The organism is Nostoc cycadae WK-1 (assembly GCF_002897135.1).
Lineage (GTDB): Bacteria > Cyanobacteriota > Cyanobacteriia > Cyanobacteriales > Nostocaceae > Nostoc_B.
Window position 1 is genome coordinate 136212 of record NZ_DF978435.1, and the last position, 57671, is coordinate 193882.

The following is a 57671-nucleotide window of genomic DNA, read 5'->3' on the forward strand; positions in this document are numbered from 1 at the left end:
CTTCGTCTTGTGGAATGAAACAGCCCTGGTTTTAGCTTGCTGTAAGGCTCTCTTTAAGCTGGCTTTAATTTCCTCAACGGGCGTATCATCAGGATCAACTTCTGTTGGTTCTGGAACTAACACAATCACCCGCACTTGATGAGGATAAGTGATTTCCCGAATCGGCTGATCTAAAATTAAGTTTCCTTCAGAGTCAATTTTGCCAGTTACTTCGATCGCTTTCATTGCTATTCACCTTATTTGTTGGTGATCCTAACACGGGCAAATTCAAGCAGGGTAAGGGAATCGAAGTTTATTATAGCTTGAGTTAGGGAATAGGCAGTGATCGCAATAATCTTTCTACAATAGTTCTAGCATTACGTCCTCCTCTGGGAATGAGGCGATGGCAGAGAACGTAAGGCACAAGAAATTTTACATCATCGGGAATTGCATAATCACGCCCGGAAATAAATGCTAGAGCTTGAGTAGCTTTTTGTAGAGCTACAGTACCGCGAGGACTAACACCTAATGTAATTTCTTCATCATGTCGGGTTGCTCGTACCAATTCTAAGATGTACTCTTGCAAAGAAGATTCTACCTTTACTTGGGAGCAGATTTGACGTAGTTGTTGCAATTCTGCCAAGCTAATACAAGGCTGCAATTGAGTCGCATTTGCCCTTTGTTGGAGATTTTGCAGCATTTGTAATTCTTCTTGTGCAGAAGGATAACCCAAACTCAAAGACAACATAAATCTATCCATTTGCGCTTCAGGTAACGGGAAAGTACCTTGATACTCAATTGGATTCTGGGTAGCAATCACAAAAAATGGCTGAGGAACTGTACGAGAAACACCATCGACTGTCACCTGATTTTCTTCCATTACTTCCAGTAAAGCTGACTGGGTACGGGGTGTAGCGCGGTTAATTTCATCAGCTAGAAGTACGTTGGCAAACACTGGCCCAGGAAGAAAGGTAAATTCACCGGTTTTTGGGTTCCAAATATTAGTACCAGTAATATCTGTGGGTAATAAATCCGGAGTACATTGCAGCCGTTGAAACTTACCATCTAGGGAACGCGCCAAAGATTTAGCCAGCAGAGTCTTACCCACTCCAGGTACATCTTCTAATAACGCATGACCACCACTTAACAAGGCTACTAATACCAAGCGAATTGCCTCGGTTTTACCGACAATGGTATGAGCTAGATTTTGGGTTAAAGCTTCAATTTGTTCTCTCATGCACCACAGAATAATTGAGGAATGGGCGATTAGGAACTGGAATGGAGAATAACCTATGCCTTATTCCCCACTCCCTGATTTTCAGTATTCCCAATTCACTATTGGAAGTTAGCATTCTCCACTCAAAATTTTTCGAGCAATGGTAGAATCTTGCTGAATTTGGTTTTTCAGAGCTTCTAAAGACGCAAATTTCTGTTCTGGGCGTAAAAATTCGATGATTTGTACAGCCAATTGCTGACCGTATAAATCACCAGACCAATCAAATAGATGTACTTCCACAGATGAATTCGTACCGTTGACTGTGGGGCGATTACCAATATTCATAACTCCCAAAATCAACTGTGGTGTAGTTGCATCTGGTATATCACTCAAAATAGATACCGTGACAGCGTAAACACCTTGGCGTGGTAAAAATTTATCGCTGGGTATTTGGAGATTAGCAGTAGGAAAACCAATTGTTCTACCTAGTTGTTGACCTTGAATAACAATACCGAAGAGAGTGTAAGGTCGTCCTAGACATAAATTGGCGCTTTTAATATCGCCGCTTTCGAGACATTGGCGAATCAGGGAAGTGCTAATGGGAGGAAGGCTGACAAATCCACTGTCTGAAAGGTTATCTGTATGAGTTTGTAGGGGAACAATGGTAACGGGAATATTGTAATTGGCCGCAAGTAATTGCAAATCCTTGGCAGTACCTTGGCGTTGTTTGCCAAAGCAAAAATCTTGCCCAACACTAATTCGCTGACATTGTAATTGTTGCACGAGAATTTTATCGACAAAATCTTCAGGAGATAAAGCTGATAATTCTTTATCGAAGGGTAATAGTACTAGCTGTTCAACCCCAAGCGATCGCAATTGTTGAACTTTTTCATCCAGTGGTGTCAACCAAGTACGGGGTGTTCCTGTAAAAAATTCCTGTGGATGGGGACGAAAAGTGACAACTGTTGAGTATGTCAGTTCTTGTGCTTGGGGAGTTACCGACTTCTGGGGTGAATTAGCCTCATCTCCCCATCTTTCCATTTCCCCAGCTTTGTTCGGTGCTGGCTGTAGAATCGGCTGAATTACCCTTTGATGGCCAAGATGTACGCCATCAAATTTGCCCAGCGCAACAGTAGTTGGCCTGAGAACCGATGCGGTTGAAGACGCAACCCACACAGAACATCCATTTTGAGACAAATTTAGCACGTAGATTCTGGAATTTGAGGTTTATTTAGCCATGAGTCACAAGCAACCTGATGAAACACCAATGAAAGAAAGACAAGCTGTGTGAAGGTATAGGTATGATTAGGGTATAAGGGTTGTGAACACCTAATACTCCTGAACTGCCCAAACCTTTGATTTTGAGTTTTTATGGGTAAGTTCTTGATGTACAATTTGTAACTTTAATGAACCCACACCTTTGTCCTCCAGTTTTATCAGTGTCCTCATAAGGTACAATCTCGCGCTTATAGCTCTTGATCACCAATCTAATCTAAAATCTACAATTGCTTGACAGGCAACTTTACCCAGACAATTTACTAACAGGAAAAGATTCTGATAATGGAACAGATGTAGAAACTTGCAGCACCATTCTTTCTCGTGCCATAATCGCACCAGGGAATTCCTTAGCTGCTTCTTCTCCTACCGCATCCAAAAAATCATCATTGTGAGCAGGATCGTGGTGGAAGATTACCAACGTTTTGACATTAGCCGCTTTAGCAATTTTCACCGCTTCTTGCCAGGTGGAATGTCCCCAGCCAATTTTCGGCGATTTTGGTGAATAATATTCTTCGTCAGTGTATGTACAATCGTAGATGAGGATGTCCGCATTGCGAGATAGCCAAAGAACGTTTTCATCCAACCTGTCCGGAAAATGTTCCGTATCGGTGATATATACAGCAGCACCACCACGCCAGTTAACTCGATAGCCTACTGCTTCACCTGGATGATTCAGCGATGCCGTTTCTATGGTAATGTCATTAATGTGAATGGGTTGCCCTGGTTTGACATCATGAAAATGCAAGTTAGCCTGCATAATCTGCAACGGCACAGGGAAATTAGGGTGAAGCATCTGGTCGTTGAGGCGTTGCTCGATAGTTGAACCATCAGGAGCGATCGCACCATAGATATGAAAATTATTCCCTCTGACAAACCCAGGCACAAAAAAGGGAAACCCCTGCATGTGATCCCAGTGGGAATGAGTAAACAACAGATGAGCTTCTATTGGCATTTGGCGCAATAAAGATTGTCCCAAAACATGCAGCCCTGTACCACCATCGAAAATTAAGCGTTTACCGCCCGCTTGCATCTCAATGCAAGGGGTATTACCGCCATAACGGACGGTGTGTGGCCCTGGACTGGGGATGCTGCCACGAACACCCCAAAATTGTACGGTAAATTGGTTCTCTATCCTAGACATGGGTGTTGCTTGCTGGACTGAGCGGGCGATCAAGAACAGAAATGTTACTTGTTTGGTTAAGTCTATGCTGTTTTACCACATTTGGTAGAGAATGTTTTTCTTGGTAAAACAGCATACCTTGTTTGGAGTAGATTTTGTAAATGTACAAGAAATACTGCAAAATAGTTACCTTAATTTTTCCCACATTATATGTATCAGTAATATCAAAGCGCTCCTACTTTATAACCTAAATTTTTCTGTGACGCATTTAACTGGTAAGAAAAATGCTAAAGGCAGGAAACTCGAGGTAGTAGGCAGTAAGTTAAAATGCTCATACTTATTTTTCCCAGTTTTTGGATAAATCTCATTATGTAGTTGCCTAGAGTACAGGTGTATATAATAATACTTATTTTAAAGGGATTTCCCAGTGGGATAATTTATCCAGTCCTGTTGCGTAGGTAAGATTGTATTGCAACGGCGTAATACTGATCTGGTTTTTCTTGATTACATGCACATCAATGGGGATATTTTGCGGTAAGTTTAAACCGATTGGGGGTTCTACATCTTCTAAAACTTCTCCGGTTAACCAGTAGTAGGTTTTACCTCGGGGATCGATGCGCTGATCAAATACATCAACATATCGCCTGACTCCTTGTCTGGTAAAAGTGACCCCAGCAATTTCTGACCACTTCACCGCCGGCACATTAACATTCAGTAACATTAAATCTGGCAGAGGTTTGGCTGCTAGTTGCTCAACCAAAATTTTGGCAAACTTAGCAGCTGGTTGAAAGTCTTTGTAGAGATGACTAGTTAGGCTAAAAGCAATGCTGGAAATACCTTCTATCACACCTTCCATCGCTGCTGAAACAGTACCAGAATAGAGAATTTCCGTACCCAAATTGGCACCTTGGTTAATGCCAGAAAGCACTAAGTCTGGAGGCGACTCTAATAAAGCCCAGAGTGCTAATTTTACACAATCGGAAGGTGTACCATCACAAGCCCAAGCTTTGATTGTAGGATGAAACATGGATTCAACAATTTCAACGCGAATTGGCTGGTGTAAAGTAAGTCCATGTCCGGTAGCCGAGCGCTCTCGATCAGGACAAACTACAGTTACATCATGGCCGGCTTCTGCCAAGCAATTAGCTAGGGTACGAACACCCAAGGCAAAGATACCGTCATCATTACTAATGAGTAATCTCATGGGTCATTAGTTAATAGTCAATAGTCAATAGTCAACAGTTAAGAGTCAATTGTCAATGTTTGACATCACAAATACAAAAGAAAAAAATCCTCCTAAGCGCGATCGCCTCTAAACTGGTAGAAAGAAATCAATTTATTTGTCCTTTGTTCAAGCTGCTTGCTATTGACCATTGACTATTGACCATTGACTATTGACTATTAACTAATGACTAGCAATTTAGAGACTCAACTTTTAGCATTACAGCAGGAAGGAGAAAATGCGATCGCTGCTGCTGATACCCTAGAACGTCTAGAGGAACTCAGAGTGAATTATCTGGGTAAAAAAGGGCAATTAGGGGCGTTGTTACGCAGTATGGGGCAGATGAGTGCAGAGGAGCGTCCTAAAATTGGAGCGATCGCCAATACAGTTAAAGAGTCCCTGCAAACTAGTCTAGATAAGCAACGTGCTGCTTTAGAAGCCGCACAAATTCAAGCGCAACTAGAAGCAGAAACCTTAGATGTGACGATGCCAGGAATTTTTCGCCCCCAAGGTCGCATCCATCCCCTCAACGGCATTATTGACCGCGCGTTGGATATTTTTGTCGGTATGGGCTACACCGTAGCTCAAGGGCCAGAAATGGAAACCGACTATTACAATTTTGAAGCCCTGAATACTCCACCTGACCATCCTGCCCGTGATATGCAGGATACTTTTTACCTACCAGATGGTAATTTACTGCGGACTCACACTTCCTCAGTGCAAATCCGCTATATGGAAAAAGAAGAACCACCAATTCGCGTGGTCGCACCAGGGCGAGTTTATCGGCGCGATAATGTAGACGCGACGCATTCTGCCGTTTTCCATCAAATAGAACTTTTAGCCATTGATGAGGGACTGACTTTTACAGACCTCAAAGGCACAGTCAAGATGTTTTTACAAGCGATGTTTGGTGACTTGCCAATTCGCTTCCGTGCTAGTTACTTCCCGTTTACCGAACCTTCGGCTGAGGTAGATTTGCAGTGGAATGGGCGCTGGCTGGAAGTAATGGGTTGCGGTATGGTTGATCCAAATGTGCTTAAATCTGTAGGCTACGACCCAGAAATTTATACTGGGTTTGCTGCTGGTTTTGGCGTAGAACGCTTTGCAATGGTGTTACATCAAATCGATGATATCCGCCGTTTGTATGCCAGTGATTTAAGATTTTTGCGGCAGTTTTAGGATTTGATTTTCAAAGATACATTAAGACTTTTGTGATAAGTCAACAATTGCCCTAGGATTATACAGACAAAGCCTGCAAATGCAGGCTTTTGAAGTTTTTCATGTTTTAGCAAAACTAGAAATTTTACCTTTGGCTGTAATAAAACAGTTAAATTATTCAACCTAGAAATAAGCTGACAATACTTTCAAATAAATGATATTGGAGTAAAAATATGGGACTTCAAGAAGAAATTGACAAAATGAGGCAAGAGATACGAGCAGATAACTATTCAATGTCTATAGGGGAATGGATAAGCTTATATGAAAATGCAGAAATTGATATACATCCTGAGTTTCAAAGATTTTTTCGTTGGTCTAATAGCCAAAAAACAAGATTAATAGAGTCTATTTTACTTGGAATACCTATTCCACCGATTTTTGTTTCTCAACGTGAAGATGGAGTTTGGGATGTTGTAGACGGTCTCCAAAGGCTATCTACAATATATGAATTTGTTGGAAAATTAAAGAATGAAAATCAAGAAACCCTTGATTCATTAACACTTGAAAAAACTAAATATTTGCCAAATCTAGAAGGTAAAAAATGGGAAGATACAGATGATCCAGGAAATTCTTTGACACAAGCTCAACGTTTATTAATTAAAAGAGCAAAAATAGATGCAACTATTCTTTTAAAAGAAAGTGACGAAATTGCAAAATATGAATTATTCCAAAGGTTAAATACTGGTGGTTCAATAGCTACTCCACAAGAAGTAAGAAATTGTATCCTTGTAATGTTTAATAGAGAAATGTTCCATTGGATGAAAAAATTAAGTCAAAATGAAATGTTTAGAGAGTGTATAGCACTTAGTGATCGACCAGTTGAAGAACAATATGATATGGAACTATTGTTGAGGTTTTTAGTATTTCGTACTCTTGAAGAAAGAGAAATGAGAAAAATAGGTAATGATTTAAGTGGTTTTCTAACCGAAAAAATGGTAGAAATGGCTAAAAACAAAGAGTTTAATTATGAAGAAGAAGAAGATTCATTTAGTAAAACTTTTGAAATTTTGTATGAACAAATGGGAAGTGATAGTTTTCGTAGATATTCACCTAGCAAAGATAAGTTTTTAGGAGGGTTTTTAGTATCTGCGTATGAAGTAATTGCTTTAGGGATTGGTTATAACTACCAAAATTTATCTCAATCGCACATTGATATAAGAGAAAAAATCAAAACAATCTGGACAAGTTCTGAATACACAAGTTGGTCAGGTTCAGGAACTACAGCACAGCGAAGAGTACCAAGACTAGTACCCTTTGGTCGCCAGATGTTCCAATAATTATGAAAATACGTACCTTAGAACAGCTAAGTGATAAATTAGCAGCAGAACTAGCATGGCGAAAAATAGAGCTTTCAGCATTGAAAGCTATGATTGATTTAAAGTCATTCTCATCTGGAAAACAAAAAGCATTACTTCGTAGTGGGGTTACAATGCTGTATGCACATTTGGAAGGATTTATCAAAGTTGCAGCCAATAGTTATTTAGAATTTGTTGCGATGCAGAGTCTACCTTATAATCAACTTTCTAATAATTTTGTAGCATTAGCAATGAAAGATAAATTAGATCAAGCTAGTCAAACAAATAAGGCAACTATTTATAACGAAGTCGCAGAGTTTTTTATGGACAAGCTAACAGAGCGAAGTATTATAAAATACGAAAATAGAATTGCGACATCTAATTTATCCTCATCAGTATTTAAAGAAATAGTCTGTATGCTAGGGCTAAACTATAGCTTTTATGAATCTAAAGAAGTGCTAATAGATGAACGATTACTCAAAAAACGCAATATGATTGCTCATGGAAATTATCTTGATATTGACGAAGAACAGTATGATGAATTGCATATACAGATAATAGGAATAATGGATAATTTTCGTAATCAAATAGATAACTGTGCTTCAACTAAACAATATTATTGCCCAAAACAAACTTCTAAATTACCTTAATATTTTTCCAAAGATTTCATAAATTATTTTCTATAAATATAATTTTTACAATTATCGCAATGTCCACAACGCCAATTAGCAGCATCTTGAGAAAAACCAAAGGCATTTAATAAAAACTGCCAACGACATTGTTTTGTTGTTAAATATTGCTGCATTTGTTTGACAGCTTGCAGTTGTGTGGTTGGCTGTTTCTGCACATTTGATTCAATTTTGTAATTGAAAGGATCGAGCCATTTTAGTTGTCCGCTGCTGTGGAGTAATGCAAGTGCGACAGCTGCATCAGGAAATTGTCGCGTTACTGTATTAATATCGCCTTGTTTTGGCAGTTTTTTGACTAGTTGTTGTGCTGTTTGCAGTTGCGATCGCATTTTATCAGCAAAAAACTGTTGTCTTTGTTTATCCCCGGAATCTAACCATCCTGTAGGTTCACTCACTAATGTTAGTGCTTCGGCTGGTTTACCATCTCGGCCAGCACGGCCAATTTCTTGCACATATTCAGATAGCAAATGTGGGGCGTGATAGTGGATAACCCAACGCACATCTGGCTTATTTATCCCCATTCCAAAGGCACAGGTACAAACCACAAAAGGAATTTTACCACCTAACCAACTGGCTTCAACTGCACGGCGTTCGGCTGCACCTAAACCAGCATGATAACTGGCTGTAGCATAACCTATCTGGGTTAACCATGCGGCTAAATCTTCACTATCTCGACGGGTGCGAACATAAATTAAGCCTGCTTGTGGCGATCGCTTTTCGATAAACTGGAGTAACTGTTGTTTTCTGCCTTGTGGTGTCCAAGCGATACTAACACTAGGATGCAGATTAGCACGATAAGGATTAAGGCGAAAAATTTCAGGTTTTTGTAATTGTAAAACTGTTTGAATAATATTTTGGGCTAAAGGGTCTGCGGTAGCAGTAAAAGCCGCAATACTAATTTTCGTTCCTGGTGGTTTTGATTTGAGTAATGCAGGCCGCACCGCCCCTAATCTGCGGTAAGCTGGTCGAAATGTTTCCCCCCATTGCACTAAACAATGTGCCTCATCAAGAATTAAGGCGTTGATTTGCAATTGTGGCTGAGATAATCTTTCCCAAACTGGCGGACTTAATAAAGTTTCTGGTGATAAATAAAGTAATCGTAATTTTTGTTTTTCTATTGCTTGCAGCGTTGCACGGCGTTGAGATGAAGGTAATTCACTATGCAAAAGTGCTACACTCAGATGACGTTGACGCAGTTCTTCTACTTGGTTTTCCATCAGTGCTACCAAGGGAGAAACTACTAATGTTAATCCTGTTTGTAATAATGCTGGCAATTGAAAACAAATTGATTTACCTCCGCCTGTTGGCATAATAATCAGTGCATCTTTTTGTGTTAATAAAGTGCTGATTATTTCTCCCTGCGGTGGGCGGAAATCTTCGTAACCCCAAATTTTTTGGAAGGCTGCAAGAACATCCTGCCAAGATTTTGTTACGGGTTGATTCATGTTGAGAAATAGTAGATGCGCCCTTGGTTTTCCACATTGAATATGAGGTTAGTATGAATATACCTGCTGTTATTTAACATCAGCTTCAGTAATTTCACTATGATTTAATTTTAATTGTCTGCTACTGATTAACTCATTATTTCTGCGGATAATTCTCCTTGGGCAACTTTCGTGACTGAACCTGTCATTGAGATATTAAAGTCGTCGTTAATTTGAATTAAAATTTCTCCGCCAGGCATTTGTACGGTAATTGTAGAATCACATAAACCAAGTTTATGGGCAACAGCCGCAGCCGCACTGCTACTACTACCTGAAGCTAAAGTGTAGCCAGCACCTCTTTCCCAAATTTCAATTTTGATGGTGTTGCGATTTAGAACCTGCATGAATTGAACATTAGTACGATTTGGGAAAAGGGGATTAATTTCTAATATTGGCCCGTACTTTTTGGCGATCGCAGAATTAACCTCAGTTAAAGGAATAACACAGTGGGGATTGCCAATTGTTGCTGCACAGAAGGTAAAAGTTTCAGCGTCAAAGTTGATTTGTGATTGAATAACTTCTCGGCGATCGCCATTTTCCAAGTGAGGAACTGTCAAACGTGGAATCATCGCAGCAAAAGTTTACCTTTATCCTACAACAGGGTAGGGGTGTAGAGGTTTTGCTCACTTACATCTCACACCCCTTGATTAAATCTCTTCACCTTTTATGCCGTAACTTCTTCTTGCTTTTCTTTAGTTTGCAAGGATGCGTAAAGACGATTTAACGCATTAACATAAGCTTGCGCGGATGCAACTATGATGTCTGTGTTGGCTGCATGACCCGAAAACACTCTTGATTCATAGCGCAGACGAATCGTGACTTCCCCAATTGCATCAATCCCAGCGGTTACTGACTGCACAGAAAATTCAATTAATTGGTTGGGTACATTCACAACGCGGTTAATTGCTTTGTAAACTGCATCTACTGGCCCAGTACCAATGGCTGCATCAGTTAACTCTTCACCATTGGGGGTGCGGAGGGTAACTGTAGCGGTGGGACAGGCGTTGCTACCGCAGGAAACTTGCACCAATTCGACACGGAATAAATCGGGAGCTTGTTGAATTTCATCATTGACAATTGCTTCCAAATCCCAATCAGAAATTTCTTTCTTTTTGTCAGCAACTTCTTTAAATCTAACGAAGGCTTTGTTTAATTCAGTTTCTGATAATTCAAAACCCAATTCTTTCAAGCGGGTGCGGAAAGCATTTCTACCGGAATGTTTGCCCAGAACAATTTGATTGTCTGTTAACCCAATTAATTGGGCATCCATAATTTCGTAGGTGAGTTTATTTTTTAATACCCCATCTTGGTGGATACCAGATTCATGGGCAAAGGCATTTGCGCCGACAATTGCTTTATTTGGTTGTACCAGCATTCCTGTCAAACTCGAAACTTGACGGGAGGTTTTATAAATTTGTCGGGTGTCAATATTAGTTAATGGTTCTTCAGATTCAACTGGTCTTCCAAGGAAAGGATTGAAATATTGACGACGGACATGCAAGGCCATGACTAATTCTTCTAAGGCCGCATTACCTGCGCGTTCACCAATACCATTGATGGTGCATTCTAATTGGCGTGCGCCATTTTTGACTGCTTCTAAAAAGTTAGCAACCGCTAAACCTAAATCGTTATGTCCGTGAACTGAGATAATTGCTTGATCAATGTTAGGTACATTTTCTTTAATGCCCTTAATTAATGCACCAAATTCGCTAGGAGTTGTGTAACCAACGGTATCAGGAATATTAACAGTAGTTGCACCAGCGGCGATCGCCCTTTCTAATACTTGATACAAAAATTCTGGATCAGAACGTCCCGCATCTTCCGGAGAAAATTCGACATCATTTGTAAAAGTCTTAGCATAAGCGACCATTTCTTCGGCGATCGCTATTACTTCTGATTTTGTTTTTTTCAGTTTGTATTGCAGGTGAATATCAGATGTAGCAATAAATGTATGAATTCTGCCCCGTGCTGCCCCTTTAATTGCTTCTGCGGCTGTTTTAATATCGTCGTGTCTAGCTCTAGCCAAACTACAAATTACTGGGCCTTCTTCTGTACCTACAGTTTGGGCTATTTTGCTAACTGCTTCAAAATCTCCTGGACTTGCAAAAGCAAAACCTGCTTCAATTATATCCACACCTAAGCGGGCTAATTGTTTGGCGATCGCCAGCTTTTCATCTATATTCAACGTTGCGCCTGGACACTGTTCGCCATCTCGGAGTGTAGTATCAAAAATGATAATTCGCTCTGGTTTATTCATCTTTTTGGTTTTTGGTTTAGGTGTAGTTCTTTTATTTTAAATATTTGCAACCTTAGTTGTTTTACTCTTATTTTTGTAAATAATTATTGCTAAGGCACTTGACCATCTACTTTTTCTATTTGGTCTCTAATATCGTTTAAATCTATATATCTATCCGTAGCATTACGCAGTTCTCTGGCGATCATCCCTTCTGTAGACACTACTGTAATATGTGTATTTTTAGATCGTAATAATTCAATAGCTCTTTCAAAATCCCCATCACCACTAAATAAAACTACCCGGTCGTACTGGTCTACAGTATTAAACATATCTACGACGATTTCTATATCTAAATTAGCTTTTTGTGAATAGCGACCGGAAGTGTCATCATAATATTCTTTAAGAATTTTCGTTCGGACTGTATATCCTAGACTGATGAGAGCATCTCGGAAACCTCGTTGATCTTGTGGGTCTTTTAAGCCAGTGTACCAGAAGGCATTTATCAAAGTTGTTTCTGATTGCTCATGTTTGAAATATTCTAATACTCGTCGTGGGTCAAAAAACCAGCCATTTTTTTGTTGAGCATAGAACATATTATTTCCGTCTACAAAAATAGACAGACGATTCATAGGGGAACCCATAAAAATTTACACCTAATATATAGCAATGAATTTAGATTGAACAATAGATTATAGCAACTCTTAAATCATAAATTAGCTAATAGCGGGGAACTAGTTCCTCATGTATAGCCTTTATCTTACCTCTTTCAAAGCATAAATTTGACGCAAACATAAACCCAAGCTGCTGGGTGTTCGATAGTTTAACCTCTAGCACTATATAAATAGGTCAGATGATCAAAATCTACCAATAAAGTTGACTGAGTAACAGCATTCTTAGTTATATAACTGTCAATTTTACTCCTAAAGAGGTAAGGTATATGTCTGAAAGGAGGATATTGGCTGATGCTCATATATGAATACAGTTGAGTTAAGTAAAGTTATCTGTTAGGGCAAATGTAAAAAGTAGAGGAAACAGCGAAGTGAAGGGGAGATTTCAAGTATATTAATCCACATATAGGTTTTACTGTTAACAACATGGTAGCCTTTTTCGCACATGAGACCTGGACACAACAGGCTGAAGTCTTTTTCAACAAAGCTTCCTGGATAATAATAATTTTTAGGAGGCTCACATTGTGTCTTCAGACGTGAAAATATCGCTGCAATCCAATGCAGAATGGGTATATCCTGACAACAGTAGATTTTTAACTCAGGAGTGGAAAGCAAGAAACAAAGGCAAAATTTTCTATTTTCTCCACCTTTATACTCTTACACTCTCAAATCAAGTTTCAGCGAGATATTAAAAAAAATTGCACCTGTGAGATGAGAATTTCCTCGGTTTCACTCTAGAGAAGAAACAAGCGCTGCTAAAACTCACTCAGCAAATAAGTCAGTCTGTGCCAGGTTGAAAGCCTGCCAAATTCAGGTTCGTTCAGTAAACTGTGCAGAGTCATAAAACATAGATTACAAATGTATAAGATTTTCATTTAAGTTTTATTTCAATATTTTTTACCAGAAAGGAGACTAAATCCAACAGATTGCCAGTGAGTGAAGTACACAATTTAGTTTTCAAAGCTAGATAGAGAGCCTATTTTTATTCAGAATTCTGAATTCAGACTTCTGAATTCTGCTGTAAATAAAGTTGTACGTAAACCAATTATTAACACGATATGGCAGAAGAACCTACATCTACCGTCAGCAAAAAACATCTATCTACTGCCAATACAGCATCTGGCAAACCCACAAAAGTAACTCTAACAGCATCACAGTCTAAGCTGGTAGCTCGTGTGAGTTATTTTTTGGCGGCTGCGTCCACAATTGGGGCAACATTGCTGACTGCTTCTGGTGTGGGCTGGGTTAATTTGATGGAGAGTCAGATATTTTCGGCGTTTTTTCAACTGCGGGGCGCGATACCTTTGGCAACGTCTTCTCTTCGAGACGCTACGCGAACGACGAACGCACTACCAGCAGATATCGTGATTTTGGCAATCGATGACCAGTCAATCTCACTTCCCGAACAGTACTATAAATCAAATCCACACCAGTATGCCTACCTAGAACCACTGAAATCTTTTCCGTTTAAACGTGCTGCATACGCCCAGATTATCGAAAAGTTAATGCAAGCGGGAGCAAAGTCTGTTGCGTTAGATGTAGTTTTCGACACACCCAGCAGTTATGGTAGTGAGGACGATCGCCAGATGCAAGCTGTATTAAAAAAATATGGCAGTAAAGTTACCTTAGCCGCACTTTATGAAAATTTTGCCACCCATCAAGGTACGTTCACCCAACTGACTTTACCTCAAGAGATGTTTCAAGTCGGCGGGGTGTCCATTGGTTCAGTCAATTTCCCTTTAGAAGCAGACGGTAAAGTTCACAAATTAGCCAGTGAATTTCCCAAGCTATTAGCTGCTAATGGGATGTTAATAGAGAAAGCGCCTTCCTTTGATGAAGCTGTTTTAGGTGCAGCGCAAATCAAATATTCTCAGCCAAAAGGCGATCGCATTTATTTTTGGGGGACAGCGGGGACTTTTGAGCAGATTTCTTTGTGGTATGTCCTTGATGCACAAAACTGGAATAACTATTTGCAGCAAGGCAGAGTTTTTCAAGACAAAATAGTTTTGATTGGCTCTACAGACAAACTAAACAATGATTATCACCCAGTAGCGGCTGCCAATATGTCGGAACGTATGGCTGGTGTAGAAATTCACGCCAATGCGATCGCCACTTTAATGCAGAATAAAGCGATCGCCCCGGCAATTTCTAGTTCAGTTTTACAAGGGTTGTTTGTGCTGATTTTAGTTGGCGCTACAGTCTACATCGTCAATAGAACCAAGAACAATCTCCAACGATTTTTGGTCAGTTTTGCCGTAGCCAGCATTTGGGGAGGAACTAGCTATATCTGCTTTATATATGGTCAGTTAATTTTCCCAACGGCTATACCAATGATGGCGATCGCTGTTAATGGACTATCTTATCTGGGAATAGAAGTCGCTAGAGAAAAATTGAGAACACGCCAATTAGTCACAATTTTTCAAAAATATAAAACCTCTCCAGTTGTCCAAGAAATTATCAGCCAACAAAACGACTTACAAGACTTACTCCAGAAAAGGGATTTAGCCGTATCAGGCAAAATCCTCGCCGGACGCTACAAAATTGTCAAAGTTCTCGGTTCAGGTGGATTTAGCGAAACTTATATTGCTGAAGATATGCACCGTCCTGGTTATCCAAATTGCGTTGTCAAGCAACTAAAACCAGCCAACCCCCAATCCAAAGGTTTAGAACTTGCTAGGCGTTTATTTAACTCAGAAGCAGCAACTCTAGAAAGATTAGGAACTCATCAGCAAATTCCGCAATTACTGGCTTATTTTGAACAAGAGGATGAGTTTTATTTAGTTCAAGAATATGTAGTGGGTCATTCCTTGATTAAAGAACTACCATCAGGTCAAGGTTTAAGAGAAACTATAGTCATTGCCATTATCAAAGAACTATTACAAATCTTAGTCTTTGTTCACGAGAATGGTGTGATTCACCGAGATATTAAACCAAGCAATATCATCCGCCGACATACAGATAACAAGTTAGTATTGATTGACTTTGGTGCGGTAAAAGAAGTTTCAATACCACAAATAGAAAATTCCGAACAAGCCCCGTTTACAATTGGCATTGGTACAAGAGGTTACGCACCCAATGAACAATGTTTTGGTCGTCCACAATACAGTAGTGATATCTATGCGATCGGGATGATTGGCATTCGTGCCTTAACTGGGATTCCACCCCATGAAATGGATAGAAATGAAGATGGCGAATGGCAATGGAAAAATCAGGTAGTTGTCAGTGATGCTCTAGCTGAAATATTGTGCAGAATGGTACTTGATGATTTAAAACAGCGCTATCAATCAGCATCTGAGGTGTTAGCAATACTTGAGAAATTAGCAATTTCTCAAGATATTAACACCTGGCAGCAAAATGATAATTCAGACTTACCTACTACGCCTTGGTTAGGAGGTTCAGCAGAAACTTTGTAATATAAACCTTGAATCAATACTAACGATCGCACGTCTATGCAGCAATGATACTTTGGAAAAACTTGAGCCGATTCATCCACCCATACCAATTTTCAATTAGCATTGTGCGGTTTAATCGAAAAATTTGGGCTTCTTTATCTGGCAAAGCTACAACAATCAGACCGTGATTTATTTTGGATTGAAAGAGGCGATCGCTATAGTATCGATTTACTGCACCAGTATAAGCAGCTAACTGTAAAGGCTTATCATAAAGTTTATCAATATTACGTTTTGGTTCCTCGGCTGTAGTCCATTCAATTGTGTGCGGAATACCTTGGTAACGTGCTACTAAATCAACCTTTCCGGAGTAACATTCAACATAGTTAGGTACAACTTGCTCAACTAATTTAATATCATCAATTTCCTTTAGCACAGATTGAACACTATCCCAGTAAGGCTGAATAAAACTGTTATCAGGTTGAGGTGAGTAGCCTGGCATATATTCTTTAATCAACTTGTGCAAAGCATTTCCTCGACGACGACTGTTTGCAGCAATTTTATTTGCTTCTGCTTCGCCAACTTTGTTACGCCATTGAGAGAGTGCTTTGAGAGACTCTGGCGACTGTGTGGCTTTTAAAACTGTAGTGACAGCAGGAAGAAGAACACCATTATCACCTTGATAGTAGCATTGCCCGTTGATGTAGATGGATTTCATAAGTTGTGGCTTGTGAATTACTACATCAACTAGCTTCGAGGGTTCGTGTATAAGATTAAGTAGGAGTAAAGTCTTTGAAATGTATGAGTTTGGGTATTAGTTAGGTATGATTTTTAATTCTAGTTTTTCAAAATGACATAGACTGGTAATTAACTATGGTAATGAAATCACTAAGAGTTTCTCCAGACAAACTAGAAAAAGTAAAAAGAGCTTTTCAAAGCACAGGTTGGACGCAAGAAGAATTCGCCAGTGAAGTTGATCTGCGCACTCGCCAGCCAATTGGAAAATTTCTTAAGGGGAAAACAGTTAACCATAAAGTTTTTAAAGAAATTTGCTTCCAGCTGAATTTGGATTGGCAAGAAGTAGCCGATCTCCATACAGATAATAAAGATGAAATAGAGAAAACTCTAGACACTAGTGCTAAAAATGCTGATTTTGTTGGGCGTGAAGATGCGATCACAGCCTTGAATTCTCAGAAACTACATATTATAAATAAGAGTCTAAAGATTGAACAAGGAATACAACAGAGCGAATATTCTTCCATTTCTTTTGCCAATTTAAATTGCTACCCACCAAACCTAAAAAACTGGCAAGGACGGAGCAAAGAAATTCAGCAAATTACAGATTGGTTTGCCGATAGTAGCATCAATACTCTTGGTATTCAGGGTTTGAGTGGTATAGGTAAATCATGGTTAGCTGCTAAAGTTTATGAATCTGAGGGATTTGAGGCGAAATACTGGGCTGATGTTAGCCGTAAGCCAGACTTTAGAGTGTTTGCACAGAATGTCTTGAGCGCATTAACAGGAGAAATATTAGAATTAACCAAACTCTGTGAAATAGAGCAGTTAATTAATAACTTACTTAAGATTATGAAGCAAAAACAGTGTTTGCTCGTCGTCGATAATTTAGAGACATTACTAGATGCAGAAAGAAATTTTGACAGAGTTTATCGAGATTTTTTCCAGCAGTGGCTACGGTGTGGATCTAATAGTAAGCTGCTGCTAACTAGCCAAATTGTCCCCTTCATTATGCGAGATAGTTGCCGCTGGCTATGGCTTCAGGGATTACTAGAAACAGATGGAACTCGATTACTACAAGAATTAGGAATCAAAGGTAGTGATGTAGAGTTGAAAGATTTTACAAGATATATTAATGGACATCCTACTTTATTGAGGTTTGTAGCTGCTTATCTAGGAGAGAATACCAATATCCAAGAAGCAGACCAGCTTGGACTGAAGCAGCTTGACCAGTTATTTGAAGAAGTAGAGGGTGAATATCGCGATCAGCAAAGGATGCGATGCGTCTACTTATTAGGACAACATTATCAGCGATTAACTCCAGAATTACAAAAACTTTTATTAAATCTTAGTGTTTACTCAAGCCCTCATTTTAATCGAGATGAGGCTTTAGTAGTTTTCTCACAAGAGAATACTTCTCATAATCTTAACAAAATTAAAAAAGCACTTTATGAACTAACAAATTACTCTCTCTTAGAAGAAATTTATTTCAAAGATGAAAAGCAGTATCAATTTCATCCTCTTGTATTACAATATGTTAAACAAAAAGTAGGTAATCATTCAAAGCTATTACGAAGAAAAGTAATTAGTTACTATGAGTCGAGCCTCCCAGATTTAATTAATTGTGAAACATTAGACGATTTAAAAGCATACTTTGAAGTTTTTTACCAATATTGCGAACTGGAAGAGTTTAATCAAGCTTTCTACACGATTTTCAGTGGTGATGATTATGACAATAGCATTGATAACTTTTTAAGTTTACGTGGTTATAACATAGTACGAGCTAGTCTATATAAAAATTTATTGCATAGATGGCAACCTAGCCAACCAGAACTATGGGAATTTATGACTGCTATTACTTGTTTAGGTGATTCTTATTATTGGATGGGAGAATACAAGTTAGCTATTGCCTACCATCAAGAGTCTCTAAAAATTGCACGAAATATTGGTGATTTTGCAATGGAAGCTGGCTGTCTAGTCAATATTGGTCTTGCTTACATTGATTTAGAAAACTATGAGCAGGCTTTGAAATATACACGAGAGGGCGCAATTCGTGCCTTAAATATTGAGCATCACGAATTTAAAGCTAATGCTTTGAATAATTTGGGTATTATCTACTTGGAAAAACGTGCTTATCATAAAGCTATTAAATATTACAAGGCATCACAAGCAATAAAAAAGGTTTTTTTTGATGGTCAAGATGATCCTGGAGCTTTGATTAATATAGGTGATGCTTATCGCTCTTTAGGTGAAAATGAAAAAGCAATTAAATACCTTAAGCAAGGAATAGGTATAGCGCGTCAATTTGGGCATCGCCGATTTGAGGCTAATGGTTGGTTTAATTTAGGATTAGCCTTACAAGAACTAGGTGAAATATTAAAAGCTAAGGATGCTTGGAAAAAAGCCCGTGAACTGTATGAAGCAATGAAACTAGATGTTAATGTTCAAAGGACTGATGATGAAATTGAAGGTCTCTCTTAAAAGCCAAATAATTTAGTTGCCTTCCCTGAGAAATACTTAATTCGACGATAAAGGCGGGTGCGGGAATTGAACCCGCTAGTCCCCGGAGATGGTGGAGACGTTAACCGATAACCCTACATTCTTCGTCCCCAAAGGGCAAGTTGCGAACAAGGGATAACCCGCCGAGAAGTATGAAATATGAAGTATGAAGTATGAAATTTCATACTTCATACTTCAGCCTTCAGAATTTTTATAATTCACCTGTCGCCAGCATTTGGATGATGCGAGGTGTACCAGGGTCAAATCCTGCCAAATCCCAAGACAGTGGATCTTTGGGATCTACCAAGGTAATGCGGTAAGGTGTCAAAGTGACGTATACAGCCTTGACATCTGGATTCACTTTTTTGCGGTACTCCTGCAAGGCTTGGCTAGGATGTTTATACCCAGCCCAGCTTTCTGAGTCAGTCCAGAAGCAGACTAAATCTGCTTTGAACTTATTTTTAATCATCCAGTCGTAAGCTACGGACGCATCTGTACCGCCAAAGTTTTGATTGCTGGCTTTACGCACCGCAGAACTAAAACTATCTTTGGCGGTGATATTTAATTCCCGAAACTCAGTAGCAAAACCGCGAATCATGTAGTTTTTCTCGGCTTTGGCTGTGACGAGTGCCATTGTGGTGGCAATTTCACAGCAACTTAGCCCCAGCCCCATGTCTGCAACTAAGCTACCCATCGAACCGGAAACGTCTACGGCGTGCATGAAAACTTTGCCTGTAGGTTCTACGACATCAAAAGACAACTCAACGGCTTTTTCTAAGATGTCTACGATGCGGGGAACTGGGTTCCAAGTTTTCTTACTGCGTCCAAGTCTTCCTCCAGAATCGTAAGTTTTGAGTGCTTTCAAAACATCAATTGGGTGGATGCGACCTTTACGCAGATGTTCTTTGTTGTTGAGAACTCCTTCCACCCTTAGCAAGTTGGCACTTTCATCAGCACGTAATACACCCAGTTCTGTGAGTGAACCGAGGTTTCGTAACATTGCACCGATGGGCATTTCTTGAAATAGCAACTGCCAAGCAGCTTTGTCCATATTGCCCACGGGTGCAGCCATTTCATGGGTTAAGCGTCCTTGCAAAATGGCTTCGTGAGTTTGCCCAGGGTTGCGCTTTAGCCATTCATACCACCAAATCTGCGCTAAAGCTTGCGAGGGGATGTCTGTGGGTAATTCTTCCCAACCTCTGACAACCCATTCAAATAATTGACGGTGGTTTTCTGTAGGTGGTTTGACGTGAAATAAACGCAAAGCATCGCGGTGAGTGAAGCCTTGGCGTTGTTGATATTTCAACAATTGATAAGCCAAACCTTTGACATCTTCTCGTGATAGCCAGGTTTTACCAGCTTCCCGCACAACTTTACCAAAGCCCCGCAGAGATTTGGTGTAGTTCAGCCATTCGTAGAAGTGGCTACCTGTGCGAACTACTTGGGGGAATATTTCACCAAAAGCTTGTTTTGCTTCTGGTTGTTCACCCATCGACAGCAACACTAAAGCCAGAATAGGTGCGCTGTTATTGATAGCCCGTCCATCGCTGGCATAGAGAATTTCTTCTGCAACACGGCTGGGATTTTCGGCAACAGCTTGGTTGACAACCGCTACAAAATCTTCAGTTAATTCTTGTTTACCAGCATAGTAGGTGCTTTGGGCTGTCCCAACTAACAGACAACGCCTTAGCATTTGCCAAATGCCAGCGTCAAACATCCAGCCACCGGAACGTCCTTGAATCATCTCTGCTTCCCGTCCAGGGATAGGCTGAGTTTGTGGTGTGCTGATTTTATTTCTGGTGAAGAAGTTGTAGTTCATGGTTTCATCTCCCAGCCCTTGCGGGCAAAAATGAAAGATGGCGGAGCAGGATTTGAACCTGCGACCTCTCGAACCCTAATCGATAACCCTCAATTCTTCGGCCTTTGCAGGCAAGGAGTGAATAAGGGTAAAGCGCTCTACCTCTGAGCTACCCGCCACATAAAAATTTTGGATTTTGGATTAAATTTAAAATGAAATTTGGTGTGGCAGGATAGGAATCGAACCTACAGCCCTCCCGATTATGAGTCGATAACCCTCATTCTTCGGCCTTTGCAGGCAAGGAGTGAACAAAGATGATTTTGGCGCTCTACCATTGAGCTACCTGCCACATAAGAATTATTTTTTACTCAGCACTTTGTTAGGGTGTAGCGGAGCAGGATTTACACCTGCACCTCCAGAAATTTTGCTCAAGGATGTTTTAAGTTATTTGCGATAACCCTCGATGTGTCGGCCTTTGCAGGCAAGGGGGGCGCTCTGGATATTTGAGCTATCCGCTACGGTTTTGATGCTCACTCCTTTGGGAAAATCAGCTTGTAACATTAATGTAGTATATGTAACTTTGAATGTCAAGGGGAAGAGGAGGTATATATTTTTAAACGCAGAGGGGCGCGAAGGTTTACGCGGAGTGGCGCGGAGTTTTAGGAAATTTGAGTAGGGAAATGTTTCTTAATGTTTATGTAAAAATTTTGTTTTTGTTGGGGAGAGTTTGGGAGGGAAAATATTTTTGCCTGTTTTTGCCGAAAATCTAGATTGTTTGGGTGTTAAGTGGTTCAGATGAGCGATCGCACACCTGCTTTTTTCCGTGATTTTGCCAAAAGATACAAAAACCAGTCCCAATTTTTGCCAATATAATATATTATTTCCCAAAAAATTCGCTTGGCAAAAATCGGCATGAGTGAAAAAACAATGGAAAGTGGCGGGAAGGGTTTTCTCGTTCTACTTTTGCCAATATCGTTTTTAATAATTTTCCTGGTTTCTACCTGGAGATTTTTGCTGGCACTGGTTGTTTTGATTATTGGGTTCAATATCTGGCAACAATATCAATGGCAACAATGGTGTCAGCGAGTTAACCCGGTTTTCCATCAGTTAGTTCGGGAAAACCAGGGAAAAATTACACCAATGGACTTGGCAATGCGCGGTAGTTTTCCTGGCCCAACAGCAAAACGCTACCTGGATGGCAAAGCTTCAGAGTTTGGTGCAAGTATAGTCAATGCTGGTTCAGGCAATGAAGTTTATTACTTTATTACTGCCAGTATTTTGGGTAATATTCTTGACAATAGCGAGCCTGTCAAAACTTTGTCTGCTCAACCTGTAACAACTGCTGCGCGATCGCTTTTAGCACCGCCAGCACCTCAAGCAGTAGTAGCAGAATTAGAATCAGAGGTTGAATTAGCAGCGCCAGCAACTCATACAGAAGTTAAACCAAATTTAGCAAAACAGTTAGTTTTTGGTTCGCTGATTCAATCGGAATTAGCAAAACGCTTGAATGTTTATTCCAGCACTGTCTACAAACGGCGCAATGATCCAGAGTTTCCCGAATGGACTCGCAGCCGTGATCCTGATGGTATAGCTTGGAGTTTCTCGGAAAAAACAAAAGAGTTCTTTCCCTTAGAAGAGTCATGAATGAAGTATGAAGTGGGAAGTATGAAGTATGAAATATAAATTTCATTTTTTGGACTAGCCTATCGCAAGCTACTACGCATCTATACTTTTCAGACTTCATACTTTCAAACCAACTGCTTCGGTGATGGAATTTAATTTGTTTTGTTCTAACTTTGATAGCAAACCATTCAGGATTCGACGCACCATCATTGGGCCTTCATAAATCCAGCCTGTATAGACTTGAATTAGGCTGGCTCCCGCAGTGATTTTTTCCCAAGCATCTTCTGGGGAAAATATGCCACCAACCCCGATAATGGGAATTTGTCCTTGGGTTTGCTGCCAAATAAACTTAATTACTTCTGTGGAGCGATCGCGCAATGGCGCACCACTGATTCCGCCAGCTTCATCTTGCGGAGGTTTCCCAGTTGGATGAATTAGCTGGGTTTTCAAGCCATCACGGTTGATTGTGGTGTTTGTGGCAATAATTCCTGCTAGTTGGTAGGTTTTAGCCAAGCCAATAATATCGGCGATCGCTTCCCATTCTAAATCAGGGGCTATCTTGACAAATACTGGTTTTTGTGTATTATTATCTGTTTGTAGTACGTCCAAGATAGAACTGAGCATAGCGGCATCTTGGAGCGATCGCAATCCTGGTGTGTTGGGTGAAGATACATTCACCACAAAATAATCGCCCAACTCTTTCAGCAGCCGAAAACTATTGAGATAATCTTCGGCGGCGGCTTCTAACGGGGTAATTTTCGATTTGCCTAGATTTATACCGATGGGTATTGTATGAGTAAAATCTTTTTGTGCTGCTAACCGAGCAGCCATAACTGCTGCACCTTGATTATTAAAACCCATCCGGTTAAGAACAGCTTGATCTAAAGGCAAACGAAATAATCGGGGTTGAGGATTCCCTGGTTGGGGGTGAAAAGTCACAGTCCCCAACTCAGCGAAGCCAAAACCAAAGTTAGACCAAATTTTTGCCCCTACCCCATCCTTATCAAAACCAGCTGCCAAACCCAGCGGGTTAGGGAAATTTAGTCCAAACAAATTTTGTTCCAGACGGCGATCGCACACACATAAAGACTGCTGTAAGCTGTGATTGATCAAGTCAGCAGGAGTATTATTTGCTTGTGATAACCAATTTAAACTGTGAATAGCTTGATGATGTAGCCACTCTGCATCCGTTTTCAGCACGTTGAACAGTAGTGGACGAAGCGCAGCTTGATAAATATCCATGTGAAGAAGGGAAATGGCGATTAGGGATAAGAGATTACAAAATTACCATTGACCATTGACTCTTGACCCATAACTTTAATTTTGGCTAAACATATATAACTCAGGTGGCTTTTCTGGGCATCTTATATATAAAAAGCGATGTTCACGAAAAATACAATGGGGCAGCCACAAAAACCAATAGCCGCCGAACAAACAATCATTGCTTTGGGACGCGTTCTCCAAACGCTCAGGGAAGAGGATAATGTTGATGTTTTGATTGATACTACTATTTCTTATATTAGAGAACAGTTTGACTACAATCTGGTTTGGATTGCTTTATATGATCTGCCAAAACATACATTAATTGGTAAAGGTGGTGTTGCACCTGATGGTGATACCAAATTTTTACGCAAACAGGTAACATTAAATCCTGGCGGCCTTTTAGAACAGGTAGTAATTGAACAGCGCCCCTTGGGTGTTGCCGATTTGCGCCTGGAACCTCGTGCAGCAGAATGGCAAGAAATTGGCAAAAAATTTAATATTCAGGGAACGATTGTTTTACCTATTCGCTATAAAGACCGTTTTTTAGGTTTATTATTATTTGGTTCGGAACGTTGGGGATATTTGTTACCAGGTGATGCCAAAGCTCGTTTATTAATGGTATTAGGCGAACTGGGAGCAGTGCTTTATCAAAATGAACTGAATTTGCAGCAACAGCAAACAAAGCATCTCGATGAGCCAATATTACACTTATTAGAAAATTTACGTACTCTCAATAATTTAGACCAAAAGCTGAAAGCAGTTGTCCAAACAACACATCAATTTGTCTCCCCTAGTAAGACAAATATTTATTGGTTTGAGCGCCAAGGGCGTTATTTTTGGTGTCGGATGAGCAATCAACTAGCCAACATCAATCGCCAAGACAACAAACAGCAAATAGCTGCGGGGATGACGGTACAGGATTTAAGCGAGTTTTATTATGCTTTGTCAGTTAATCAAATTGTCTGGATTGGCGATGAGCGTAGTTCTTTGAAAAGTCATTTTACTGCTAAAGTGTTGCAACGTTTACAAGTGCGATCGCTTTTAGCAGCACCTATCCTCTGGCAAAAAGAACTCTTGGGGTTTCTGGCGGTGGAGGCCAATGAACCGCGAATCTGGACAGAAGCGGACAAAAATTTTGTCCAAAGTGCAGCAGGGCTAATTTCTTTAGTTGCGCCTACCGAAACTATGGACACCACCATCAAGCAAATTCAAGATGATGCTCAATTAACTAGCCAAGTTGCTCAAGCTATCTATCACGAAGATGACCTGCAAGCAACTTTACGCAACTGTGCGACTAAAGTTTTAAACCGCTTCGCTGCCACGCGCTTTTTCCTCTTACAGTACAACCCTGATTTGCATAGTTATCAAATTATTTTTCAAAGCCAAGTACAAAATCGTCGTCCGTTGACAGTTACCTTCAATGCGCTCAAAGATATGGATGAGCAGATGTTGAAGTCAGCCAAAACGGCAGTAGAAGTACAGAATATAGAAGAAGATTTGCGGTTTTTTAATTGGCGACCTTTGTTATTAGAGCATGGAACGCGATCGCTGTTGGTTTGTAACTGCACTCAAGGTCATACACCCAGCGCACTTTTAGTAATTACCCATGAAACTAATCGTAGTTGGGCCAGCTTAGAAAAGGAATTGTTATGGGCTGTCGGTCAACAGATTGGTGTAATTATCCGCCAGTGGCAACTACAAACAGATACTAAACAACAGCAGCAAATTCTCTCTAGTATTCAAAAATGCTTACGTATTCTTGAAAAAGCCCAAAGTGACACAACGGAGTCGGGGGCAAAATATCTAGAACGCACAGCCATAGAACAAATCGCTACTGTTCTCAATTCTCCTTTAGCTGTGCTGTTATCTTGGTCGCCTGGAGATAATTTTGCGGAAATTATTCCTAGTTTCATTCACGATAGTCGATTTGGGCTTGTGGCAGATCATCCCATCCCCATCCAGACTGAAGCGGTAATTCAGTGGGCATTAACCAAAGATGATTATGTGTGTGTATATGCCGATGATTTACCCCCATAAACCAGAAAATGGTTAAATGGTCAAGGCATTGGTCAAGTTTTAGCGATCGCACTCCGCACTAGCCCTGATTATGCACCCACAGGTGTAGTATTAGTTGCAGATCGTCGAGAACGATATTGGACAGAACAAAGCCTGAATGCAACAGAAACACTAGTCACTCAATTAGCTTGGTCGCGTCGTCAACAACAAATCACCAAACTATTAGAGTCCACAAATCAAGAATTGCAACAACTCAATTGGTATAAACATCGTCGCCTAGAGGAAATTCAAAGAACAGCAACACAGTTATTAAGCCAGATTGAAGATTTGGGTATTCCCAGCAATGAACTGACACAAACGCGCTATAAACTATTGCTGCGACAATTAGACCATGCAACAGCAGCCATGACCGCCCTAGTTAAACTTGAGCAATGGCAATTGCATCATAGTTCTGAAACTATGCCCATAGCCACTTTAATGAAGCGATCGCTAGAAAGAGTTGAACATCTACTCAAACAACGTCAACTGTGGGCTGGGGTACATGGTTTAGGACAATCGGCTACAGATACAGATTCTGGTAATAGTGGAATTTTTCTCAAAGGATTGCAACCTTCGAGCTATCCATCATCGTTAGCGATCGCTGGCGATATCGTCAAATTTGAATTAGTTTTGTATGAATTATTAGTTGTAGCTTGTAACCGTTCTCTCAGTGGTGGCAGAATTGATATCTGGTGTCGCCGCCTAGAGGAAAGATTGCTAGAACTGTCAATTACAGATCATGGCATGATTGAACCGCATCTGTTGGCAGCACTGCAAAATCAGATACCCAAAGATGTATTAGCCACTTCGTACCTCAACCAACCACCAGTTTTACACCTGCTGATTTGTCAACAACTCATGCAGCAGTTGGGTGGCGAGCTACATTTTTATCAGTTACCAGATCATCGGGTTGTTAGTCGCTTGGTGTTACCTTTAGCTGAGTGAAGAAGGTAGGAGTTGAATTTTCCCAACCCTTACACCCATTCTTCACCAACAACCTTTGTGCGTCAGTCTTGTCTTATTCCAGCTACATTAAATTCAAATGGATTCAATTGTGGATGGATCAAGATGAAAACGAAGCATCAATTTTCATTTGAGTGGAATCAAAAGCGTTATGCGATCGTTTACGATACGATAGGTCAGGGTAAACCCGTCTTGCTCCTACCCGCATTTAGTACTGTTTCCAGCCGTTCCGAAATGAAGGGGATTGCCGAGGGAATTGCCAATCGCTACCAAGCCATTACACTTGATTGGTTAGGATTTGGTGAATCCGATCGCCCGGCTGTAAATTATCAACCTGCACTATTGCAGCAGATGCTTGAGGCGTTTGTCCAACAGACTTTCTCAGAACCTGTGGCGGTAATTGCAGCTGGTCATACGGCGGGCTATGTCTTGCAACTGGCTCAACAACAACCCCAGACTTGCTCTTGCATTGTTTTAGTTGCTCCCACCTGGCGCGGCCCTTTACCCACAATGGGCGTACCCAAACCAGTAGCAGCAGCCGTTAGACAACTAGTGAGATTTCCAGTAGTGGGTCAAGCACTTTATCAAGCAAATACAACCAAGGGCTTTCTGCGTCTCATGTATGGAAGGCATGTTTATGCAGATCAGTCACGCCTAACTCCAGAGTTTATTGAGCAGAAACAGCAGATTACTCGACAGTCTGGGGCGCGATTTGCTCCGGCGGCGTTTGTCACCGGTGGACTTGATCCAGTGAGCGATCGCCAGGAATTCATCACACTACTGCGATCGTCTCCTGTGCCTGTGCTGGTCATCTTAGCAGAACAAGCTCCGCCCTATTCCAAAAAAGAAATGACCGCGATGGCAGCACTACCTGACATTCAATCACTGACACTTCCTGGCACATTGGGAATGTATGAAGAGTACGCCACTGAAGTTACAGAAGCAACATTACCATTTTTAGATGCCAAGACAATTACGACAGTTGTTTCTTAGACTTAGTACTAGTTGATATGACTTACGCAAAAAACGAAAAATTCAGGTAGGTTTTAGAGCAGGGTGTAAGTATTCAAAAGCTTTACACCCCTATACCCAATCTTTGTGCCTAAGTCTTGACAAACATAGTACCAGAGAAAAAGTTTTGCTGTTAACAATACTTAAACCACGGGAATAATAGATGTATTAATTTCGCACTAAAAATTCTGTTCTGAGGTATGTACAATGATTATTCCTGTGGATGCAATGGCAGTCATTCCCGGTTACAACCTGACAGAACAACTCTATGCAGGGTCTAGAACTGTAGTCTACCGAGGTATTCGAGCCGCAGATCAAAAACCTGTCGTCATCAAATTACTCAACCGCGAATATCCCACCTTTAGCGAACTCTTACAATTTCACAATCAATACACGATTACTAAAAACTTAGATTTTTCTGGGATTGTTAATGCTTTAGGTTTAGAAGTAGACCGTAATGGCTATGCCCTAGTCATGGAAGATTTCGGTGGTCTCTCATTGCGAGAATATTTGAGAAATCAAAAGTTAGACTTGCAGGAGTTTTTGATCATTGCGCTGCAAATGTGCGATATCCTGCACTATCTTTATCAAAACCGGGTCATCCACAAAGATATCAAACCCGCCAATATTTTAATTAACCCAAAAACTCACGAAATTAAGCTCATAGATTTTAGTATTGCTTCGCTTCTGCCTAAAGAAACTCAAACTCTGATTAGCCCCAATATTTTAGAAGGAACCCTGGCTTATTTATCCCCCGAACAAACTGGACGGATGAACCGCGGGATTGATTATCGCAGTGATTTTTATTCTTTGGGAGTGACATTTTTTGAGCTATTAACAGGAGAATTACCTTTCAACTGTGAAGACTCGATGGAGTTGGTGCATTGTCACATTGCGAAAATGCCTCCTTCAGTTAACAGTGAGCAGATTCCTCAAGTGTTGGATAATATTATCCAGAAACTGACGGCGAAAAATGCTGAAGACCGTTATCAGAGTGCGTTAGGGTTAAAACATGATTTAGAAATCTGCCTTTCGCAGCTAAAAGAAACCGGACAGATTGTCAACTTTGAGATTGGTGAGTGGGATATTTGCGATCGCTTTATTATCCCCGAAAAATTATACGGTAGAGAAACTGAAGTACAGCAAATCCTAGCAGCATTTGAGCGCATCGCTAGTGTTCAAGAATCATCTCACTCCTGTAGCGAACTCGTTCTGGTTGCTGGTTTTTCGGGAATTGGCAAAACTGCTGTTGTTAACGAAGTCCATAAACCGATTGTCAGACAACGCAGTTATTTTATTAAAGGTAAATTTGACCAATTCAACCGGAATATTCCCTTTTCGGCTTTTGTCCAAATCCTCAGCGATTTAATTGGGCAGTTATTAACAGAAACTGATCAGCAATTAAAACAATGGCAATATAAAATTCTCCAAGCTTTAGGAGACAATGCCCAGCTAATTATTGATATTATTCCCGACTTAGAAAAAATTATCGGTCAACAACCACCCGTACAAGAATTATCAGGGACGGCGGCTCAAAATCGTTTTAATTTATTATTACAAAAATTCATTCAAATATTTGCCACACCAGAACATCCCTTAGTAATATTTTTAGATGATTTGCAATGGGCTGATTCGGCTTCCCTACAATTAATTAAATTATTAATGAGTGAGGTTAATAGTACTTATCTGCTATTAATTGGAGCTTATCGAGATAATGAAGTATTTCCTGGACATCCTTTAATGTTGACATTAGAGGAAATTAATCAGATGAGTGCCAGAGTTAATCCAATTAACTTACAACCTCTGAGTGAATTAAATTTAAATCAGTTAGTTGCTGATACTTTGGGTTGTAGAACAGAAGCATCTTTGCCTCTGGCTCGTCTGGTATATCAAAAAACTCAAGGTAATCCATTTTTTAGCACACAGTTTATCAAATCATTACACCAAGATGGGCTGATTAACTTCAACTTTGCCCAAGGGTTTTGGGAATGTGATATTGCTCAAATCAATCAGCGATCGCTCACTGATGATGTGGTAGAATTTATGGCTTTACAGTTACAAAAGTTGCCATTATCTACTCAAAATGTATTGCAATTAGCTGCTTGTATAGGTAATCAATTTAATTTAAAAACTTTAGGGGTTGTTAATCAACAATCAGTTAAAGCAACTGCGGCGGACTTGTGGCAAGCATTACAAGCAGGACTAATCTTACCACAAAGTGAAATTTACAAATTTTATGTAGGACAAGAAAATCAAAATTTCCCTGATAAAAATGCTGAATTTGTCACATACAAGTTTCTCCATGACCGTGTTCAGCAAGCGGCATATTCACTTATACCCGATGAGGCAAAGCAAGCCACTCATCTCCAAATTGGTAGACTCTTGCTCCAAGACAGTTCTGATGAGCAAAAAGAAGAACACATCTTTGAAATTGTCAGTCAACTTAACTTAGGGCAAAGCTTAATTACCGACACAGCCGAAAAACTTTTACTCGCTGAGTGTAACCTCAAAGCCAGTCAAAAAGCCCTAGTCGCCACTGCCTATACTAGTGCTTTTGACTATGCCACTAGTGGATTAGAGTTATTAGGTGAATCTGCATGGGATGAGTACTATTCGCTCACACTGCATCTGCACAACTTAGCGGCGGAAGCGGCTTATTTATCAGGCAATCTTGATGTGATGGAGCGATATGCACTAGTGATTCAGCAACAAGCTCAAACCCTGACGGATACTGTCAAGATTGCCGAGGTCAAACTAGAAGCTTACACGAACCAAGGTCAATTTATTTTCGCCATTGAGATGGCATTAGATTTACTGAATCAGTTAGGCATTCATCTACCGAAACAGCCTGTACCCGAAGAAATTCCAGCAGCATTTCAAGTGATCGCACTGCAACTAAATGGGCGATCGGCGGCTGAGTTACTCCATCTCCCGCCAATGACTGATCCAACGGTTTTGGCTGCTATGCGGATTTTAGTTAAGGTTGGGGTTGCTGCTTACGCTTGCAATCCAGTATTGTTTCCGCTGGTGGCTTTGAAAAAAGTAGAACTATCACTCCAGTATGGTAATGCCAATACTTCTGTGATTGGTTATGTTTATTATGGGCTGTTGCTATGTGCCGTACTCGAAGATTTTTCTACAGGTTATGAGTTTGGACAACTAGCACTCAACCTCTGCGAACAATTGCATGAAAAAGAGTTTTACGGACGTACCCTAGTCCTGGTCTATTTTTACATTACATTCTGCACACATCATACTCAAGAAACTCTAGCGCCCTTGCAGCAAGCCTACAGCTGTGGTTTAGAAGTTGGCGACTTAGTATTTGCAGGCTTTGGTGGGTTTACTTATTGCTTACATTCATATTTGACTGGACAGCCTTTAAATGAACTGATGAAAACCATTAATACATACAGTCACGGTATCCAGCAAATTGGTCAGCAAACAGCTTTGAACTTTATAAAATCCTATCAACAAACAGTTCTAAATTTACTGGGACAGGTAAACAATCCCATTGTCTTGACTGGCGCAGTAATGGACGAAGCCGTTATGTTGGAAACGCTGCATCAAAGTGGCGATCAATCAGGACTGTGGTTTTTGTTAACTAACAAAGTTGGTTTGTGTTTCTTGTTTGGGGAATATTCCCAGACTTTAGACGTAGCACAACAGGCTAAACAATACTTGGGAAGTGGCGCTGGTACATTAAATGTACCTCTGTTGTATTTTTATGAATCATTGGCACTGTTGGCAACATCAGGTGATGCAGAAATCATTGCAGCCAATCAGGAAATGCTTCAGAAAAGGGCGCTGGCTGCACCAATGAATTTTCAACACAAGTATGACCTAATTAAAGCCGAACAGCATCGAGTTTTAGATCAAAAACTGGAGGCAATGGAATTATACGATCGCGCTATTGTTGGCGCGAAAGCAAATGGCTATATTCAAGAAGAAGCCCTCGCTAATGAGTTGGCGGCGAAGTTTTATCTTGAGTGGGGTAAAGAAACAGTCGCTCAAGCATATATGCAGCAAGCATACTACTGCTATGCTCATTGGGGTGCAAAAGCCAAAACAGATGATTTAGAAAAGAAATATCCCCAGATTCTGCAACACATTCTCCAACAGCGAAGACTTAACTTGAATCTGCAAGAAACCATCAGCAACGCTACTATTGTTACCTACACCAGTCAAACTTCTACTTCTCATAGCACCAGCTTTTCTCACAATCTGGACTTCGGCGCTATTTTAAAAGCTTCAAGGGCGTTATTGAGTGCAATTCAATTGGAGGAGTTGATTACAAATTTAATGCAAGTGCTATTACAAAATTCCGGGGCGCAGAAAATAGCACTTGTCTTACCAGATCAGACCAATTGGGTTGTAGTATCTGTGACTACTATCGAGGATTTGGAACAGTCGGTCTTTTCACCCCATCCGCTTGATAGTAGTCATGATGTCCCTATTAAAATGATTTATGCAGTGAAACACACCTTGCAACCAATCATTATTCACAACATCACAAAAGAAACTACCTGGTTAGCAGATAGTTACATCCAGCAATATTTACCCAAGAGTGTTGTTTGTACTCCCATTGTCAATCAAGGTCAACTAATTGGGCTGTTGTATTTAGAAAATAGTTTAACAAGCGAAGTCTTTACTAGCGATCGCCTCGAAATTCTGGAATTAATATGCGCTCAAGCGGCGATTTCTCTAGAAAATGCCCGTCTGTATCGAGATGCTCAAAACTATGCTCAACAGTTAGAAGCATCTTTGGCGCAACAGCAAGCCAGCCAAGTTCAGTTCCGCAATCTCGCAGATAATATTCCTGGTGTAGTTTATCAGTTTCGGCTTGCGCCTGATGGGGCAATTTCTGTGCCTTATATTAGCTCTGGTTGTTATGAACTGTATGGGGTAGATCCAGAAGATGTTATGACAGGTAGACAAGCCCTACATACTCTACACCATCCAGAAGATGACCCAGTTGTTGCCCAAGCAATTGCTGAATCTGCCCAAAATATGACTCCGTTTGAGCAAGAATGGCGAATTCTCTTGCCTTCTGGCACTGTAAAATGGATTCAATCTAAAGCCCGACCGGAACTGCAAGCAGATGGTGCAATTATCTGGGATGGGGTAGTGATTGATGTCAGCGATGTTTACGACGAGCTACGCTTACGCAAACTTGCTGAAATCGCACTCAAACAAAAATCTCAAGAATTAGAACAAGCACTCTCTAATTTGCAACAAGCTCAATTACAAATGGTACAAAATGAAAAAATGTCTGCGTTGGGTAATTTAGTAGCAGGGGTAGCCCATGAAATGAATAACCCTCTGGGTTTTATTGTTGCCAGCCTCAAACAAGTTAAACCAACCCTTGCAGATATATTTGCACACTTAAAGTTATATCAAGATATTTTTCCTGAAGCTCATACAGAAATTCTTGACCATGCCGCAGAAATAGACTTGGAATATACTTTAGAAGACTTACCCAAGGTAATTGAGGCGATGGTAATAGCCTGCGAAAGATTAAAGAATATTAGCACTAGTCTTCGCACCTTCTCCCGTGCCGATAAAGATTACAAAGTGCCATTTAATATTCATCAAGGTATCGATAGCACAATTTTAATTCTCAAGCATCGCCTGAAAGCTAACGAACAACGTCCAGCCATAGAAGTAATTACAAATTACGGTGAAATACCGCCAATAGATTGTTTTCCTGGACAATTAAATCAGGTATTTATGAATATTTTAGCGAATGCAATTGATGCTTTAGATGATTCTAATGGCGGGCGTAAATTTGCAGAAATCCAGTTAAATCCAAATACAATTACTATTAAAACTTTTATAGAAAACCGCCAGCTAAAAATATCAATTACCGATAATGGTAAAGGAATGACCGCAGAAATTAAATACAAGATTTTTGACCATTTATTTACTACCAAAGAAGTAGGTAAAGGTACGGGATTAGGATTAGCGATCGCCAGACAAATTATCGAAGAAAAACATGGCGGTAAAATCACCGTTAATTCTGTTGTGGGTGAAGGAACTGAATTTATAATTTATCTACCAATAGCCTAATACCGTTTCACTTTAAGTTTGGTACAAATAGACCGTAGGGGAGCCAGCACGTTGGGGAGACACTGCGTTGCGGAGGTTCCCTCCGTTGTAGCAAGGGTCGGCGGGTTGCCCGAATTGTAGCGACTGGCGTGGGCAGAGGAGCGGAGGAGAAATTATTCGTATCATTTATTTAGTGAAATGGTATGAGCATTTTTACTTTTGCCTTGTTCTGTCAAGCTCACGCTGGAATTTCAATCACAAATTCTGTACCTTGTCCTAAAACAGAGTGGCTACTTAACTTACCACTGTGTGTTTCTTCAACAATTTGTCGAGCAATTGCTAATCCTAATCCTGTACCTTTACCTACTTCTTTAGTGGTAAATAAATGGTCAAATATTTTTTCTTTAACTGATTCTTGCATCCCTTTACCATTATCAGAAATTGATATTTTGACGGATTTATCTAAGAGCAATGTTGTAATTTTAATTTGGTTGGGATGAGCTTTTATTTCTGTAAAGATTCTACCTATACTTGCTTCTTCTAAAGCATCAATTGCATTAGCAATAATATTCATAAATACCTGATTTAACTGTCCAGGAAAACATTCTATTTGAGGTAAATCTCCGTATTCGGTGATGACTTCTATGGCTGGACGTTGTTCATTTGCTTTCAGGCGATGTTTGAGAATTAAGATTGTACTATCAATACCATGATGAAGATTACAATGGACTTTGTAATCTTTATCAGCACGGGAAAAAGTACGCAGGCTTGTGCTAATATTTTTCAGGCGATCGCCAGCTATCATCATTGCATCTATCGTTTTTGGTAAGTCTTCTAAAAGATAAATTAAGTCAATTTCTTCGGCATGGTCTTGAATTTCATCACTGGGATTTTCTAGATTTGATTGATAAAGTTTTAAGTGTTCAATGATATCCTCCAAATTTGGTTTAGTTTGTTTGAGAGTTGCCGAAATAAAACCCAAAGGATTATTCATTTCATGAGCTACACCCGCAACTAAATTACCCAACGCAGACATTTTTTCACTTTGAATGATTTGCAATTGTGCTGTTTGTAAATCTTGGAGAGCTTGTTGCAAGTCTAGGGATTTTTGCTTTAACGCTAGTTCAACTTGTTTGCGCTCATTAATATCTCGCATCACCACTACCGCACCAACTTTGTTACCCCAAGCATCAAAGATTGCTTGACCACTGGCTAACAAAATTCTCTTTGTACCCTTTTTGGGAGCAATTACCATCTCGACGTTTTCAATTTTTTCCCCTTGCAAGGCACGAAATAAAGGAATTTCTGTGGTTAATAAAGGTGTTTGACCATCAGGCTGATAAAGGTCAAAATGTTCTGCCCATTGTTCAGGAGGTAATAATGCTATTGGTAAGCCATGAAATTCATAAGTGGCTTTGTTAAATAAGGTCAATTTGCCATTAGCATCACAAACAACAATGCCATCTGTAATATTGTCAATGATGACATTTAAAAATTCTCGTTCTTGAGCCAGAGATGCTTCAGTTTGTTGTAATTGTGCCAGGGAAATTTGTAAGGAATGGGATTTTTCTTGTTCTCGCTCATAAAGTCGGGCATTTGCTAGAGAAATCGCCGCTTGCGTGCAGAGTAAATTCAACAGTTCGATGCGATCGCTAGTGAAGGCTCCTGTTGCTAAATTATTCTCTAGGTATAAAATACCCAGCAATTTACCTTGATGCAAAATTGGACTACACAAGATACTCTTGGGCTGTTGTCGGACAATATATGGGTCGTTGGCTAAGGTATAATCTGCTGCTGCATCTCGTAGCACAACAGTTTGGTGGCTATGCTTGACTTTATAAATTAACTTGTGGGGAATTTCTTGACTGTCTTCAACTGGAATCTTCTGCAATACAACTGGCGGTTTTCCTTCTGTCATCAAGCCTTTGATGAACAGGCCCTCATCTCGCAACAACATTAAGACACATTTATCAGCCCCAGAATTTTTCACAACAATCGCCAGCAATGTTGACAGCAGTTTTCCTAGTTCCATTTCACCAGTTAGAGTTTGATAAGCTGTGAGAATCGCTTTTAAATCGAGGGTATCGGAGATATTGTTGCTAGAAGTGGGGGAACTGGTAGATGTGAAAATTCCTGAAGCCAGGATAGTTTCGTTAGTTGTAATCGCCGCACGAGTTGATTGTAATATCGGTGCAAGTAATTGAGGATAGTGTTTTTCTAAGTCGGCAATTTTGGCTTTTGCACCCCAATGGGCATAAGCATAGTAGCCTTGAATCATGTATTCCTCGGCTATGCGCTGTTTATCCCATTGCAGATAAAACTTGGCTGCTAATTCTTGGGCGAGGGCTTCTTCGTTGATAAATTGATGGTCTTTAGCCAGATTTATCGCTTGGTCATAACACTCACTGGCGGCAAATTTTTCACCCAAAACTCGATGACGTTCAGCCTCGACTAAATACCATTTATGCAAGTGGTTCATCGGCGCATAACACGCCCATTGGTGCAGAACTGTTTGGTGGCTGGCTGCAACCGCCAGCAGTTCGGCTTGTTCTGGTTCTGGCTGGTTCGGCACAAGTCCTAGATAAGTTAGCGCCGCATAAAAATGGAAAATCGGCACAAAAATCGATCCTGATACTGCCATTAAACAGGGCTTGGCTTGGTCAATATAGTTGCGTGCATTTGTATAATTAGCAAAATAGCAAGCAAGTAGCAGTTTGTAGATATAAGCTTGAGCGATCGCAATCAAGTCATTATCCTGCTGGTGCTTAGTCAGCATCAATGTTTCATTGTAGGTATTACCAATCAAGTAATCTGGTTGGCTGACTGGTTCTATTAAGTTTTCTGCCGCCTGTTTACCCAAATTCAAATATACTTGAGCCGAATATTGTTTTACCTGAGCCAATGCCAGACTATAATCAGCCATAGCTTTAACAAAACTATGCAGTTCTTCACCAGTGAAAAATCTGCCATCACTGTGACCACCCAAAGCAAAACCAGCATGTAAAAAATCTCCGGTTTCGATGCCAGTTTGGTAGGCGGTTAACAGCAATGGAATTGTGGCATCTAATCGCGCTTGGTAATGTTGAATAAAGCAGCCAAACAAAGAAAGAACAACGGATTTATGTTTTTGAATATGAAATTTTTCTAGTAAGTTGATAGCTAACTGACCAAAGGCATAGCCTGTGACTGCATCTTCTAAGAATGCACACAACACCATCCCGTGAATGCCATATCCTGTTGTAGATGCCACCGTATTACCTGATTGCAGAGATAAACTCACCATCATTGAACTTAACCAGGGTAATAAACCTGGCATTCCTTGGATGATAGGTGAAAACAGCATTCCCAACACTTCGATTGCGGCTTCTGTGGTGGGATCTGTCATTAATGGCAGATTGATCAAGTCGGCAATGTTTCTGCCTGCAAGTTGAGTATTTAGGTTTTGGAGGATTTGGCCAGTCAAGGCTGGATCAGGTGTTTGTGGCAGTTCAACCCCCAATTGAGCTAATGCTGTTCTGCCAACTGCGATCGCCTCCAACACATTACATTGTAAAACTTGGGCGGCAATTTGAATTTCATAAATTTTCACTTTATCTAAAATTGTGTGCGCCGATAGCAATACTATGGTTGCTATCTGTTCCATACTGGCAAAGTCACTATTCAAATAACTTGCTTCAGCCGCGGCAATATGGAGATGCAACGCCAATTCATACTGCTGAATCCAACAATGTTCCGATAATAGTTCTAGTCCAGTTTGGATATATATTCTGGCTGCGGAATATGCTGTGGAATTTCTCGCCTTAGTGCCAGCTTTTAAGTTAAGTTGTGCTAATTTTTCCTGTGCTTTTGGTTCAGTAATTAACTGAATGCCTTTATTCAAATGTCCGACAATATCAAATATTTTTTCCTCTTTTTCGGTTTCAGATAGATTTTGTTGGAGTAATTGTCCGATTTGCAAATGAGTTGCTTGTTTTCGCTCTTGGGGAATCAGCGAATAGGCGGCTTGTTGTACTCTGTCATGTAAAAATTTATATTTTGCTAATTGTTTAGTAGTATTACCTGGTTCTAGGGTCAAGCGATCGCCTTCAATTCCCTGATAAAATTTATAAACTTCACTAATTGGTAAAATTAATCCTTCTTGCAACGCTTTCCACAAATCAGCAGCAGTTTCTATCTCTGACTGCTGAGAAACAATTGCCAAAGTTGCTAAATCAAAAGAGTTGCCAATACAAGCCGCTAACTGTAAGATATTTTGTGTAGATTGTGGCATTTTTTGTAATTGCCATGCCATAAAATCTACAACATCATCTGTAAGTGCCAGTTGATTGACTTGAGTAATATCACATTGCCAACAACCCAAGGCAAAATCAAATTGAATAAGATTTTCTTGATGTAATGATTTCAGAAATTGGTTAGCAAAAAATGGATTACCCTGAGTTTTTTGATAGATTAATACAGAAAGATTCCATACCAAATTTTCTGCACATTTCAGAGTGTTGGCTACTAACTGATTTAGTTGTAATTGATTTAGCGGTGCTAAAGTAATAGTATTAATTGTGGCTTGTGTTTTTTGAATTTCATTCAAAGTCAACATTAACGGATCTGCTGGTTTGACTTCATTATTACGATACGCCCCAATTAAGAATAGATAACCTGTATCAGCCATTAAAAGCTGGACTAAGTTTAATGATGCTGAATCTGCCCATTGCAAATCATCTAAAAATATCACTAAGGGATGTTCAGTACAGGTAAATACTTGTGTAAACTTTTGAAATAATAAATTAAATCTATTTTGTGCTGCTGTGCCTGATAATTCTATAGCAAGTGGCTGTTGACCAATGATGATTTCTAATTCGGGAATAACTTCCATAATTACCCCGCCATTTTCACCCACAGCCGCTAAAATTTTATTTTTCCATTGTTGAATTTGTGTATCACTTTCAGTTAAGATTTGACCTATCAAATCACGGAATGCTTGGACAAAAGCAACCAAGGGAATATTCCGTTGAAATTGGTCGTATTTACCTTTGATAAAATAACCACGTTTTCTAACAATTGGTTTATGAACTTCATTAACAATTGCTGTTTTCCCAATTCCAGATAACCCAGTAACAAGCATCATTTCTGTTGCACCTTGGCTGACTCTCTCAAATGCTTGCAGTAGAGTTAATACTTCCGCTTCTCGTCCATACAGTTTATCAGGAATAATAAAGCGATCGCATATATCCCGTTGTCCAATTTCAAAATGTTCAATCGTACCTGTTTCTTGAAGTTGAGATAGACATTTTTCTAAATCATATTTTATTCCCAAAGCACTTTGATATCTGTCTTCAGCATTTTTCGCCATCAAATTCATCACAATATCAGAAATTACTGGCGGAATTTCTTCCCTATTCCCTATTCCGTGTTTCCTGTTCCCTAATACTGTAGGCATTTTTGCAATATGACAATGTACCAATTCCATCGCATCATTTGATTGAAAAGGTAATTCTCCAGTGAGTAATTCATAGAAAGTCACACCCAAAGAATAAAAATCAGTCCGGTAATCAATTGGGCGATTCATTCTTCCAGTTTGTTCTGGAGAAATGTAAGCAAGTGTCCCTTCTAAGACGTTAGGATTAACAATTGCTGGTGTTTCTCTCGGTAATAAAGAGGCGATGCTAAAATCAATTAATTTAACTTGTTTGGTTACAGGGTTAATTAAAATATTGCTGGGTTTAATATCTTTATGAATGATGCGCTCGTGATATAAAATATCTAAGGTTCTACACAGTGAAATTGCAATTTCTAAAAACTCCTCTAGAAATTCTTCCCTACTCTTAGCTTTCCATTCTGGAAGAGAAATTCCGCCAAAATCTTCCATTATTAACACATAGGCATTTTTATATGCTTCGAGGCTATAGGTTTGAATAATAAGAGGTGAGTTGAGATTTTTGGCAATGCTGTACTGATTGCAAAAAGATAAAAGTTCACTAAAACTAGGATAAGAGTTTTTTAGCAGTTTAATGACTACAGGTAAATTGTCAGTTTCTCGTACTGCTCGGTAAACTATAGTTCTGGAACCATCATAAATTTGTTCGCCGACTATATATCCGGGAATACTGACTGGAATACTAATCATAACTGCGTTCAGGCTGGAGAATTTCTAACTTTAGTATTCCCAAATTTCTCTAGAGGACTTCAAAAGCAAAAAAGTTGATCTGAATTGTTTTGAATAATGTGTGTATGGCAATAATTAGTCAGTATATTTAGTAACTTATTATTACAACAAGGCAAAAGTAAAAAGTGAGCTACTGCGTTGGGGAGGTTCCTTCCATTGTTGCAAGTGTCGGCGGTTTTCCCGACTTGTACCCCCAGGGGGAAGCAAGCTACGCGTAGCGTCTCCGATTAGGAGACGCTAGTGGCGTTAGACTCTGAAGGAGTCAAAAGGAAAAAGAAATAATAGTGATAACACAAGCCTTTTAGCAATTCCAGATGGTCTGTTTATTTACGCCGATCTGTCTAACTACAAACTTACCAAATAACTATACAATGGCGCTAGAACCATAGTTTATCGAGGATATTGAGAAACTGCTTAATTAAGCTTGAAACCCAATAAGTCAAATTAATCGACTTTAGTATTGCATCATTACTACTACGGGAAACCCAAACTTTAGTTAATCCTCATGTTTTAGAAGGAATCATCGCTCACATTTCCCCATAATAAACAGGAACGATGAACCGGGGTATTGACTACCGCACAGATTTTTATTCTTACAGAATACGGTGAAATACCACCAATAGATTATTTTGCTGGACAATTAAATCAGGTATTTATGAATATTTTAACGAATGCGATTGATGCTATAAATGATTTTAATAGCAGGTTTAAATTTGCAAAAATTAAGTTAAATCTAAATAAAGTTACTATTAAAAATTTTATAGAAAACTGCCAGCTAAAAATCTCAATTGCCGACCATGATAAAGGAATGAGCGAAGAAACTAAACACAAAATTTTTGACCATTTATTTACCACGAAATATGTAGGAAATGGTACAGGCTTAGGAATAGCGATCGCCCGACAAATTGTTGAATAAATCCACGCCGAAAAATTGAGTTGTAACTCGACTTTGGGTGTGGGAACAGAATTTGTGATTAAAATACCATTATAAATTTTTGCTCATATTTATAAAAAATTTAATAAACTGGGAAAACTAAAACTGTCAATCATCAGGATTTAGCCGTATGGTTAGCACAATACTCAGTATTCCTGGATATCACATCACTCAAGAACTCTACAACGGTTCTAGAACCCAGGTTTACCGAGGGTATCGACAAACTGACTCATTACCTGTAGTGATTAAACTGCTGAAAAATCCTTACCCCAGTTTTAGTGAACTGGTACAATTTCGCAACCAATATACCATTGCCAAAAATCTCAACTCTCCTTTAATTCTCCAAACTTATAGCTTGGAACCTTACCAAAATAGCTATGTGTTAGTGATGGAAGACTTTGGAGGGATTTCTCTTAAGGAATGGGGAATAGAGAATTGGAAGTCGGGAATGGGGGAAACCTTACAATCTCTACAGGAATTTTTAGAAATAGCGATCGCTTTATGCAACGCTTTAGAAATACTTTACCGCAATGCCTGCGACGGTCTACACCTAAGCATTATTCATAAAGATATTAAACCCAGCAATATTTTAATTAACCCCGAAACCAAACAAGTTAAATTAATTGACTTTAGTATTGCATCTTTACTACCACGAGAAACCCAAACCCTAGTTAATCCCAATGTTTTAGAAGGGACATTGGCTTATATTTCTCCAGAACAAACCGGGAGAATGAATCGGGGGATTGACTATCGGACTGACTTTTATTCTTTAGGGGTGACTTTTTATGAGTTACTCACAGGGGAATTACCCTTTAAATCAAATGATGCGATGGAGTTGGTACATTGTCATATTGCGAAAACACCTGCGGTATTGGGGAACAGAGAAGAAATTCCCCAGGTAATTTCTGATATCGTGATGAAATTGATGGCGAAAAATGCCGAAGACCGCTATCAGAGTGCATTGGGATTGAAATATGATTTAGGAAAATGTTTGGTTCAACTCCAAGAAAATGGCAAAATTGAGAGTTTCCCCATTGCCCAGAGAGATGTGTGCGATCGCTTCATCATTCCTGATAAACTGTATGGACGAGAAGCCGAAGTAGAAAAACTACTACAAGCATTTGAGCGTGTTAGCATTGGCGCATCTGAAATCATATTAGTTGCTGGCTTTTCGGGGATTGGGAAAACAGCAGTTGTCAACGAAGTACATAAACCGATTGTTAGACAACATGGTTATTTTATTAAAGGCAAATTTGATCAGTTTCATCGAAATCTTCCTTTTAGTGCATTTGTGCAAGCATTCCGAGATTTAATTGGTCAATTGTTAAGCGAAAGTGAGGCGCAAATCCAGCAATGGAAAAACAAGATATTAGATGCTGTTGGCGAAAATGGACAGGTAATTATTGATGTAATTCCCGAATTAGAACGGATTATTGGTAAGCAACCAACCATACCAGAATTATCAGGAACAACAGGCGAAAATAGATTTTATTTAATATTTCAAAAATTTACTAAGGTCTTTACCAGTGCAGCACATCCTTTAGTAATATTTCTAGATGATTTGCAATGGGCAGACTCAGCCTCATTAAAGTTAATGCAACTATTAATGACTGATACATTGCATCTTTTGTTAATTGGGGCTTATCGTGATCACGAAGTCACTCTTATACATCCATTAATGTTAATTTTGAGTGAAATTGCCAAAACACAAGCAACAATTAATACTATTAATTTATCACCACTAAGTCAAGAACAAGTTAATCTATTAGTTGCGGAAACACTTAGATGCCCAGAAAAGTTAGCTGGGAATCTTTCACAACTTGTATCTCAAAAAACTCAAGGTAATCCATTTTTTGCCATTCAATTTCTCAAAGCATTGCATCAAGATAAATTAATTAAATTTAATTTTAATTTAGGCTGCTGGGAATGCGACATTACACAAGTAAGTCAGCAAGCAGTGACAAATGATGTTGTGAATTTTATGGCATTTCAATTACAAAGGCTGCCTTTAGCAACTCAAAATGTATTACAGTTAGCAGCTTATATTGGTAATCAATTTGATTTGGCAACTTTAGCAATTGTTGCAGAAACATCAGAAATTGAGGTTGCGGCTGATTTATGGAGAGCCTTGCAGTCAGGGTTAATTTTACCAATTAATAACATTTATAAGTTTTATCAAAGAGATATTCATGATGAAGCAGTTCGAGAAGATGTCAATCATCAACCATTAGTCCAATACAGATTTTTACACGATCGCATCCAACAAGCGGCTTATTCATTAATTCCCGCAGCACTAAAACAAAAGACTCACTACCGCATCGGACAACTACTCTTACAAAAAATTTCTCCCACCGCCAGAGAAGAACGCATTTTTGAACTGGTTAATCAATTAAATCACGGCACCAGTTTGATTACTAAAGCAACAGAACGAGAGGAACTTGCACAACTGAACCTCACAGCTTGTCGTAAAGCGAAAGCCGCCACCGCTTATTCAGCAGCGCGGGAATATGCCACAGTGGGATTGTTACTATTGGGAGAAAAAGCTTGGCAACAACAGTATGAAATCACCATCGCCTTGCATGAATTAGCCGCAGAATTGGCAATGCTGTGCGGTGATTTTGCGGTGATGGAACAACTGATTAATCTTGTCATCGAGCAAGCACAATCCTTACCTGAACAGGTGAATGTTTACCGGATTAAAATTCAATCTCTAGTTTCCCAGAATAAATTTAGCGAAGCCATTGCAATCGCCCAAACAATTTTGCAACAGCTTGGCGTTACCTTTCCTGCAACACCCACACCAGCAGATATTCAACAAGAAATTCAGGCGATCGGGGAACTGATAGGCGACAGAAACATTGCAGATTTAGTTCATCTCAGCCTGATGACGGATACCACAAAAATAGCAATTTTGCAAATTGCTGGCAGCATCATGTCTGTAGCTTATCTTTCTGGCTCTCCCTTGTTTCCCTTACTGATTTCTTTATCAGTCAGAACATCCATTCAGTATGGCAACACGCCAGCTACAGGCTATATCTATTGCTCCTATAGTGTGCTGCTGTGCAATTTTTTGCAAGATGTGGATACAGCAACAGAGTTTGGTCAATTAGCACTCCAAGTTGTCGCAAAACTAGATGCTAAAGCGGCTAAACCGCAAGTATGTCTCCTCCTGGGACTATACATTCGCCAACGCAAATCTCACATCAAAGAAACCCTCCCACTCTTGCAAGAAGGGTATAGCATTGGGCTAGAAGTCGGCGATCTAGAGTTTGCTGGACACAACGCCCACAATTTTTGCTTTTATGCTTTTTGTTGCGGTCAGTCTCTAATGACATTAGAACAAGAGACTCGCGCTTACTGCAACGGGTTAATGCAGCTTAACCAATTAACCACAGCCAATTATTGCCGCATATATTGGCAAGCTGTGTTAAATTTGCTGAGTTTGACAGAGAAACCCACCATTTTATCTGGGGAAGCTTTACAAGAAAATGAATTTGTTTCCCTACTGCAATCCGCCAATGATGGGTATGGGTTGTACATTTTCTCTTTGTATAAGCTGATGCTTTGTTTCTTGTTTGCAGAACTAGAAGCAGCCGAAAATTATGCAATTCAAGTCAGGCGCTATTTTATGGCTGGTGCAGGATTAGTCAGTGAACCTGCTTTTTATTTCTATGATTCTCTCCTGGCTTTGGCAAAGTTGCATCAACACCCAGATGAGACATCAGAAGTTTTACAGCGTGTAGCTGAAAACCAAAGCAAACTTCAGCATTGGGCGCACTATGCCCCAATGAATCACCAGCATAAAATTGATTTGGTGGAAGCAGAAAAATATCGGGTTTTAGGCAAATTCTATGAAGCAGGAGATTTTTATGATCGCGCCATCTCTGGAGCCAAAAAAAACGCATACATCCAAGAAGAAGCTTTAGCTAACGAACTTGCAGCTAAGTTTTACCTCAACTGGGGCAAAGAGAAAATTGCCGCAGGTTATATGCAGGAAGCCTACTACTGTTATGCTCATTGGGGAGCAAAAGCGAAAGTTAATCACCTAGAAAAAACTTATCCTCAATTACTCCAACCAATACTGCAACAACAACGCATCAATCTTAATCCCTTAGAAACTATAGCTTTTCGTGGGACTGTTTCACCGACTCACACGTCTACTAGCGACAGCACTAATTATTCAGAGATTCTCGATTTTACCTCTTTTCTCAAAGCGGCTCAAGCAATTTCTAGTTCTTTAAAATTAGACGAACTCATTGCTAATCTAATCCAGATTATTATCGAAAACTCTGGGGCAAAAAAAGCTATATTGCTGCTGTCTCAAAATCAGACTTGGCAAGTTCAAGCAATTGGTTTAATGGAGCAGGGAAAATTACACACTATTCTGGAGCCGCAATTAATTGATACTTGCCCAGATATCCCCAAAAAAATGATCAATTATGTCATAAACACCCAAGAAACACTGGTTATAGACAATTGCCAAACAGATATACCAGGGGTAATTGGGGAATATATGCTGCAACATCAACCCCCAAGTGTACTTTGCACACCGATAGTTAATCAAGGATATTTGGTAGGTATACTCTACCTAGAAAATAAGTTAACTTCCGGGGTATTTACTCGCGATCGCCTCAATATAATTCATCTTTTGTCTTCTCAAGCCGCCATCTCCTTAGAAAATGCCCGACTTTACCAACAAGCCGGACAAGCATTACAAGATTTACAACAAGCCCAATTACAAATTGTCCAAAGTGAGAAAATGTCTGCATTGGGTAATTTAGTTGCTGGGGTTGCCCATGAAATGAATAATCCCTTGGGCTTTATTTCTGCTAGTCTCAAACAGGCTAAACCAACGCTGGCTGATATTGTTGAACACTTAAAACTCTATCAAGAAACTTTACCCTTACCCAGTGATGAAATTCTCCATCATGCTGAAGAAATTGATTTAGATTATAGCTTAGAAGATTTACCCAAAGTCATTGATGCAATGATGATAGCGTGCGATCGCCTGAAAAATATTAGCACCAGTCTCCGTACTTTTTCCCGTGCTGATAAAGATTATAAAGTACCATTCAAAATCCACGAAGGCATCGACAGCACAATTTTAATTCTCAAACATCGCCTCAAAGCCAATGAACAACGTCCGGCGATTGAAGTGATTACTGATTATGATAACCTACCGCAGCTTGAGTGTTTTCCTGGACAACTAAATCAAGTTTTTATGAATATTCTAGCTAATGCTATTGACGCTTTAGAAGAATCTAATAACCAACGCAGTTATGCCGAAATTCAAGCTAATATTAATCGGATCATCATTAAGACCTCATTAGAAAATCAACATATAAAAATATCAATTGCCGATAATGGTAATGGGATGCCGGAAGATGTAAAAAAACAGATATTTAACCATTTATTTACAACTAAAGCGGTGGGGAAAGGTACAGGATTAGGATTAGCGATCGCCAGACAAATTATCGTTGAAAAACACGGCGGTTCCATCCAATGCAAATCCTCTCCGGGAGAAGGTACAGAATTTGTCATCTTAATTCCCCTACGATAATCAATAAGAGGAAAATTTATGAATAATGCAGTGCTTGAACAAGAAATTGCTTTGCTGCGTCAAAAAAATGCTGAGTTGCAGCAACAGTTAGCACAATCTACAAGTGAATATAGCAAACGAATCATTCAATTAGAACAGGAATTGCAAGCAACTCAACAACTCTTACAAAGTAATTACCAAACAGAACTCGCCCTCAAAACTTCTGAAGCAGAATTACTCACATTGTTTAATGCAATCCAAGATGTAATTATCGTTGTTGATTCCGAGGGAAGATATCTAAAAATTGCTCCTAGTTGTGCGCCTTCACTATACAAACCGCCTACAGAACTTATAGGTAAAACCACCCATGAAGTTTTACCCACCGACCTTGCTGACTATTTTGTGGAATGTATTCAAAAGGTACTTAAAACTCAGAAAACTGCCAAAATCGAATATAGCTTGCCCATTGGCGATCAAGAGATTTGGTTTGAGGGTAATGTTTCTGTCATGGATGAGAACAAGGTAGTTTGGGTAGCGAGAGATATTAGCGATCGCAAACAGGTAGAAGCAGCTTTACGTCAACAAGAAGTTCAATATCGTAGTATTTTCGAGACTGTTAGTGATGGCATCAGTGTTGTTGATTTAAATAGTGGTAAGATTGTTGCTGCCAATCCGGCTTTTTGTCAGATGCACGGCTACTCTCAAGCAGAATTATTTCAATTAAGTCCTCCAGATTTTATCCATCCAGATTCTTTGCATAAATTTGGAGAATTTATCAATTCCATCAAGATGGGTGATGAATTTCACACTCAAGGTGTAGACATTCGCAAAGATGGTACTTACTTTGATATCGAAGTCACAGGCAAACTCTTAAACTACAATGGCAAACCCTATGCACTTTCGGTAGTGCGCGATATTAGCCAGCGTAAACAAGTAGAACAAGAACAACGCAGATTACTAGCGATTCTCGAAGCAACCACAGATATTATTGGTATAGCTGATGTGAATGGAAATAATCGCTATCTTAACCAAGCAGGTCAGAAGATTTTAGGCATTTCTCCCTCAGAAACCGATAAGTTTCATATCAGCGAGCTTGTAGAACCCTCAATGTTAGAAACATTGCAGACACAGAGCCTACCTACTTTACTTGAGAAGGGTGTCTGGTCTGGAGAATCTAGATTACGCAGTCGTAGTGGAGAAGAATTTCCAGTTTCTCAGGTGATGATTGCCCATAAAAATGAACAGGGAGAAATAGAATTTTTATCAATGATCGCTCGTGATATCCGCGATCGCCAACAAATCGAAGCTCAACTTCGACAACAAGCAAAAGATTTAGCCCAAACTCTAGAAGAACTGCAACGTACCCAAGCACAAATGATTCAAGCTGAAAAAATGTCAAGTTTAGGTCAACTAGTTGCAGGAGTTGCTCATGAAATCAACAACCCTGTCAATTTTATTCATGGTAATCTCACTCACCTGGAAGAACATACCCAAGATTTATTGCAGGTAATTAACTTATGTCAACCTATGAACCTGCCAGAATTTCAAAATTTGTCGGAGGAAATTGACTTAGATTACATTCAGCAAGATTTACCTAAAATCTTGCATTCTATGAAAATAGGGACTCAACGCATCCGCCAAATTGTGTTATCACTGCGTACCTTCTCACGTATGGATGAAGCTGAATTTAAAGAAGTAGATATTCACGAAGGTATAGATAGTACTTTAATGATTTTGCAACATCGTCTCAAAGAAAAACCCGAATTTCCCGAAATTCAAGTCATTAGAGACTATGCTTCTTTACCTTTGGTAGAATGCTACGCCGGACAACTCAATCAGGTATTGATGAATATTCTCACCAATGCCATTGATGCTTTAGAAATGGGAATGGGGAAAGATGAACCACCAACAATTACGATTCGGACTTCTGTGATTAATGCTGGTTGGGTAAAAATTGCGATCACTGACAACGGGATGGGAATGTCAGAACAAATTAAAACACAAATTTTCAATCCCTTCTTTACCACCAAGCCTGTTGGTAAGGGAACAGGTATGGGAATGTCCATCAGTTATCAAATCATTACTGAAAAACATGGTGGCAAGTTGGAGTGTTACTCCCAACCAGGACAAGGAACGGAGTTTGTCATTAACATTCCCATTCGGCAGTGATTAGTCTTTCAGCGGATAACAAACAACGACTTAATTAATTTTTTGTATCAAAAATAACTATATTATTTGGCGATTTGTGGACACATCAATTTAAAAATCAATCGAATTGCTATTTATGAGCTAAAGTCTCCCGCCTTTGTAGCAAACTGGTTATAATTATTTTCCGTCTCTCTCAAAACTTAACATTATATCTTCACAGTATTTATATGGGGCGCTATCGTTCTAAATCTGACCTGCCCACAAAAATCTGCCCGGTATGTCAACGTCCCTTCGCTTGGCGAAAGAAGTGGCAAGATTGCTGGGATGAGGTGAAATACTGCTCAGAACGTTGCCGCCGTCGCCGTTCTGACGCGAAAACAGACTAAGGGGTGAAATATGAAGTATGAACTATGAAGTATGAAGTGTAAAATCAACTTGAATTCAGACGCAAATAGCGCAAACAATTATAGATGCAGGTAAAGGTGCAACCCAAATTAATTATTCATGGAGGAGCAGGTAGTTCTCTCCACGGCAAAGGAGGATTAGAGGCAGTACGCCGATCGCTCCATGCAGTTATCGAAGAAGTTTATGCTTTGTTATTAGCAGGGGCAAACGCTTCCGCAGCAGTGCTGCGGGGTTGCCAACTGTTGGAAGATGACCCCAGATTTAATGCTGGTACTGGTTCGGTACTGCAATCTGATGGTCAAATTCGTATGAGTGCGGCCTTAATGGATGGCATCTCAGGGCGTTTTAGTGGTGTGATTAATGTCTCGCGGGTAAAAAATCCGATTGAATTAGCATATTTCTTACAAAATTCCCCTGACCGCGTATTATCAGATTATGGTTCAGCTGAATTAGCGCGAGAGTTACAAGTACCCAGCTACAATGCTTTAACTGATTTGCGATTACAAGAGTGGATTCAGGAACGTCAAGATAATTTTAAAAGCACAATGGCTGGGGTAGTAGCCGAGCCAGAATTATTAGAAACCACCAGCAATGCTGGACGTGGCACGATTGGCGTAGTAGCTTTAGATGCTCATGGTGGCATCGCCGCAGGTACATCCACTGGCGGTAAAGGCTTTGAGAGGATTGGTCGGGTAAGTGATTCGGCAATGCCAGCTGGTAATTACGCCACTAGTTATGCGGCTGTTAGCTGTACTGGAATTGGTGAAGATATTATCGATGAGTGTTTAGCACCAAGGATTGTCGTGCGGGTTACTGATGGGATGACTCTCAAAGATGCTATACAACGCTCGTTTACTGAAGCCCACGAACATCAAAGAGATTTAGGTGCGATCGCCCTAGATGCCAGTGGGGCGATCGCTTGGGGTAAAACTAGCCAAGTCTTACTCGCCGCCTATCACGACGGTGAAAAAGTTGGCGACACTTTAGAAATGGCTGTTGGTACGCAGGTCGGCTGTATATCCTAGTGCTGAGTGCTGAGTGTAAAGTGCTGAGTATCAATCCGTTTGCTGAATGTCTAAACATATCTGAACTACATATGTAAAACTTACTCAGAACTCAGAACTCAGCACTTTTCCTCCGCCATCCTTGCTTGACTACCTGACGACTACGGGCAATGACTAAACTATCGTTAGGCACATCTTCGGTGACTGTGGAACCTGCTGCCACATAGACATCATCACCTAAATTAACTGGTGCTACTAACACACTATTAGAACCAGTTTTGGTGCGATCGCCAATTTTAGTCCGGTGTTTTTTTACACCATCATAATTGGCAGTAATTGTGCCTGCTCCAATGTTTACCTGAGTCCCCGCTGTGGCATCACCCAAATAAGATAGATGGGCTACGTTGGTTTTATCACCTAACTGAGTATTTTTTAACTCCACAAAATTTCCGATACGGCAATTCCTTCCTACTTCAGTATGACCACGTAAATGCGCGTAAGGGCCAATCCGAGTTCCAGCTTGCACAATACTATCTGTAACTACAGAATATTGCACTGTAACGTTTTCGCCCAATTGGCTATTTTCAATCAAACTTCCTGGCCCGATGCGGCTACCAGTTTTAATAATGGTATTTCCCCGTAGGTGAGTTTGCGGCTCGATAATTACATCCGGTTGTAACTCTACAGTGTCGTCAATTGTAATGCTATGGGGATCGATGAGGGTGACACCTGCAAGCATCCATTTTTCTTTGATGCGCCTTTGCAAAATTTCGTAGGCTGTGGCTAATTGTAGGCGATCGTTAATGCCTAAAATTTCTTGATAATCTGCTACATCCACAGCCATCACTTTTCCAACTTGGGTGACAGCATCTGTAAGGTAATATTCTTTTTGGGCATTGTTAGCTTCTAAATGTGGTAAGACTTTGGCTAAGTCCGGCCAACGAAAGCAATAAATCCCGGCGTTAATCTGCCGATTTTCTCTTTGAGCAGGAGTACAATCTTTATCTTCAACCATTTGTTGGACTATATTTGCACCATCGCAGAAAACTCGCCCATAGCCTTTGGGGTCAGATAACTGAGCAGTCAGAATGGTTGCAGCGTTTTGATTTTGTTGGTGAGTAAGCAATAACTGTTTCAGGGTTTCGGTGCGTAACAGTGGTACATCACCATTCAGCACTAATAAATCTCCAGTGTAGCCCTCAAGATAAGGCAGTAATTGCTGGATGGCGTGACCTGTTCCCAGTTGCACTGTCTGTTCTACAAACTCTAAGTTGAAGCTTGATTGTATGGCTGCTTTTACTTCTTGGGCTTGATACCCGACAATCACCATTCGTCTTGAGGGTGAAAGCGGTTCTACGCTGTCTAAAACTTTTTCTACTAGCGATCGCCCACCCAAAGAATGTAAAACTTTGGGTAAGCTGGATTTCATCCTTGTGCCGCGTCCCGCCGCTAGAATTGCTACAACTACCATAATCAAAAGTATGAAGTATCTTCGCCCGTGAAGTTCCCAAAAGGTAGTATAGCAGGAGGCAGAAGACAGGAGGTGAGACCGTGTGTCTTGAGCATTGGCAGAGCCGCCCAACGAGTGACCGAATTTTAGATTTTAAATTTTGGATGAAGATTCAAAATTCAAAAAGGTGACAGGTTCGCCTGACTTTAGGCATGGGGTCAATCTAAAATCTAAAATCTAAAATCCAAAATCGTGTGGCTGTACCCAAAGAGAAAACATTACTTCAAGTTGTAAGTATGAATAAAATCAGTAAATCGCTGCATTAGTTCAGGATTTCGCCACCCTGCTTGAGTTTCTTCCCACATCACAGATAAAGCTTCTGCTGGGCTGAAAGCTCTTTTATAAGGCCGCTCGCTAGTCAGCGCATCATAAATATCAATTAATTGGAAAACTTGCGCTAAAAACGGAATTTCATTACCCTTCAGTCCATCAGGATAGCCTGAACCATTCCAGCGCTCGTGGTGATGGCGAATAATGGGAATTACACCCCGCATACTACGTAAGGGCTGGCAAATTTTTTCCCCAATTAAAACATGCTGCTGCATCATCTCCCAATCTTCCAAGGTAAGTTGCTCATTTTTGAGTAGCACTGCATCTGGAATGCCAACTTTACCAATGTCGTGAAGATAACCACCCCACATCAAGTCTCGCAGTTGAGAGCGAGAAAGATTCAGGTATTCTCCAAAATTTTGTCCTAGTGTGACTAACCGTTCACAGTGATCTCCCGTATTCGGATCTCGACTTTCAATCGCTCTTGCAATGGAAAATAACACTTGTTCTGCGTGGTCTAAGTCTTCGTTTAATCGCTTTTGCCTGACTAAGGACTTCACACGCGCTGCTAGTTCTACACGATCAAAGGGTTTGGTCAGAAAATCATCGGCTCCAACTTCTATTCCGCGAATGCGCGATCGCCTATCATTTAATGCTGTAATAAAAATTACTGGAATTAACCTCGTATGTTCATCCTGCTTGAGTAAGTGACATACCTCAAACCCATCCATACCAGGCATCATCACATCTAGCAAAATTAAATCTGGGTGTTTTTGTGTAACCAACACCACAGCAGCCGCACCACTGTCTGCTTCAATCACTTCATAACCTTCCATTGCCAACAATGCAGCAGCTGTCATCCGACTAGCAGCATGGTCGTCAACTACTAAAATTTTTGGTGCTTCAGTATCAAAGAAGCAATTCACTTTGGAGCCTTTGACTTGTAGAGTTCTAGATAATAATGAATTGTAGCCAGAATTAATCTCTGATTTACCCCAAGAAGACCCGGCTTTTCCCTCTTCAATCATTACTTCCTGCTGGGATAAGTTTAGTGGATAGTCCTCTAAGTCCCGCCATTCTAGCTCATTATTTGCATTTCCACTATGCACTTTCTTTTTGGGATTTGACCCACTCAGACTTTGTTGATTAGAGTTTGTGGAATTAGCACTCCAGTAAATCACAAAGGCACCCCATTCTTTTTAAATTAACAGTGTCTGTCTGCAAAAATCAAGTTTAGCTCTGCAACCATACTCCACTTTGCATTTTTACAAGCTTGCTGTCTTATTCTTAGCCTGCTTGTTTTTATCATGCCGAGGATATTTTTCTTTAAAAAAATATAATTTTACTAAGAGAAATTTGCCGCAAACATCCTAAATATCCATTCTAGTATCATAAATTCACCCAAATGTTAAATCAGGTTTTTTACGGATATTTTTAATCTTTCAGTATAGCAAGAGTGTTTTGTTCTTGATTATTTGGCTGAAAAATTATATTTTTATTTTGAGTTTTTATATAATTTTCAAAAAAAACTGTACTTATTGCCAAACTATTTTGACAATTATCATATTTGGTAGATATTTTATTTGATGTGAACTTTCCTAGTTTATACCTCGAAAACCAGAATAATTTTAAGATCATATTTCATTGCTCACTGTAGATTGGGATATCCATTAACTTACCATTTAGCGTTTAAATAGCTTAAGTTTTTATGAATCACTAGATGGAATTGAAACGTTTATATACATATTTTTAATTGTTACTTTGCCCATTGGGTATGATTTGAATTCTCAATATATTAGGACTTAAGCACTATATATTAGGACTCATGCACTGTACAAAATGGCTATTTTGTGCATAACGAAAATCTGTCATTTAAGATTATTGTCTAAAAGTGCTGGATCAATTGCGATCGCTGACTAATGGAGAGAAAAAGAAATCTCAATACCAAAAAATCTATCCGCATATTTCATTGCTGCTATCTGTACTTCCTTCCTATTAATGTCTGATGTGAATTAAACATACCCAAGCTATAACAAGGGTTTCAGGCTGTGGTTTAGTCAATATGTTTAACAATTTTGACGTATTTACACCTTTCCCGACTCTCAATCACATCAGCCTTTGAAAAAAAAGATTAAACATTAAGTCTATATTTATAGCAGAATTACCCAGTCTAAATTCCACTATGGGTAAGTTTTATAGCGCATATCTACAGGTTGATATCATGTCAGATTAATCAGTTATGGTTCGGGGTATGTGTAAAGAAACAGCAAAATTTTCTCCTCTGATCCTTCTGTGTTTTTCATCAGCAGTCTTTCACCGAACACGATATTATTCCTAGTTGGAAATCTAGTCTATGTGTTCCAGGAAATGGTGGGAAATATTTGCTTCAATTATAAGAGAAAATCTAGTGGTGTTTTCGCTGTATTTTGCCAACACAATTGTCAAACCAAGTCAGAATTAACTTCAATAGAGTCAGCTGTTTTGTTTTTCAGTAACCAACGTTTTCGCCAGCGGGAAGTAGGTTCTAATAAACAAGCTTGTTGTTCTTGTTGTCGTCGCATTATGATCACATCAGGCGGATCATTTAATTGTGGATCGCGGTAAGGAATTGCAGCACGAGTTAACAAATGTTCTTGTTCTTCTAGACAGAGGTGAGGAAGTGGTAAGTCCCTGAAACACTCTGTGCTTGGAGAATAAGCTGCAACTGTACCAGGCGATCGCCTTCCAACTGGCGGGGTAGAACCTATCTTTAATCCAGCCAATATCAGTGCTGTACGTACAGAAGCGGCACAAGAATAAGTTGCCAGTCGGCCTTGTTTACGTAAACAAACTGAGACTTGTTGAAGAAATTCCACAGTCCATAAGTGAGGACACTGAGGAGGTGAAAAGGGATCTAGAAAAATCGCATCTGCACTAAAACCAGATTTATTTACCTCTTGAATCGAGACTCTAGCATCACCAATGAGTAACTTTGCTTGCAGGCGTTCGGTTTTTACTTGCTGTTCAAAAGCGAGTTGAGTCAAAATTGGTGTGTATTCGTAATTCCATTGATCAAATAAATGATTAGCGATCGCAGCTTGCGGTACAGTCGGATTCAGTTCTAAACCAATTAACTCCACATCACAATTAGGGTTTACTGCCCAGATTGTCTGTAAAGCTGCTGCTGTGTTGTATCCTAGACCATAACAAATATCTAATAGCCGCACAACTGGTTTAAGCGCCGCTTGAGCTAGTTGAGTCGGTTCAACAAACTTAAAATAACTTTCTTGTTTTGCACCAAAATGACTATGAAATGATTCATTAAACTCTTGAGAGAAAAAGGTAAAAGAACCATCTGCGGTTGTTTGTGGTCGAAAGTGATCAAATTCTGGCATTAGACTTGGTTCACTGAGGTTCATGGTCAATATTTTAAAAAAGCTTGACTAGTTATCACTGACTAAGAGTCCAGTATTATTAGGAAATTGATTAGTCAAATATTATTCTGATTCTTTAATTATTTTGAATTTTTATATCTATGGTTAACACTCAACTTTTTGTTTCACCAGCATGGCTTGTCGATCACCTCAACGATTCCCAGGTTGTGATTGTAGATTGTCGTTTTTCTTTGGCTGATCCACAATTGGGGCAAACACAATATCAAATAAGCCACATTCCAGGGTCATATTATCTGGATTTAAATCAGGATCTTTCTAGTCCTGTGGGTAAGCATGGCGGTAGACATCCTTTACCTGATACTAACAATCTAGCTAAGAAGTTATCAGCAATGGGGGTCAATTCCCAAAAAACTTTGGTTGTAGCTTATGATGATTCTCGCTTGGCTTTTGCATCTCGTTTATGGTGGTTACTCCGCTATCTGGGACATGAACAAGTAGTAGTTATGGATGGTGGCTATACTGCATGGCAACAAGCTGGATACCCAGTTACAGATATTATCCCAAAACCCCAGTCAGGTAATTTTCTGCCTCAAATTCAACCCGAATTGGTAGTAGATATAGAAGTTGTTAAAAGTCGCAAAGATTTACCAGAGGTAGTTTTAGTAGATTCAAGAGAAGGCGATCGCTACCGTGGTGAAAGAGAACCAATTGATAAAATTGCTGGCCATATTCCCGGTGCAGTTAACTATCCTTGGCAAGAAGTTACAGATTCGTCAGGTTCTCTACTTGCCCAACTACAGCAACGTCAAAGATGGGAAAAAATTGAACCAGCCCAAGAAGTTTTAGTCTATTGTGGTTCTGGTGTAACTGCTTGTGTCAATTTACTTTCTTTAGAATTAGCTGGCATTCATACAGGTAAGCTTTATGCAGGTAGTTGGAGTGATTGGATTAGTTATGGGTCAATGGTTAATGATCAATAGTCAAAAAAGTTAATTGCACTATAGACTTTGGACTAATTTTAAAATTCACCTATTTTCAAATTATAATAAACGCTCAAGAACCAGCTATCAAAATTAATATTTCTATCCGTAGAATCCCCAAAGCTAAAGCCACTCTGTAAATTAAAACTACTAGAGTCAGAGACTCGGTAAATAACATGGCCAAATAGACGGTGATACTGGTCGTCTCGTTGTCTTTGCGTAAAATCAGAAAGATTTAATTGATAGTTAATCCCAATTTGTAATGGTTCTTGTAAGTAATAATTTAAAGAAACCCAAAAAGAATTAATTAGCCGACTGCGGTTATTTGGTTCAGAAAAATTGGCACTAAATTCGTAGAAGCTATCTAGAAATAATCTAGAATTAAGCGGGTCTCGTCTTCCCACCGATAGCCGCACTGCATTTTCGTCTAAAAAGCGATCGCCTGCTTGAAAGCGACCAACACTATTAGCATAGAAAAACTGTTGATTATTAAAATCTAGTTCTGCATACATACGTGGTGAAAGTTGTTGATAAATCCCTACGTTAAAACTTATTTGGTTATAGTTAAATCTTGATTGCTCCATATAGCGAATCAAATTACCATTAATTGAACCATTAAGTAGAACGGCTTAAAAAAACCAAACTATGTGAAGATAAGTATACAAGTCTGATGTAACAATCGTATGGGCAGTCGTTTAAGGGTATTTCTGACTCCAAAACAAGATAAAACTCTTTTTGAATTGAGAATGGCAAATGTACCCCAAAAAGTGAAAGACAGAGCAGAAGTAGTCAGGTTGAGCGCACATGGGTGGTATGTCGAAAAGATAGCATCTCACTTTAATTGGACTGCTCAAACAGTCAGAGAAGTATTGCATAAGTGGCAAAAGTTAGGTATGGAAGGGCTTTGGTCTAAACCAGGACGCGGAAGAAAACCTCAGTGGATTGAAACTGACATAACGTTTTTAGAACAGTGTTTAGAACAAGAACCACGCACATATAACAGCGTTCAACTAGCCCAAAAATTAGAACAACAACGCTCGATTAATTTAAGTCCCGACCACTTAAGACGGGTACTGAAAAAAAGGGGATCATTTGGAAGCGAACGAGAAAAAGCCATAAAGGAAAACAAGACCCAGTAGTACAGCAACTTAAACAAGCAGATTTAGAAATGCTGGAGTTGTCTGCGGCTGTTGGCGAAATCGATTTAAAGTATATGGATGAATCAGGGTTCTGTGCTTGGAGCGAACCGAGTTACAGCTATTACTTCCGAGGTCAGCAAAAACGCTTGGAGCAGAGTAACCGTAGGGGACGAAGGTTGAGCATTATCGGTTTTCTTCAACCTTTAATTAGCTTTGTGTACGGACTGGTGATTGGCGGTGTTTCACGCAAAACTTATATACAGATGATGGAGACCGAAGCGGTTGAAGCCCAAAAAATCGGACGCATTCGGGTCATAGTGCAGGACAACGGCCCAATACATAGGTGTAAAGAAGTACAAAAATTATGGTCAAAGTGGGAAGCAATGGGTTTGTACATTTTCTTTTTACCTAAATATTGTTCA

Annotated in this window: 29 protein-coding genes, 2 tRNA genes and 4 pseudogenes (1 of these 35 only partly in view); 16 read left to right on the forward strand and 19 right to left on the reverse strand. The window is 39.8% G+C overall.

Going from position 1 to position 57671, the window contains the following annotated elements:
• From NCWK1_RS21250 to surE, 5 genes are all read right to left on the reverse strand, one after another.
• A partial coding sequence (locus NCWK1_RS21250) for a type II toxin-antitoxin system RelN family antitoxin (RefSeq protein WP_103126078.1) occupies positions 1 to 225 on the reverse strand: 225 nt, incomplete at its 3' end.
• Between the two features lie 82 nt (positions 226 to 307).
• The gene (locus NCWK1_RS21255; RefSeq protein ID WP_096578787.1) at positions 308 to 1216 is read right to left on the reverse strand and encodes an AAA family ATPase; all 909 of its coding nucleotides are present in this window, start codon (positions 1214 to 1216) and stop codon (positions 308 to 310) included.
• Between the two features lie 108 nt (positions 1217 to 1324).
• Entirely contained in the window at positions 1325 to 2401 is a 1077-nt protein-coding gene (locus NCWK1_RS21260) for a bifunctional riboflavin kinase/FAD synthetase (protein WP_103126079.1), read from the reverse strand.
• Between the two features lie 316 nt (positions 2402 to 2717).
• Positions 2718 to 3614 (reverse strand): MBL fold metallo-hydrolase, encoded by an 897-nt coding sequence (locus NCWK1_RS21265; protein ID WP_096578783.1) that lies wholly within the window; start codon positions 3612 to 3614, stop codon positions 2718 to 2720.
• 385 nt (positions 3615 to 3999) lie between these two features.
• Positions 4000 to 4797, reverse strand: a complete 798-nt coding sequence (surE, locus tag NCWK1_RS21275; protein ID WP_103126081.1) for a 5'/3'-nucleotidase SurE — start codon at positions 4795 to 4797, stop codon at positions 4000 to 4002.
• 204 nt (positions 4798 to 5001) lie between these two features.
• Here surE and pheS point away from each other — a divergent pair, with 204 nt between their 5' ends.
• The 3 genes from pheS to NCWK1_RS21290 all read left to right on the forward strand — a co-directional run bounded on the left by pheS (position 5002) and on the right by NCWK1_RS21290 (position 7978).
• A complete protein-coding gene (gene pheS, locus NCWK1_RS21280; protein WP_096578777.1) occupies positions 5002 to 5994 on the forward strand; it encodes a phenylalanine--tRNA ligase subunit alpha in 993 nt (330 codons plus the stop codon).
• A 212-nt stretch (positions 5995 to 6206) separates the two neighbouring features.
• Positions 6207 to 7310: a DUF262 domain-containing protein gene (locus NCWK1_RS21285; protein ID WP_096578775.1), complete on the forward strand. Its 1104-nt coding sequence runs from the start codon at positions 6207 to 6209 to the stop codon at positions 7308 to 7310.
• 2 nt (positions 7311 to 7312) lie between these two features.
• Positions 7313 to 7978 (forward strand): MAE_28990/MAE_18760 family HEPN-like nuclease, encoded by a 666-nt coding sequence (locus NCWK1_RS21290; RefSeq protein ID WP_096578773.1) that lies wholly within the window; start codon positions 7313 to 7315, stop codon positions 7976 to 7978.
• Between the two features lie 23 nt (positions 7979 to 8001).
• Here the strand turns inward: NCWK1_RS21290 and NCWK1_RS21295 are convergent, their stop codons facing one another.
• The 4 genes and pseudogenes from NCWK1_RS21295 to labA all read right to left on the reverse strand — a co-directional run bounded on the left by NCWK1_RS21295 (position 8002) and on the right by labA (position 12378).
• Entirely contained in the window at positions 8002 to 9462 is a 1461-nt protein-coding gene (locus tag NCWK1_RS21295) for a RecQ family ATP-dependent DNA helicase (RefSeq protein ID WP_103126082.1), read from the reverse strand.
• A 128-nt stretch (positions 9463 to 9590) separates the two neighbouring features.
• A pseudogene (gene dapF / locus NCWK1_RS21300) lies at positions 9591 to 10034 on the reverse strand (diaminopimelate epimerase); the annotation flags it as partial.
• Positions 10035 to 10165: 131 nt separating this feature from the next.
• Positions 10166 to 11758: a 2-isopropylmalate synthase gene (locus NCWK1_RS21305; protein ID WP_096578767.1), complete on the reverse strand. Its 1593-nt coding sequence runs from the start codon at positions 11756 to 11758 to the stop codon at positions 10166 to 10168.
• An 89-nt stretch (positions 11759 to 11847) separates the two neighbouring features.
• A complete protein-coding gene (gene labA / locus NCWK1_RS21310) occupies positions 11848 to 12378 on the reverse strand; it encodes a low amplitude/bright protein LabA (protein ID WP_015114631.1) in 531 nt (176 codons plus the stop codon).
• Positions 12379 to 13463: 1085 nt separating this feature from the next.
• Here labA and NCWK1_RS21315 point away from each other — a divergent pair.
• A complete protein-coding gene (locus tag NCWK1_RS21315; RefSeq protein WP_103126083.1) occupies positions 13464 to 15818 on the forward strand; it encodes a CHASE2 domain-containing protein in 2355 nt (784 codons plus the stop codon).
• A 34-nt stretch (positions 15819 to 15852) separates the two neighbouring features.
• On the opposite strand, the gene NCWK1_RS21320 is transcribed toward NCWK1_RS21315, so the two are convergent.
• Positions 15853 to 16512: an exonuclease gene (locus NCWK1_RS21320; protein ID WP_103126084.1), complete on the reverse strand. Its 660-nt coding sequence runs from the start codon at positions 16510 to 16512 to the stop codon at positions 15853 to 15855.
• Between the two features lie 161 nt (positions 16513 to 16673).
• On the opposite strand from NCWK1_RS21320, the gene NCWK1_RS21325 reads away from it, so the two are divergent.
• Complete coding sequence (locus NCWK1_RS21325; protein WP_187308203.1) at positions 16674 to 19010, forward strand: tetratricopeptide repeat protein; 2337 nt, start codon at positions 16674 to 16676, stop codon at positions 19008 to 19010.
• Positions 19011 to 19239: 229 nt separating this feature from the next.
• Here the strand turns inward: NCWK1_RS21325 and NCWK1_RS21330 are convergent, their stop codons facing one another.
• The 3 genes from NCWK1_RS21330 to NCWK1_RS29290 form a co-directional block, all read right to left on the reverse strand.
• Positions 19240 to 20847: a TROVE domain-containing protein gene (locus NCWK1_RS21330; protein WP_103126086.1), complete on the reverse strand. Its 1608-nt coding sequence runs from the start codon at positions 20845 to 20847 to the stop codon at positions 19240 to 19242.
• Between the two features lie 37 nt (positions 20848 to 20884).
• A tRNA-OTHER gene (locus tag NCWK1_RS29285) sits at positions 20885 to 21005 on the reverse strand.
• Positions 21006 to 21046: 41 nt separating this feature from the next.
• Positions 21047 to 21176: transfer RNA gene (locus tag NCWK1_RS29290), tRNA-Met, on the reverse strand.
• Between the two features lie 562 nt (positions 21177 to 21738).
• Here NCWK1_RS29290 and NCWK1_RS21340 point away from each other — a divergent pair.
• Entirely contained in the window at positions 21739 to 22470 is a 732-nt protein-coding gene (locus tag NCWK1_RS21340) for a hypothetical protein (protein WP_103126088.1), read from the forward strand.
• Positions 22471 to 22566: 96 nt separating this feature from the next.
• On the opposite strand, the gene NCWK1_RS21345 is transcribed toward NCWK1_RS21340, so the two are convergent.
• Complete coding sequence (locus NCWK1_RS21345) at positions 22567 to 23691, reverse strand: quinone-dependent dihydroorotate dehydrogenase (RefSeq protein ID WP_096578757.1); 1125 nt, start codon at positions 23689 to 23691, stop codon at positions 22567 to 22569.
• Between the two features lie 156 nt (positions 23692 to 23847).
• Here NCWK1_RS21345 and NCWK1_RS21350 point away from each other — a divergent pair.
• The 3 genes and pseudogenes from NCWK1_RS21350 (at position 23848) to NCWK1_RS21360 (ending at position 33807) form a co-directional block, all read left to right on the forward strand.
• Positions 23848 to 26712 (forward strand): annotated as a pseudogene (locus NCWK1_RS21350) (GAF domain-containing protein).
• 123 nt (positions 26713 to 26835) lie between these two features.
• On the forward strand, positions 26836 to 27723 hold the full coding sequence (locus tag NCWK1_RS21355; RefSeq protein WP_103126089.1) for an alpha/beta fold hydrolase: 888 nt from the start codon (positions 26836 to 26838) through the stop codon (positions 27721 to 27723).
• Positions 27724 to 27948: 225 nt separating this feature from the next.
• Complete coding sequence (locus NCWK1_RS21360) at positions 27949 to 33807, forward strand: trifunctional serine/threonine-protein kinase/ATP-binding protein/sensor histidine kinase (RefSeq protein ID WP_103126090.1); 5859 nt, start codon at positions 27949 to 27951, stop codon at positions 33805 to 33807.
• A gap of 217 nt (positions 33808 to 34024) precedes the next feature.
• On the opposite strand, the gene NCWK1_RS21365 is transcribed toward NCWK1_RS21360, so the two are convergent.
• A complete protein-coding gene (locus tag NCWK1_RS21365) occupies positions 34025 to 39907 on the reverse strand; it encodes an ATP-binding sensor histidine kinase (RefSeq protein WP_187308205.1) in 5883 nt (1960 codons plus the stop codon).
• A gap of 622 nt (positions 39908 to 40529) precedes the next feature.
• Between NCWK1_RS21365 and NCWK1_RS21370 the strand changes: the two are divergent.
• The 5 genes and pseudogenes from NCWK1_RS21370 to NCWK1_RS21390 all read left to right on the forward strand — a co-directional run.
• A pseudogene (locus tag NCWK1_RS21370) lies at positions 40530 to 40937 on the forward strand (sensor histidine kinase); the annotation flags it as partial.
• Positions 40938 to 41010: 73 nt separating this feature from the next.
• Positions 41011 to 46440, forward strand: a complete 5430-nt coding sequence (locus NCWK1_RS21375) for a trifunctional serine/threonine-protein kinase/ATP-binding protein/sensor histidine kinase (RefSeq protein WP_103126091.1) — start codon at positions 41011 to 41013, stop codon at positions 46438 to 46440.
• An 18-nt stretch (positions 46441 to 46458) separates the two neighbouring features.
• Positions 46459 to 48588: a PAS domain-containing sensor histidine kinase gene (locus NCWK1_RS21380; RefSeq protein WP_103126092.1), complete on the forward strand. Its 2130-nt coding sequence runs from the start codon at positions 46459 to 46461 to the stop codon at positions 48586 to 48588.
• Between the two features lie 206 nt (positions 48589 to 48794).
• Positions 48795 to 48953 carry a DUF2256 domain-containing protein gene (locus NCWK1_RS21385; RefSeq protein WP_096578747.1) on the forward strand — a complete coding sequence of 53 codons (159 nt, stop codon included), beginning with the start codon at positions 48795 to 48797 and terminating at the stop codon, positions 48951 to 48953.
• Between the two features lie 84 nt (positions 48954 to 49037).
• Positions 49038 to 49997: an isoaspartyl peptidase/L-asparaginase gene (locus NCWK1_RS21390; RefSeq protein ID WP_103126093.1), complete on the forward strand. Its 960-nt coding sequence runs from the start codon at positions 49038 to 49040 to the stop codon at positions 49995 to 49997.
• 91 nt (positions 49998 to 50088) lie between these two features.
• On the opposite strand, the gene glmU is transcribed toward NCWK1_RS21390, so the two are convergent.
• From glmU to NCWK1_RS21410, 3 genes are all read right to left on the reverse strand, one after another.
• Positions 50089 to 51447 (reverse strand): bifunctional UDP-N-acetylglucosamine diphosphorylase/glucosamine-1-phosphate N-acetyltransferase GlmU, encoded by a 1359-nt coding sequence (gene glmU / locus NCWK1_RS21395; RefSeq protein ID WP_103126094.1) that lies wholly within the window; start codon positions 51445 to 51447, stop codon positions 50089 to 50091.
• Between the two features lie 257 nt (positions 51448 to 51704).
• The gene (locus NCWK1_RS21400) at positions 51705 to 52937 is read right to left on the reverse strand and encodes a response regulator (protein WP_103126095.1); all 1233 of its coding nucleotides are present in this window, start codon (positions 52935 to 52937) and stop codon (positions 51705 to 51707) included.
• A gap of 1260 nt (positions 52938 to 54197) precedes the next feature.
• The gene (locus NCWK1_RS21410; RefSeq protein ID WP_103126107.1) at positions 54198 to 55130 is read right to left on the reverse strand and encodes a tRNA (5-methylaminomethyl-2-thiouridine)(34)-methyltransferase MnmD; all 933 of its coding nucleotides are present in this window, start codon (positions 55128 to 55130) and stop codon (positions 54198 to 54200) included.
• A 140-nt stretch (positions 55131 to 55270) separates the two neighbouring features.
• Here NCWK1_RS21410 and NCWK1_RS21415 point away from each other — a divergent pair, with 140 nt between their 5' ends.
• A complete protein-coding gene (locus NCWK1_RS21415; RefSeq protein WP_103126097.1) occupies positions 55271 to 56110 on the forward strand; it encodes a sulfurtransferase in 840 nt (279 codons plus the stop codon).
• Between the two features lie 38 nt (positions 56111 to 56148).
• On the opposite strand, the pseudogene NCWK1_RS21420 reads toward NCWK1_RS21415, so the two are convergent.
• Positions 56149 to 56730: pseudogene (locus tag NCWK1_RS21420) on the reverse strand (hypothetical protein); the annotation flags it as partial.
• A gap of 63 nt (positions 56731 to 56793) precedes the next feature.
• Between NCWK1_RS21420 and NCWK1_RS21425 the strand changes: the two are divergent.
• Positions 56794 to 57671 (forward strand): IS630 family transposase gene (locus tag NCWK1_RS21425; RefSeq protein ID WP_103124310.1). Its coding sequence is split into 2 segments (ribosomal slippage): positions 56794 to 57186 and positions 57189 to 57671, totalling 1053 coding nucleotides (it continues 177 nt past the right edge of the window); the frame shifts between segments, so codons are not numbered across the junction.

What these genes read in the sequence shown, in the direction of transcription:
- glmU (WP_103126094.1), bottom strand. Translation starts at nt 51,447, where the DNA reads ATGGTAGTTGTAGCAATTCTAGCGGCGGGACGCGGCACAAGGATGAAA.
- NCWK1_RS21415 (WP_103126097.1), top strand. Translation starts at nt 55,271, where the DNA reads ATGGTTAACACTCAACTTTTTGTTTCACCAGCATGGCTTGTCGATCAC.
- NCWK1_RS21295 (WP_103126082.1), bottom strand. Translation starts at nt 9,462, where the DNA reads ATGAATCAACCCGTAACAAAATCTTGGCAGGATGTTCTTGCAGCCTTC.
- NCWK1_RS21325 (WP_187308203.1), top strand. Translation starts at nt 16,674, where the DNA reads ATGAAATCACTAAGAGTTTCTCCAGACAAACTAGAAAAAGTAAAAAGA.
- NCWK1_RS21385 (WP_096578747.1), top strand. Translation starts at nt 48,795, where the DNA reads ATGGGGCGCTATCGTTCTAAATCTGACCTGCCCACAAAAATCTGCCCG.
- NCWK1_RS21315 (WP_103126083.1), top strand. Translation starts at nt 13,464, where the DNA reads ATGGCAGAAGAACCTACATCTACCGTCAGCAAAAAACATCTATCTACT.
- NCWK1_RS21255 (WP_096578787.1), bottom strand. Translation starts at nt 1,216, where the DNA reads ATGAGAGAACAAATTGAAGCTTTAACCCAAAATCTAGCTCATACCATT.
- NCWK1_RS21290 (WP_096578773.1), top strand. Translation starts at nt 7,313, where the DNA reads ATGAAAATACGTACCTTAGAACAGCTAAGTGATAAATTAGCAGCAGAA.
- NCWK1_RS21390 (WP_103126093.1), top strand. Translation starts at nt 49,038, where the DNA reads ATGCAGGTAAAGGTGCAACCCAAATTAATTATTCATGGAGGAGCAGGT.
- pheS (WP_096578777.1), top strand. Translation starts at nt 5,002, where the DNA reads ATGACTAGCAATTTAGAGACTCAACTTTTAGCATTACAGCAGGAAGGA.
- NCWK1_RS21285 (WP_096578775.1), top strand. Translation starts at nt 6,207, where the DNA reads ATGGGACTTCAAGAAGAAATTGACAAAATGAGGCAAGAGATACGAGCA.
- NCWK1_RS21330 (WP_103126086.1), bottom strand. Translation starts at nt 20,847, where the DNA reads ATGAACTACAACTTCTTCACCAGAAATAAAATCAGCACACCACAAACT.
- NCWK1_RS21345 (WP_096578757.1), bottom strand. Translation starts at nt 23,691, where the DNA reads ATGGATATTTATCAAGCTGCGCTTCGTCCACTACTGTTCAACGTGCTG.
- surE (WP_103126081.1), bottom strand. Translation starts at nt 4,797, where the DNA reads ATGAGATTACTCATTAGTAATGATGACGGTATCTTTGCCTTGGGTGTT.
- NCWK1_RS21360 (WP_103126090.1), top strand. Translation starts at nt 27,949, where the DNA reads ATGATTATTCCTGTGGATGCAATGGCAGTCATTCCCGGTTACAACCTG.
- NCWK1_RS21355 (WP_103126089.1), top strand. Translation starts at nt 26,836, where the DNA reads ATGAAAACGAAGCATCAATTTTCATTTGAGTGGAATCAAAAGCGTTAT.
- NCWK1_RS21375 (WP_103126091.1), top strand. Translation starts at nt 41,011, where the DNA reads ATGGTTAGCACAATACTCAGTATTCCTGGATATCACATCACTCAAGAA.
- labA (WP_015114631.1), bottom strand. Translation starts at nt 12,378, where the DNA reads ATGGGTTCCCCTATGAATCGTCTGTCTATTTTTGTAGACGGAAATAAT.
- NCWK1_RS21265 (WP_096578783.1), bottom strand. Translation starts at nt 3,614, where the DNA reads ATGTCTAGGATAGAGAACCAATTTACCGTACAATTTTGGGGTGTTCGT.
- NCWK1_RS21340 (WP_103126088.1), top strand. Translation starts at nt 21,739, where the DNA reads ATGAGTGAAAAAACAATGGAAAGTGGCGGGAAGGGTTTTCTCGTTCTA.
- NCWK1_RS21305 (WP_096578767.1), bottom strand. Translation starts at nt 11,758, where the DNA reads ATGAATAAACCAGAGCGAATTATCATTTTTGATACTACACTCCGAGAT.
- NCWK1_RS21410 (WP_103126107.1), bottom strand. Translation starts at nt 55,130, where the DNA reads ATGCCAGAATTTGATCACTTTCGACCACAAACAACCGCAGATGGTTCT.
- NCWK1_RS21365 (WP_187308205.1), bottom strand. Translation starts at nt 39,907, where the DNA reads ATGATTAGTATTCCAGTCAGTATTCCCGGATATATAGTCGGCGAACAA.
- NCWK1_RS21380 (WP_103126092.1), top strand. Translation starts at nt 46,459, where the DNA reads ATGAATAATGCAGTGCTTGAACAAGAAATTGCTTTGCTGCGTCAAAAA.
- NCWK1_RS21320 (WP_103126084.1), bottom strand. Translation starts at nt 16,512, where the DNA reads ATGAAATCCATCTACATCAACGGGCAATGCTACTATCAAGGTGATAAT.